Raw genomic sequence first — 45077 nt, forward strand, 5'->3', positions numbered from 1 at the left:
TATCCATCATTCGATTATGTCTTGCACATACAGTGCAATAAGGATTCGGATGTCACGCGACGCGTGTTCGGAGTCTCGAGCCCCCATGACGGTCAGAAGACCCGTTTTGACCCTTTTGAAGCCGTTTTGTTCTCGTCTACTGACGTTCGTCTGCTCCCCATCCACCAGATTGGTTGTGCTTATATTGGGCACAATAACCGATAGACTTTTGCGTCAGCCGCCGGTACGGGAGGGTGAGGAAACACAGATGAGCTCGAACATCGACGTGACCGAGACACTCGACGTGAAAGGACAGAACTGCCCGATGCCGGTCATCAAGACGAAGCAGGCGATGGACGACCTCGCCGCGGGCGAGGTACTGGAGGTCGTCGCGACCGACAGCGGAAGCATGAGCGACATCGAGGGCTGGGCCGACTCCACGGCAGGCGTCGAACTCGTCGACCAGGTCGAGGGCGACGGCGTCTACACCCACTACGTCCGCAAGACGGAGTGAGTCGATGAGTACGGACACCCCCCCGCGGGCGGACGACGACCAGCAGACGGACGGCGAGGTCGAACAGCGAGCGGACCCGGAGATACACGCCCGCATCGACGAGCTGGAGGCCGAACTCGCCGACCTGAAGGCCGCGACCGAAGACCGTCCGCAGAAGATGGTCATCATCGCGACGAAGGGGACGCTCGATATGGCGTACCCCCCGCTCATCCTCGCGTCGACGGCCGCGGCGTTCGGCTACGACGTCACCGTCTTCCACACCTTCTGGGGGCTCGAGATCCTCCACGAGGAGCACGCCTCGAAGCTGAAGCTGAGTTCGGTCGGGAACCCGAACATGCCGATGCCGAACGCCGTCGCGGCGCTCCCGGGCATGGACGAACTCAGTAGCCGCATGATGCGCAAGCGCATCGCCGACAACGACGTCGCGACGGTCGAGGAGCTCGTCCAGACCGCCCTCGACAGCGGCGTCGACCTCCAGGCGTGTCAGATGACCATCGACCTCCTCGGCTACGACGAGGAGGACTTCTTCTCCGGCGTCACGGTCGGCGTCGGCGCGGCCACCGCCTTCCAGGAGATGGTCGACGCCGACATCCAGCTCCTCGTCTGAGTTTCACGCCCGGCGCACGCTGTCGGCCGTGACCGTGTCGACGGGGTCGGTACCCCGACTCGCCGAGCGTCCCGAGGAGGCAGCGCCGACGACGTCAGTCGCTCGCGCCGGCCTCACCGACGCCCGTGAGTTCCGTCACGTCGAGTCGGACGAGCGCGAACATCATCTCCGACGGCGCCTCGAAGACGTGGTAGAACGGGATCTCGAGTTCGCGGTCGGCCCCGCTGACGGACTCGTCGGGAAGACGGTGCCGAGAGAGCTCTTCGACCGTGTTCCGGTGCTCGAGCCGCCCGCGAGCGAGGACGCTCTTCCAGCCGGCGTCCGTCTCGGCGGCGACCACGAACGTCGCGTCGTCGGTGGCCTCGATGTACTCGCGCTTGCGACTCCCCGGGGCGTACCCGAGTCGGAAGTAGACGTCCTGCTCCTCGGGGTCGTAGGTGTACGCGACCGGAATCGCGTACGAGTCGTCCCCCTTCGCGAGCGAGAGGACGCCCGTCGTCTGCTTCGCGAGGAACGCGTCGATGCCCGCCTTGTCGAGTGCGGGCGCCGGTGAACGGGTCATGCGGTGAGATAGCACCGAGGCAACGTAAGCGCACCGAGAGACCGTGCGGGGGGCGACGTGGCTTGCCGGCCGCGGGACGACACCGGAGACGAGGACACGGCGGCGTGGCCACTCGACTCACGCGACGCCGACAGTCACTACGTGTAGTCGTCGGTGCCTGCGCAGTGAGGACGCGCCGACGGGGCGCGGGACACGGCACGGGATAACTGGTGAGAGCCGTCGTCCGTGCGCCCACAGCGAGCGAAGGACAGCACCCACCTAACCATGTGTTCGTCGTGCGACAACCCGCAGCGGGGTCACCGCGTCGCCGACTCCGGTGGGACCAGCAGGACGTTGTTGTGTCCCTGTGCGACGACCGACTCGGAGGTGCTCCCGAGGAGCAGTCGGCGGAGGCGGCTCTGTCCTCGCGCCCCGAGGATGGTTACTGTCGCGCCCACGCGCGCCTCCTCGGCCAGTATTTCCTCGACGACGCCGCCCTCGCGGACGTTCGTCTCGACGTCGATGCCCATCCGGGTCTCGAGTTCGTCTGCGAGTCCGGCGAGGCGGTCGTGAGCCGCGGCCTCGTCCTCGGCGTTCTGTTCGTGGCCGCGGACGTGCAGGAGGGTCGCACGCTTCGTCGCTCCCTGGAGCTGGGGGACGAACTCGAACGCCCGGTCGGCGTTCGCCGAGAAGTCCGTCGCGAACAGCACGTTCTGGAACAGGTGTTCCTTGGCGACGGCGTGGGTGTCGCCCTCCTTCGTGATGCGTTCGACCAGGAGCGGTCGCACGGTCGTCCGGGCGACGTTTCGCGCCGTACTCCCGATGAGTCGGTTCTGAAGCGGGCTCTGCCCGCGGGAGCCGACGACGACCATGTCGGCGTGGAGTCGCTCGGCGAACCCGTTGATTCGACGGTGTGGCGTCCCGCGAGCGACGTGCGTCTCGACCGTGAACCCTTCCGACTCGAAGACCTCGCGCTGGGAACGGAGCGCCTCGTGGCGGTTCGAGGCGACGTCCATCCCGGGGAGGCCGCTCGACACGTTGTCGGGGACGACGGTGACCAGGTGCACCTCCGTGACGCCGATACGTTTCAGACACTCGAGGCACGTCCGCGACCGCATGGCCGTCTCGTTCGCGTCCGAGAGGTCGGTGGCGAAGATGATGCGCATGAGTCCCTGTAGGTCCCCGAGCGATATAATATTGTGTTTTTCACGCAATATAAATGGGTTCGACGCGGACGAGTGAGCGTTATACGCACAGACCGCTTCGCATCATCCGAGAGGTGACGCGTATTAACCCTGACAACGACAGACATCCTCGTCCGCGGCATCGTTCTCGGAGTCGCCATCGCGGCCCCTGTGGGACCGATTGGAGTCCTGTGTATCCAGCGGACGCTTTCTAACGGGCGACGGTCGGGCTTCGTCAGCGGCCTGGGTGCCGCCTCCGCCGACGCAGTGTACGGTGCTATCGCCGGATTCGGTATCACAGCACTCGCTGCGCTCTTGCTCGAATTCGAGACGAGCGTCCGCGTCGGAGGGGGCCTCCTGTTACTGCTCCTCGGTGTGCGCGCGTTCCGGACTGAGCCGTCTGAGCCGACCGGAACGTCCGCGTCACGGGGCCTCCTCGGCGACTACGGGTCGACGTTCCTGCTCACCATCACGAACCCGATGACGATACTGGCGTTCGTCGGCGTGTTCACGAGTCTGGGCGTCGGTCTCACGGGCGACTCCCTCGACGCGAGCGTCCTCGTTCTCGGCGTCTTCGTCGGCTCTGTGTGCTGGTGGCTCTGTCTGAGCGTCGGCGTCGACGCCCTCCGAACGCGCCTGACACAGCGCGTCCTGCACCGAGTAAATCAGGTCGCCGGCGGTATCATCGTCGGATTCGGACTGCTCGCGCTCGGGAGCGTGCTGTGAGAGCGTGAAGAAAGTCTGTGAGAGAGTGAGAGAGACCGTCAGTCCGCCGTCGAGGGAACCGTCCCCTCCGAGTCGGCGCGGAGTTCGCGGATACTGCTGAGGACGACTGCGCCGGCCACGAGCAGCGCCGCACCGACGATGACGACCAGGCTGACCGTGTTGAGGACGTCGATGCCGAGGTAGTTGCCCACCTGACGGATGGCGACAGCGAACGCGCCCAGGAGGAGCATCACGCCGAAGTAGACCTTGATCCCCTCCTCGTCGACGAGGCTCGTCGCGGCCGCACCGAGACGCGCGCCGAGGGCGCTCCCCGCCAGGAGGGGGGCGACGATGGAGAGGTCGACCGCGCCCGACTGCGCGTAGAGGAACGACCCGATACCGCCCGAGAAGACGATCTCGAAGAGGTCGGTCCCGACGGCGACGGGCACGGGCACGCCGATGGCGTAGAACAGCGCGGGCATGCGGATGAAGCCACCGCCGACGCCGAGGAAGCCCGAGAGCAGGCCCGTGAAGAACGCCACGATCAACACCATCCACAGCGAGACGGTGATGCCCCCACGGAGCGAAATCATCGGCGGGACGTGGTAGGACTGAATCTTCTTCGCGATGTCGGGGATGTCGTGCTCGTCGTCGCTCTCGTTGCTCTCGTCGACGTCGTGGCTGATGCCACCGCCGCCGCCACGGAGCGCCTCGCGCGTGACGAACGCGCCGATGCCGCCCAAGAGGACGACGTAGGCGACGCTGACGACGCTGTCGGCGAGGCCGATGTGCTGGAGGTACTCCAGTCCGATTTTCCCCACTTCGATGCCCAGGGTGGTCCCGATAATCATCGAGACGCCGAGTTTGTAGTCCACCTGTCCCAGGTCACGGTGCTTCAGCGTGGCGATGACGCTGGTCCCGAAGACGAACGCCAGGCCGGACCCGACGGCGACGTTCGGCTCGTAGCCCATCACCAGGAGTGCGGGCGTGACCAGGAACGACCCGCCCATCCCGAAGAAGCCGAACAGGATGCCGATGAGGAGGCCGAACCCGGCGAACATCGCGAGCAGGGCGGCGCTGACACCGAACAGTTCCATCGCCATCGTCACTCACCCCGCAGCATGCGGACGACGTACTTCCCGAACAGCTGTTCGAGCGCCCCGTAGCCAACGTAGAGAATCGCCGCCTCTACCAGCACGAGGCCGACGAGCGCGGCCGCCAGCGCGTTCCCGGAGAGGGTTTCGATGCCGAACATCACCGCTCACCTCGTTCTAGTCTTGCACTCATTGCGGATTCTTGCACAGAACACACTACACTGGGGGTGGACATAACGGTTTTGGACTCATCGTACAATACTATATTCCGCTAACCGACTGATGGTGATGTATACGTTATGGGTGGCTTACCGCTGTGGTCGTCGCCGACCGAGCCCGCACGTCCAGCGTTCGCGGGCGTGGGCGAACCGTGGTGAGCGACGACAGACGGCGGCAAACGACGACGAACACGACAGAGAGCGCAGCAGTAGCTCCGAGAAGCCGTTCGGGCAGGTCGGTCGGCACGAGGCGCGTCGTGTCCGTCTTGTGCTTAAGCTACACACCTACTCGAACGGAGACGGGCAGCACCGTCGGCACGAAACGCCCGTCGAGGCGTTCGAGCGACGAGGAACGGGGACATGACTTAAGCAGACATGCGTGGTACAGACGCCGGGCCAGGAAGTCGAGGACGCCGTTGGTCGTGCGGAGTGGCTTCACAAGCGCGTGTCTCCGGGCTGTGACCGGCGCCGAAAACAACCGCTCAGTCAATGAATACGAAACCACAGAAACTCTCGCCGGGCGACGTCCACTACCTCTCCTTCGAGGGGGGAGGGGGCAAGGGAGCAGCCTATCTCGGCGCGCTGGCCGCGCTCTCCCATCCCGAAATCGGACTCCTCCAGTACGAGGCGGAGACAGACGACTACCACCTGCGACGGTGGACCAGTGCGGACGGGGTCGGTATCAGGGGAGTGGCCGGCGCATCCGTCGGCGCAATCACCGCCGCGTTGCTCGCGAGCGGATGGGGCATCCGTGCGCTGTACGAGGACGTCGTCTCGGATCGAACGGCGCTCGCGGGCTTCTTCGACCCCGCCGAACCCACACACCGCAAGGTACCGGTCGCGCTGCGTGCCGACGGGGAGTCGTCTCCGCGGACGGCCGGGTCCACGCACCCCGGGAACCATCTCGTCGAGACGCGAGAGCGGGGGAGGTTCGTGCAGCTGCTCGACAGGGACTGGGCGAGGGCAGTGGGCGACGGTCCGCTCGGAGAACTGGCCGCGCTCCTCACGCCGAACCCGGCCGTTCGTCAGGTCCTCACCGGTCCGGTCGGACATCTGCAGAACCTCTGGCTCGACTACGGCCTGTTTTCGGGATGTGCCGGACAATCCTTCCTCGAGACCAGTATCCGGGAGGGGTGGTTTATGACTCACTCCGACGACGAAGGGCAGAACGTCACCTTCAGCGAGCACAGACGACGCTGCGGCATCGACCTGGTACTGACGGGGACGAACCTGCGAACAGGCCGCGCGGCGTACCTGTCTGAACGACACGGGCTCGGCGGGATGCCCGTCGCCGAAGGCGTGCGGATCTCGATGGGCCTCCCGCTCGTCTTCAAACCGGTCCGCGTGTCCCGAGACGCGGACCCGCGCTACGCCGGGCTCTGGGTCGACGGCGGCGTCCTCAACAATAACCCCATTCACGCGTTCGACCACGACGACGGCACGTTCAACGAAGCCGTCCTCGGGTTGCGTCTGGAGGTCGATACGGACAACGAGATAACGGGTCTGGTGAGCTACCTGAAGGCGATCGGCAAGACGTACCTCGACGCCTCGGAGACGCGCGAGATCCGAACCGAACAGGAGGAACACCAGACGGTGTCACTCCCGATTCCGGACGGGACACTCGGCCTCCTCGAGTTCACGCCGACCGAGGAGAACCTCTGGAAGGCCAGCGTCGCGTCTGCGAACGCTATCTACGACTACTTCGAGGTCGACGGGGACCCGGAGTCGTCTCTCAGGGAGGTCGTCGGGCTACGTGGACCGTGAGGCGGTCGGGCCTGTCTCGAAGCGGGTCGAGGGCGCTCAGCAGAGCAGACGAAGAGCGTCGACCGGCGAGGGCGCTCAGCAGAGCAGACGAAGAGCGTCGACCGGCGAGGGCGCTCAGCAGAGCAGACGAAGAGCGTCGACCGGCGAGGGCGCTCAGTCGCCGGCCAGCGACTCCTGGCTGGCGGCGCAGTTGTTCGGGCCGAGTTCGAGTTCGAACGCCTCGTCGTCGTCCGCGGACTGCTGGCCGAGGTTGGTCGCGATGATGTCCTCGTAGTTGCCGGGACGGGGCGGCATGTCCGAGAGGACGAGTTCGACGAACTCGTCTTCGTCCATCGTCAGCGCGTCCATCTTCGCGGTCAGTTCGCCGAGCGGTGCGGTGTACGTCCCATCGGGCGCGGGCGTCGCGGCGTCGCTGAAGTGCGCGCCGGCGACGAGCGTCTCGTCGGGGAGCGTGAGCACGCGTTCCTGGAGCGACTCGTACAGCATCCGGGCCGCGTCGGGCGCTCCCTCGTCGCCTTCTTCGAGGTCGGGCCGGGCGACGCTCTCGGTGAAGAGGCCGTCACCGGTCGCCAGCAGACGCCCGCCGACGAGGTAGGAGGTCATCCCGGTCGTGTGGCCGGGGGTGGCGACCACCTCGATGTCGGCGTCACCCACCGCGAGGACGTCGCCGTCCTCGACGGTCTCGACGACGTCGGCGTAGGTCACACCCCGGTCGACGGCCGCCTCGGGGATGACGCCCCTGACACCTTCGTCGTCGAGGTCACGGACGCCGCTGACGTGGTCGGCGTGGATGTGCGTGTCGACGGCGTACTTGAGGGTCGCCCCCAGGTCCTCGGCGTCGGCGAGGTAGCGGTCGGTGAACGCCCGGAGTGGGTCGATGACGGCCGCCTCACCGTCGGAGACGACCAGGTAGGCCAGACAGCCAGAGGAGGGCCGCTGGTACTGGTAGACGGTACCGGGGCCATCGTAGCCTTCGATCTCGACCCGGTCGTACAGGCGTGCCCAGCCGTTCATCCCCTCGTCGAGGTGGACCACGTCACGGCCCGCTTCCTTCAGTACGCCCGCGACGTACTCGCTGGCGCCACCTTTCGCACAGAGGACGACCAGTGGGTCGCCCTCGGGCACGCGGTCGAGGAGGTCGTCGTCGACCTCGTCGAGGAACTCGTAGTACGGGATGTTCACGATTTCGACGGAGTCGCCGTCGACGCGCCACTCCGCGAAGTCGCTCTCCATCCGCGTGTCGAGGATCGTCACGTCCTCGCCCGCATCGACCTGCTGCTTGAGTTCGGCGGGAGCGATGCTGTCGACCGTGACGTCAGGCGTCGGGAAGTCGTCTGCGTCCATCTTCGACTACATGTATATTGCACACTCTCATAAGTATTGCGCACTAGACCCAATACAGTCTCGGCGGGGGGTCGCCCGCAAATCTGGACAGGTACGACAGACAGATTACAACCCACGAAACCCCACTCATTAGCCGTTAGAGGGCGTTTGAGGGGCCCTTCGGCTACCTGAACGCGGGTCGTCTGGGTCGTCCCTCGACGAGTTCCCCTGCCGGAAGACCTCGCGAGCGCGTCTACTTGCGCAGACAGTATAGTGCTCCAAAGGCAAGACAAAGTCGGCGGATGCGCTATCGTCCGGCGACGAACTGAAACGGGGATTCGCTGTCTGCCGTATCGTCGAGTGGGTGCGAGTTCTGCTTCTCTCTGCGGTGCTCCACGAACTGCTCGGGGACGAGACGGTGCGGAGCTACGACGGGTCGTGGACCCAGTGGGGCAACTCGTCCGCGCGCCCATCGAGGCCGGCGAGCGAGTCGGAGTCCGCTCGGGCCGCCTCCTCGCCGCCGTCGGGGCCGGACTAGAAGGAGACGTCCGTCTCGAGGTCCTCGGTGGCGTCCTTCAGTCCGTCGCGCCGTGCGTCGGACGCGAGACGCGTCGAGAGGTCCTCGTCGGTCAGGAGTTCGGCGAACTCGTCGCGGAACCGGTGGCTCACCCGGGCCGCAGCGGCCTCGCTCCGCGCCACGAGATAGGCGCGCCGGACCGCCTCTGGGTCCGCGTCGACCGTCTCGCGGCACGCGTCGAGCGAGGTACCGCTGACGACGAGGGGACGGACCTCGTCGTCGAGCGGTGTGTGGTCGGCGTCGGCGACGAGATGGAGGTCCATCCGCGCCTCGAACACCGTCGACGCGGAGACGTCGAGTTCGTCGGCCAGGTCGGCGTCGGTCCGTCCGTCGAAGAACCCGCGGAGGACGGTGACGAGCGCGTCGGTGCCGAGCGCCGACCGGAAGGAGAACCGGTCGCGCATCGCCTCGACCAGTTCCACGAGGCGCTCGTCGCCGACTTCGCGGTCCTCGTCCTTGAGCGACCCGCGGCCCGCCTCCTGTCGCTCGGTGACCGTGTCGGAGCCCGTCGCCTCGAGGAAGATGTCACGGAGTTCCTCGGTCTTCTCGTCCATGGACCCGACTGTAGAGTCGGCGGGAGCAAAAGCCTGCTGTCGGGGACGTGAGGGAGCACGGCCGCCGGGAGAGACGAGGCGGCCGTGGGGAAACAGCGTCGCCGGGGCGCGGAGCAGACGCCACCGGAGAGAGTCGCCCGGCCGAGCAGACCCGACTGGCTTCGTCAACCGAACTATTCAAGACGGTTTACGAAGCATCGTCGGGTACAATGGCGACGAACACAGAGTCGGTCGAACTCGTCGGTGACGAGGTGGTCGGCAACGTCGCGCGGGCGGTCCTCTTCGCGGCCGCGACGGCGGCGACAGCGCCGGTCGACCTCGTCCACCCGCTCGCGCCGAACGTACCGATCACGCTCCAGACGCTCTGGGTCTACCTCTCGGGCATCGTCCTCGGGCCGATATGGGCCGGGTTCGCCTTCGTGCTCTACCTGCTGGCGGGCCTCATCGGCCTGCCCGTCTTCGCCGGCGCGAACGCCGGCCTGGGTGTCCTCCTGGGACCGACCGGGGGTTTCCTCGTCGGATTTCCCCTCGCCGCGGTGACCATCGGCCTCGTCACCCACGGCGTCGACGGTATCGACCCGCTGGGCGAGATTCCCGTCCCCCGCATCGTCGTCGCACTCGTCGCCGGCAGCGCCGTCGTCTACGTCGCCGGGGCGGTCGGGTTCGCACTCGTCCAGAGCATCGGTCTCGTCGCCAGCGTCTCGGCCGTCGTCCTCCCGTTCCTCCCGGTTGCCGCGATAAAGATGGCCGCGACAGTCGCCATCGTCCGGAGCGACGCTATCGTCGCGCGCTGAGGCCGTGATACGGGTTCGAAGCCTCACCCATCGGTACGCCGAGGACGTGACGGCCGTCGACGACGTCTCGCTGGTCGTCGACGACGGCGAGTTCCTCGTCCTCGCGGGACCGAACGGGTCGGGCAAGACGACGCTGGTCCGGCACTTCAACGGCCTCCTCGACCCCGACGCTGGCAGCGTCGAGGTGAACGGCCGGGGGGTCGACGAGGACGTCGTCGCCGCCCGGACGGCGGTCGGCATGGTGTTCCAGGACCCCCGCGACGGGTTCGTCGCCGCCACCGTCGGGGCGGACGTGGCGTTCGGTCCCGAGAACCTCGGCCTCAACCGTGCGGAGATCAGGCGACGGGTGGACGACGCGCTCGACGCCGTCCAACTGGGCGGGAGGCACGAGGCGCGCATCGAGGAACTCTCCGGCGGCGAACGCGAGCGGGTCGCCATCGCCGGAGCGCTCGCGATGGACCCCGACCACCTCGTCCTCGACGAACCGTTCACCGGCCTCGACTGGCCCGCGCGGCAGGCCGTCCTGGGGCGACTCGAAGCCCTCCACGAGTCCGGGCGAAGCGTCGTCGTCGTCACGCACGACCTGCGCGACGTCGCCGCGCTCGCGGACCGGGTCGTCGTTCTCTCCGAGGGCCGAATCGCGCTCGACGCCCCAGACCCCGACGCCGACCGGCTGGCGGAACTGGGGGTCCGCCCGCCCTGACGAGCGGATGAGCCTCTCGTACGCCGCGGGCGACTCGCTCGCCCACCGACTCGACCCGCGGACGAAACTCGCGGTCCAGGCCGGCTTCGCCGTCGCGGCCGTCGCCCACACCACACCGCGGGGTCTTCTCGTACTCACGGCCGTGACGCTGCTGTTCCTCCGCCTCGCGTCGACGCCGCTGGTGGCGAGCCTCCGCTCGTACCGCGCGTTCCTGCCCTTCCTCGTCGCGGCTCCGGTCGTCGAGGCGCTGACGCTCGGCGCGCCGTGGCTGGTGGTCGAAGACGCCGTCCGACCGGCGCTCGCGTCCTACCGCGTGGTCCTGCTCCTCCTGGTGTCGACGGCGTACATCCGCACCACCCCCGTCCGGGAGTCCCGCGCGGCCATCCAGCACCTCCTGCCCGGGCGGGTCGGCGTCCTGCTGGGCGCCGGCGTCGGCCTCGTCCTCCGCTTCCTCCCGCTGATGCGCCACGACCTGGCGACCATCCGGAGCGCGATGGCCGCCCGCCTGGGCGACCAGCGCTCGCTGTCCGACCGGATCCGACTGATCGGGGTGACGGGGCTCGGACGGGTGTTCCTGCGCGCGGACCGCCTCGCGCTCGCGCTCCGGGCCCGCTGTTTCTCGTGGAACCCGACGTTGCCACCCCTCGCCTTCGAGCGACGCGACTACCCGGTGCTGGTCCTCTCGGCCGTGCTGGCGCTGACAGCGTTGGTCTGAACGTCGTCAGTCGGTCGGGTTGATAAACACCCTCGGTATCGATAGGAAACCCGTATTCCGTTGGGGGAGAATGTCCGTACGCCGCGAACGACCGTGGTCACCGGTCAACACCGTATCGGGGGAGAGGGGCTGCGGCCGGAGACACGGCGACGCGGACCGAGGGGAGGGTCACGCGAGGAGTCAGTGCTCGTCGTCGCCGTCCGCTGGCGACGGCGTGTCGTCGTCGAGCGTCGACGAGAGCAGCGTCCGCGTCCCGCGCCGGAGACGCTGTGAGAGCGCCGTATCCGAGATGCCGAGTCGGTCGGCGAGGGCTCCGAGCGTGACCGCACGCGGAACGTCGTAGTAACCGGCCTCGAGTGCGGCGAGGAGCGCCTCGCGCTGCGGGTCGGTGAGCGTCGGGGGGACGCCGTCCTGCGGACTGCGGTGGAGTTCTTCGAGCGTCAGCGAGACGCCGGCGTCGACGCACCACTGGTTGAACGTGGAGACGTCGGTGTGGTCGTCGAAGCGCGCACGGAACGTCCAGACGGTGTCCGTGCCCGACGCCTCGAGGAGCGCCCCGCCGCTCTCCCTGATGGCCTCGATGACGCTGCTCATCACGCCCGTCCACCGCACGCGGAACAGCGTCTCCTCGCCCACCTCGTCGACTGCGGTGAGCTGTTCTACGAGCAGGGAGTCCGCGAGTGTCCCCTCGACCCGACCGGCGTCGTCCGTCGGAACCCAGAGGTACGGGACGACGGCGTCGCCCGTCGGAACGAGCGTCTCGAGTCGGACCGGCCCGTCGGAACTCGCCGCGAGCGCCTCGCCGATGGGAAACTGCGCCGTCGGCACGGAGAACTGGATGACGGCGCTCATGCGCGCGTCGAGCGGTCGACTGTACGCGCTGACGGAGACTCGACGACGACCACACGGTCCGGGGTGGGACCAGTCCTGCGGAGGTACATCGTCTCGTACGTGACGGCCGGATGTCTTGTAATGCGTGCATCAGGTTCGGGGGAAGCGTGGACGCTCCGAGCGCGACTCCGGTGAGGTCCCGCCCGACGCAGAGCCACGAGCGCGACCGCACCAGCACAACGGTTAACACACCTCCGGACCCGGGTTTTGGTATGCTACTCCAGGCGGTGACCCGTGAGACGTTCTGGACCATCGGCCCCGTCGGCGAGGCCGTCTTCTACTTCCTCGCGGCCGTCGCGGTGCTCGTGTTCTCGTACGGCGTGTACGAGCGGTTCGCCAGGTACGCGAAAGGGACGGCCGACCCCTTCGAGCGACTCGACGACCTCTCCGGACGGGTGCGGCGCGCGGCACGGATGCTCGTCTCGAACGAGGCGCAGTTCGACCGCGACCTGTACGCGGGCGTGATGCACGCGTTCATCGTCTGGGGCTTCCTCACGCTCCTCATCGGGACGACCATCCTCGCCATCGACATTGACATCTACCGGCGCCTGACGGGAGAGTCGTTCTTCGTCGGTGACTTCTACCTCTCGTACTCGCTGGTGATGGACGCGCTGGGACTGCTGTTCGTCGTCGGCGTCGGCATGGCGCTCTATCGCCGCTACCGGGTGCGAGAGGAGCGCCTGTGGGGGAAACACACTGGCTTCGAGGACGACGCGTTCGTCTGGACGCTCTTCCTCCTGGGGGTGGGTGGCTACGTCACCGAGGCGCTCCGCATCGTCGGCACCGACTTTCCCCCGTTCGAGACCGTCTCGTTCGTCGGCTACTTCGTCGCGAGCGTCTTCGCAGCCGGAGGGATGTCGGCCGGGTTCGCGGAGACGCTCTACACCTGGGCGTGGTGGTCACACGCGGTGCTCGCGCTCGCGTTCGTCGCCGCCATCCCCTACGCGAAGCCGTTCCACATGCTCTCGTCGCTCGCAAACGTCGTCACCCACGACGAGAAGGCGGGACTGCGTCTCCCGAAGGTGCCCGAACACCTCGCGCCGGACGAAATCGGCTACACGAACATCGACGACCTCTCGTGGCGGCAACTGCTCGACATGGACGCCTGCACCAAGTGCGGGCGGTGTTCCGCGGCCTGTCCCGCGAAGGCGTCGGGACGGAACCTCGACCCGCGCGACGTCATCCTCGACCTGAAAGCCTATCGAGAGTCGGTCGACGCCGGGGGCGAGGAGGTGGACATCGTCGCCGACGGCGGCACCTCGGTCATCGCGGCGGAGTCGATGAAGGCGTGTATGGCCTGCATGGCCTGCATGGACGCCTGCCCGGTCGACATCGAGCACCTCACGCACTTCACGGAGATGAACCGCCGCCTCACCGAGACGGGCCAGCAACCCGAGCAGGTCCAGGAGGCGATGATGAACGTCTTCCAGAACGGCAACGCGTTCGGCGACCCCGCGCGGAAGCGCCCCGACTGGGTTTCGGACCTCGACTTCGAGGTGCCGGACGCCCGCGAGGAGTCGGTCGAGTTCCTCTGGTACGTGGGCGACTACCCCTCCTACGACGAGCGCAACCAGCGCGTCGCGCGGGCGCTCGCGCGAATTCTCCACGAGGCCGGCGTCTCGTACGGCATCCTCTACGAGGACGAGGCCAACGACGGCAACGACGTCCGGCGGGTCGGCGAGGAGGGCCTGTACGAGATGCTCGTCGAGGACAACGCGGGCGCGATGGCCGACTGCGACTTCGAGAAAATCGTCTGCACCGACCCCCACTCGTACAACACGTTCGCGAACGAGTATCCGGAGATGGCCGCCGAACTCGGCGTCGAGTTCGACTACCCCGTCTTCCACTACACCCAGCTATTGCGGACGCTCGTCGAGGAAGACCGACTCGGCCTCGGGTCGGTGGACAGGACGGTCACCTACCACGACCCCTGTCACCTGGGGCGGTACAACGGCGTCTTCGAGACGCCCCGCGAGGTGGTCGTGGCGACCGGCGCGGACCTCGTCGAGATGCCGCGCAACCGGGACGACTCGTTCTGCTGTGGCGGCGGCGGGGGTGGCCTCTGGACCGACCAGGACGAGCACACCAAGCCGAGCGAGGAGCGGTTGAGAGAAGCGACCGAAGACACCGTTCGCGTTCCCGAGCAGTTCGTCGTCGCCTGTCCGATGTGCGCGACGATGTACGAGGACGGGCGGAAAACCGGTGGCTTCGAGGAGGAACTGGAAATCGTCGACGTGAGCGAACTCGTCGTCGAGGCGCTCGACGCCGGCACCGGGACGGGCGCCAGCGGCGTCGGCACCACACCCTCGGCGGCGGACTGACCCGGGCCCGGCGGCCACCTCTGGGAGGTGGCGTGGAACCCCCACACGGACCTCACCGACGTGTGAACGGCCGAACACGCCGACGGTAGGGTTATGCTCACGTACGTTGAATTGATTTGACATGCCGGACGGTGTAGAACGGATCACGCGCCCGCTCGGGAACGTCGTGCGTGACGTGGGGCTGGCAGTCGCCGAGGGGCAGCAGGCGCTCGACGAGGCGCTCGACAGGACGTACCGCCGGGAGGGCGACGACGGCGTGCTGGGCTGGGGGACTCCGTGGTACCGCTTCGCGGAAGTCGAGGTCGACCTCCAGCTGTACTTCTACACGCACGAAGAGGAGGAGGGCCTGGAGGGTGCGTCGGAACGGATGCGACAGGTCGTCGGGGAGAGGCGGAACGTCGCGGAGAGCCCGCCCCGGTACGGCCTGACCGCCGCCCCGGCGACGCCGTCGGGGTCGACGTTCTCCGAGCGCGAGACGGCCGGGGCGAGCCGAATCCACTTCCGCATCGTCCCCGTCACGCCGCCGGCCACCGTCCAGCGCGACACGACCGACGACGAGAACCAGGAGACAGTGACGGGATGAGCGGTCACGACACGCTCTCCCGCCCAGTGGAGCGGCGCACCGACGGCGGTGACGAGGGCGTCGACGACGAGAGCGTCGAAGAGAGCGTCGACGACGGCGGAGGCGGGTGGTTCTCCCGGTTGTTCCCCGGTCGTGACGAACGGGTCCGGTCGCTCAGGCGACAGCTCAGGCAGGCCGAGCGCGAGAAGGAGGACCTGGAAGCGGACGTCGCACGGCTCCAGGACCGGGTCGAGGAACTCGAAACGACGGAACGGAAGCTCAGGTCGGAGAACGAGGCGTACCAGAAGCGGCAGTTCGCGTTCGACGCGTTGCTCGCGAGCGTCGGTCGGTCGTTCAGCCGGGCGAACGCGGACCTCGAGGGTCAAGACGTCGCCGTCGGCGACCTCGACGTCACGCTCCGTGCGGACGTCTCCGGCGGGGGCACCGCAGACGGCCTCAGCCTCCGCCTCGTCGACCCCGACGAGGAGGTCGACCCCGACCGACTGAGCACAGTCTCGTTCAGCGTCGGCCGGCGCGGACGGTTCCGCCACTACGGGGGGTCGGGCGCGCTGACGGGAGGCGCGGGAGGCGGCTTCAGGGCGACCGACCCCTCGAGCGCGGACGAGGCGCCGGTACCGAGCGGCCCGCCCGTCGAGGTGCCGAACGTGCTCGGTCTGTCGGCCGAGGACGCCGAGGCGGAACTCAGCGCGGAGGGGTTCGACGTCCACACGGAGGACGAGAGTGCGGGCGACGGCACGGTCGTCGAGCAGTGGCCGCGGGCGTTCGCCGTCGCGCCGAAGGGGTCGAGCGTCGTCGTCATCGTCGACGAGGAGGAATCGTAGGTGGAGTTCGCCGACCGGTTCGGTGCGACCGTCGACGTCTCTGTCCCGGCGACGGACGCCGGGTACTTTCTCGTCCGCCGGCATCCCGCGGTCGACCACGCGGAGTTCCGCCGCGCCGTGGCCGCAGTCGTCGGCGGGGCCGACCGGATTACCCTCGACGCACCGGGCGGGTTCGTCGTCGTTGGAACGCGGTTCGAGACCGCACAGGCGCTCCGTAGACACCCCATGGTCGACCACGTCGGCGGTGTGACGGTCGACTCGACGCGACTGCACCCGCCGGTCGAACGCGTCGAGCGGGTCGGAACTGACACGGAATCCTGAACGGTTCGGCGGAGCCGTCGTCTCACGTGTCTCCGAGAACAGCACCCGGCCACCACGAACGAATCGGTCGAACTATCGCAGAAATGAATATACCCGTCCGAGTCGTACCGGGGCGGGAGGGACCGATAAATGTCAGTAGGACAGGAACTGTTGGACGTACCGCTGCCCGACATGGTCGCACGGCTCGGCATGGGCATCGCCGAGGCGCAGGCAGCGCTAGACAGGAACTCGATCGAGACGCTCCGAGAACTGAACGCCGAGGAGAGCAAGGTCGACGTCGTCACCAGCGTTACGAAGTTCGTCCGGGAGGTCGACGCCAACGGGACAGGAGGAGAGCCCGACGGGTTCAACTGGTCGACCCAGAAGGGAGAGGTTCCCGAGTGGCTGAAACAGGTAGACGTCGAGGGCAGCGAAGGGAAGAAAGAGAACCGGCCGATCATGGTCCCCGAGGTCGTGTACGCGACGAACACGACGAAGATGTCGCCGCTCCAGCTCGGGCTGATGCCGACGTTCTACCAGTTCAGCGAGGCCACCATCGACGTCTCGATGGACATCACGACGAAGAGCGAGTCGGAGACCGGCGGGAGCGTCTCGGCGTCGGCCGGCGGGCGGTTCGGACTCTGGGGTGCCAGCGTCAAGACCGAGGCGAAGCACAACCGCAAGTTCGGGAAGACCGTCGAGGGGAGCAGTCGCCTCACGACGACGCTCGTCCCGGTCCCGCCGCCCGAGCGACTCCAGCCGGAGTACGAGACTATCGACCTCCGTGGGAAGGACGACGGCGGGAAAGACGAGAATGAGCCGAAGACGGATGAGTGAAGCGGCGGCGACAGCGCGGGTGGTCGCGACGTTCGAGTCCCCGGCGGGTGACTGAGACCGATGTCGGCCGACGAGGACCCGCGGGAACTCCTCCACCGAATCGACGAAATCGACTTCCGTGACCTCATCTACGGGCTGGCCGAGAGCGTCTCCGAGGCGCAGGTCGAACTCGACCGGAACCTGGCGGCGACGATGGTCGAGTTCGCCGAGACCGAGGTGGACGTGGTGCCGCAGGTCACGCGGACCATCGCGGAGGACGGAACCGTCACCTACGACTCGACGAACCGGGCGAAGCGCTCGCTGCTCGACCTCGGCCTCACGCCGACGCGCTACCAGTTCAGCGAGGCGACCGTCGACGTGGCGTTCGACCTCTCGTTCGCCGCCGGCGGGACCGACACGGAAGAGGAGACGGGGAAGTCGCTGCTCCGCGCCGACACGCGCGAGGCCCACCACCAGCGACGGTACTACGGTGAAATCGACACGACGGCGAAGATATCCGCGCGACTCGTTCCGGTGCCGACGCCCGCAGCACTCACCCCGGCGACGGTCGAACCGACGCCGGAGTCGGCCACGGGGGCTGACACCGACGTGGAGGCCGATGTCGACGCCGACCCGGAGGCTGATATCGACGCCGACACCGACCCGGAGGCTGATATCGACGCCGACACCGACCCGGAGGCTGATATCGACGCCGACGCGGATACGGGCGCGACCGACGAGTCCGAGGACCACCGCTAGTCGACCCGGCGAGACGGGTGGAGGAGAGCGAGCGCCACGACGACTCGACGGAGGTCCCCCCGACCGCACCGGTGGTGTCGAGACACCCCGTGGCCGCCGTGGTTCCGGCGGCCGCGGCGCTGGCGAGTACCGAACGTCTGGCGCGTGTGGCAAAAGATGACAGGACGGTGGTGTCGGCGTCGTCCTCGGAACCGCGGGTCGGAGGCGGTCAGTTCGAGAACTCGGTGCAGACCGGGATGCCGATGGTGTCGTAGTCGCTCATCGCGGCGAGTTCGTCGGGCACCTGGTGGATGTCGATGGTGTCCTCGACGAGCGCCGTCGGGTCGAGTTTGCTCGACTCGATCATGTCGAGCATCTCGCTGTACCGCGACGGCTGCAGGCCGAGCGAGCCCTTGAAGTCGATCTCCTTGGCCACGAACTCGTCGGTCGGGAGCGACACCATCCCCTGCTCTTCGCTCGTCGTCAGGCCGATCTGGACGTGGGTACCGCCCTTCTTCAGGCTGTTCACCGCGTTCTGACACGTCACCGCGATGCCGAGGGCGTCGGCGGAGACGTCGGCCCCGCCGTTCGTGATGTCGCGGACCTCCTTCGCGGGGTCGTCCACCTCGCTCGCGTTGACCGTCGCGACGGCACCGAGTTCCTCGGCTCGTTCGAGTTTCTCGTCCATCAGGTCGACCCCGATGACGTTGCCACCGAGCGCGTTCGCGATGTGGACCGCGGAGAGGCCGATACCCCCGCAGCCGTGGATGACGACGTCGTCACCGGCGCTGACGGGCGCGCGGTGCGCCATCGCGTGGAACGACGTCATGAACCGGCAGCCGCACCCGGCGGCGGCCCCCGCGTCGATACTGTCGGGGAGCGGGACGGCGTTGATGTCCGCGTTGGGGATGTGGACCTCCTCGGCGAACGCGCCGGGCGCCTGGTTCATGAAGCCGAGGCCGACGTGGTTCTCACAGATGTTCTCCCGGCCGTTCCGGCAGAGGTCACAGGTCCCGCAGGCGAAGTTGAACGGGATGGCGATCTCCTGGCCCTCCTCGACGTGCTCGACTTCGTCTCCGACGGCGACGATGCGGCCGGTGGGTTCGTGACCGAGGACGTGCGGCGGGTCGGGACGGTAGCCGAACCAGTCCCAGTCACCCTGCCAGCAGTGCCAGTCCGAACGACAGACGCCGCAGCCGATGACCTCGGCGACGGCCCCGTGTGGTTCTGGCTCCGGTCGGTCTACCTCCTGCACTTCGAGCGGTTCTTTGAACTCCTCGAGTACCACTGCCTGCATGGCAGGCGATTGTCAGGACTCCAGTGTAAAATAGTTATGTTTTGCTAGTGTTATTACTGGTTGTTCGAGTAGACGGCGGCGAAAACGGGGACTCACGACCGAACGCGGTGGTTCGGGCCTCCTGCGGTCGACGTGTCGCGATACCTATCAGTTCGGGCATCGACGCAGGGGGCCGGCGGCGACTCGACCGTCTCAGTCGCGCTGGTACTCTTTCTTGTAGCCGCGGAACTCCGTGCGGTGGGCCTCCTCGTCCGCGAGGATGGTCACCGCGAGGTCCTCCGTCACGGGATCGTTGGCCTCCTCGGCCGCCTCGATGAGCGCGCGGTACGTGCTGATGGCGTCCTCCTCGGCGTCGAGGACGCCCTCGATGACGGCGAGGACGTTCGTCGAGTCCTCGGGCGGTTGCAGCGAGTGCTGGTTCGCCTCGAAGTCGGCCGAGGCCGGCGGACGGGCGTCGAGCTGTTTCAGTCGCTGGCCCAGCTGCTCGGCGTGGCCGAGTTCCTCCTGGATGTCGGTCTGGAGAGATTCTTTGATTTCCTCGGCGCGGACGCCATCGAGGACGATGGCATTGGTCATGTAGTTCATAACGGTCTCGTGCTCGTCCTGGTACGCCTTGCGGAGGATTTGGATGACCTCGTCGGACATACCCGAACGTCGTTCTCAGTCGACAAGAAGGTACGGACGACGGCAGGAGTAGAGACGTTCGGACGGGCGAGACACTCACCGAGGCCGGACCGAGTCGCGAGGCCTGTCAGTCGGGGAGCGACGGCCACGTCGTCGCCACCGTCTCCTCGATGAGGTACGACTGTGCCCGGCGCAGTCGTTCGGAAGCCGACGACGCCGAGATGTCCAGTTCGTCGGCGACCGACTCCAGAGACGTGCGCCGCGGAATCTCGAAGTAGCCGAGTTCGTAGGCCGTCCGGAGAGCCTCGCGCTGTGGGTCGGTGAGGCCCTCGCCGGGCGATTCGGGGTCGCCGTCGCGGGTCAGACGGCGCAGTCGGAAGTCGACGTTCCGCTGCCAGAACGAGGCGAGCGTCTCGAACGTGTCCCGGTCGGCGAACCACCCGGTCTGTCGCCAGCCGTCCGGCGTCACCTCGATGCGTTCGATGATGGCGTCGGTCGTCGCGAGCGCCTCGAGGTCCGCGAGGTCGTCGAGGTGCCGGCCGAGTTGTTCCTCCAGGCTGAACGCCGGGAGCGCCTGGTACCGACGGGTGTCCCCGGCCCGACCGACGAGCGTCCACTCTCTCACGTCGGCCGCGTCGGTGAGCGCGCGCTCTACCGCACCCCCCGACCCACCCGTCACGGTGGCGAGGAACACCGGCCGCTCGCCGTGGTTGAACTGGAGTTCGAGCAGCAGGGTCGACTCGGGGACCGCTGCGGCGACGGTGACGAGCGGGAGCGCCTCACAGCCGATGTCGAACTCGGCGACGAGCCCCATAGGCCGTCGTTCCGCGCCCACGTTGATTGACGTGTCGACTCGAACCCGGGCCCGTCACCCGACCGACCGCGTGTCCACTTAAACGGCCGCATCACTGAGAGAACGGCACTCCCGGGTCGACCCACAACGTGAGGGCGCATGCAGACGACAGCGACCACAGACGGTACGGAACTGGCGTACGAACGGCACGGCGACGGCCGACCGCTGATACTCCTCCACGGGGGGATGGCGCCCCAGTGGTACTGGGACCCGGTCGTCGCGCGTCTCGACGGGGACGCCGCCGTCGTCCCCGACCGTCCGGGGTTCGGGACCTGTCTCGACGACCCCGCGGAGACGACTGCCGACGAGGTGCTGGCACGGGAAGTCGACTACGTCCGTCGGCTCGTCGACGCCGTCGACGGGACGCCGGTCCTGTTCGGACACTCCTTCGGCGGGCTCACGGCACTCGAAGCAGCGGTGGACGCCCCGGTCGAAGCGGTGGTGGCGTACGAGCCAGCGGTACTCCCCGAGGGCTTCCGCGCGGAGGCGGACCTCGCCGCCCGCATGGAGACGCTGGTCGAGAGAGGTGACCGTCACGAGGCGGTGAAACGGTACGTCGAACAGGTCCTCCACCCCCACGGAATCGACGACCTGGACGCGTGGCTCGCGGAGTGGCCGGTCTGGCCCGACTGCGTCGAACTCGCGGAGGAGGTCGTTCGGATGAACGACGCCGTCGAACAGTACCGGCTTCCGGACCGCCTCGACGTCGACGCGCCGGCCCTCGTACTGACCGGGACCGACGGCCCGGCGTTCCTCCGCGAGAGCGCACGCGCCGTCCACGACGCGCTCCCACACAGCCGGTTCGTGGAGTTCGACGGCGTCAGCCACAGCGGTCCCGCCGAGGCGCCGCAGCGAGTCACGACTGCCGTCGACTCGTTCCTCGGCGAGTAACGCACGAGTCACCCGGAGGCCGACACGCCAGTCCCCGACGGGATTTTACGTCCGGTCGCCGACGTCGGCCCATGGAACCAATCAACGAGGAGTCACTGGAGTGGACAGAGACCGAACACGGGTCGACCGCCTTCCGTCGGAAACAACTGAGTCGGGCGGGCGGCGGTGAGCGACTCGGGGCGAGCCTCTACGAACTCCCTCCGGGGAAGCAGTCGTGGCCGTACCACTACCACACGGGGAACGAGGAGGCCATCTACGTCCTCTCCGGCGCAGGGGTCCTCCGGATCGGCGACGAGAACGAGTGGACCCGGTACCCGCTTCGGGCGGGCGACTACGTGGCACTCCCGGCCGGTCCCGAGAGCGCCCACCGCGTCTCGAACACGGACCGGGGCGAAGCCGACGTGGACGACGACCGGGCACCCCTCCGGTATCTCGTGTTCTCGACTATGGACGACCCGGACATCACCGTCTACCCCGACTCGGGGAAACTCGGCCTGTACGCCGGCGCGGCTCCCGGCGGCGACGCCGACGAACGGGTCGTCGACGGCTACTACCCCCGCGACGCCGACGTGAGCTACTGGGACGACGAGGAGTGACGACTCGTCGGTCGACGGTGGCTGTGACGACTGCACGAAAAGGAGGAACTGTCACGTGGGGGGGAGAGGGGGGGAGAGGGGGGGAGTCCCACGAAGTTCCTCGCTCCATAGGTTGCGGTTCGAAGTGAATTATGTTTCGGTATCGGCTGATTGGTACGTGTTCTGACCGCCACGACCGGCCTCTGTACGGCCGCACACCCGGGACCGAAACGACGTGTAGGCGAACCGATACGGTAGCGTGGCCGGTGGGAGGGGCCGACCTCGCGACCACTCACTCGAAGGCCGCAATCCCGGCTCTCACCACGATTCCGCCGAGCCTCGCGACTACTCACTCGAAGGCCGCAATCCCGGTGAGTTCGTGCCCGACGATGAGCGAGTGGATGTCGTGCGTCCCCTCGTAGGTGTACACCGTCTCGATGTTCGCCAGGTGACGCATCGGCGAGTAGTCGCGAGTGATGCCGTTACCGCCGAGCATCTCGCGGGCGGTCCGGGAGACGTCGCGGGCCATCGCGACGTTGTTCCGCTTGGCCATCGACACCTGCGCGGGGGTGAGGTCGCCGCGCTCTTTCAGGTCGGCGAGGCGGTACGCCAGGAGCTGAGCAGTCGTGATGTCGGTGGCCATGTCGGCGAGCTTCTCCTGTTGGAGTTGGAACCGCGCGATGGGGCCACCGAACTGTTCTCTGTCCAGTGCGTAGTCGCGGGCCGTCTCGAAGCAGTCGCGCGCCACGCCGACGGCACCCCAGGCGATGCCGTACCGCGCCTGCGTCAGGCACGAGAGGGGACCCTTCATGCCCTCCACGTCGGGGAGAACGTCCTCCTCGGGAACCCAGACGTTCGAGAGACCGATTTCGCCCGTGACCGAGGCGCGCATCGAGAGCTTCTCGTCGATTTTGTTCGTCGCGACGCCGTCACGGTCGGTCTCGACGAGGAAGCCACGGACCGGTCGCCCCTCCGCGGAGGTGTCGCGTGCCCAGACGACCGCGACGTCGGCGATCGGGGAGTTCGTAATCCACGTCTTCGATCCCTGGAGCCGGTAGCCGTCACCGTCCCGCTCGGCACGGGTCTCCATACTCGACGGGTCAGAACCGTGTTCCGGTTCCGTGAGGCCGAAGCAGCCGACGGCCTCGCCCGTGCCGAGGTCGGGGAGCCACCGTTCCTTCTGCTCGTCGGAGCCGTACGCGTAGATGGGGTACATCACGAGTGCGCCCTGGACGCTCGCCGCCGACCGGACACCGGAGTCGCCGGCCTCCAGTTCCTGCATCAGAATGCCGTAGGCCGTCTCGCTCACACCCGGGAGGCCGTACCCGTCGAGGTTCGGCGCGAAGAACCCGAGTTCGCCCATCTCGGGGATGAGTTCGGTCGGGAACGTGCCGTTCTCGAAGTGTTCACCGATGTCCGGACGCACCTTCTCGTCGACGAACCGACGGGCCGTGTCGCGGATCATCCGCTCTTCCTCGTCGAGGTCAGCCTCCAAGTCAACGTAATCGAGCATACTGGGTGTCGGAAGGCTCACCTCAAAAGCTTTCGCAGGGGGCGTCGGGACGGATTTCGCTGGTGCGGCGACGGGGATTCGGGGGCCGGCGAGTCGGATCCGGTGTGGCGGGAGCGAGGGACGACGCCGTACCGGCGTCCGAGGTCACGGCGTGCCTGCGTCCACTCCCCCTCGCCGAGAGTTCAAATACGAACACGTGGCCACTCCGGGGCGTGCGCTGAGGAGTACCGCAGGGCGACTCGCGGCAGCGTGGTGGCCCGCCCTGCGTCCGGACCGACACCACCAGTTCGCCGTCCTCACGGGACGAACGACCAGCGAGCGCCAGGGAAAGAATCGTCCGCCCGGTCGACTCAGTCCGCGGCGGCGGCCGGGCCGCCGCGGACGCCGCGGGCGTAGGCGACGAAGTTCTCGAAGAGCCGCTTGGTCTCACAGGCCGCGGCGTACCGGTCGGCGGTGATGCCGTCGACGACGGCCTCGATGCGGTCGTCGGAGAGCTCTCCGTTCTTCCCGCGGGCCACCGACTCGGCGGTCTGGGGGTCGTACTCGGGGTGGAACTGGACCCCGAACGCGTTGCCCTTCCGGAAGGCGTGGACGCCGTAGTCGTTCTCCGCGAGGAGCACCGCGCCCGGTGGGAGTTCGGAGACGTGGTCCGAGTGGGTCGTGAACGCCGTGAAGGAGGCGGGGACGCCACCGAAGAGGTCGCTCTCGTCGACGATTCGAATCTCGCGGTAGCCGATTTCGTACTCGCCCATGGCGGCGACGCGGCCGCCGAGCGCCTCGGCGAGGACCTGGTGGCCGTAACAGACGCCGAGCATCGGGAGGTCGTGGCTCGCCGCCTCCGCCGTCCACTGGACGAGCGCGTCGATCCACGGTTCGTCCCAGTAGACGGAGGCACGAGACCCCGTGATGACGACGCCATCGTACGCGAACGTCTCCGGCAGTTCGCACTGGGTGACGTCGAACTCTGCGAGCGTCGCGTCGAGTTCGCGTCGGAAGTTCCGGCGAGTGTGTGGCTCACCGTGTGAGGCGTCGAGCAGTGCGAAACGCGGTTGTTCCATCAGTCGTTACATGCGAGGGAGGCGACTCGGAAAGAGGTTGCGCTCGAACGGACGTTTGCCGCGCTCTCGGTCGCTACGTAGTCGAGCGTGAGCCCGAGTGCGACTCGACCTGCCCCACGAGTCGGTCGTTGACGGGCCGGGAGCGTTCGACGCCGACGAGGTGAGCAGCGTCGGGGTAGCCGACGTACGCCCCACGCGGGAGACCCTCCGCGAGGTCACGGGCGTCGGCCACAGGCCACTGGAGGTCCGCCTCGCCGTGGACGACGAGTGTCGGCGTCGTCACCTCGTACAGCGGCGGGGGTTCGTACCCCTTGAGGGCGGCCGTCTGTGCCCGCCAGACGCGTTCGGGGGCGTCTCCCTGTGAGCGCCATCCGACGACCTGGTCGACCACCTCGGTCTGCTCGGTACGGAACGCGTCGGAGAGGAGGCGCCCGGTCGACGCCCGGAGCGCCGCCTCGTCGTCGGGGGCGGCGAACGCGTCCATCGGGTCTCCCGCGAACCCAGTTCCGACGAGCGTGAGGCTCCGGACCCGACCAGAGTCGTGTGCGAGCGCGAGCGACACGACACCACCCAGTCCGGCCCCGACGAGGTGCGCACGGGAGACGCCGGCGTCGGCGAGAACTGCCGACAAGTCGCCCGTGAGGTCGTCGACCGAGTACGGGCCCGGTGGGGTGTCGGAGCGGCCGACGCCGCGGTGGTCGAAGACGACCGACTCGAAGGGGCCGACGACGGCGCGGTGCTGCCAGCCCCACTGCCAGGAGCCGAATCCGACGTCGCCGACGAAGACGACGGTGTCCGCGCCGTCGCCCACCGACTCGTAGTACAGCGAGACGTCGTCGTTGGTTGCGAAGGGCACGGGTCGGGGGACGTCCGGGCGTGGCCTCTAGGTTCCGGTCTCCGTCGGACGGGGGTCCGTGCCTGACCGGACCTGCTCCAGTGTCACGAAGCGGTCGATTCTCAGTCGACAGGAATCGGCTCCGGGTCTTAGGCCCGTTGCCACCGAACGGTCGGATAGAGGTGACACACTGATGAATACACTCACCGTCCTCCTGCAATGGGGTCCCCACCGGGGGCCACACCCCGGACCACACGCACCGATGGGACCGACCGGTGGTCCCGGGGCTGGAATGTCGAGTGGCGTCTGGGGTGTGGGAGCAGACGGCGGTCTCTTCCTCGGACTCGTGACCCTGCTCCTGCTCGTCGTTCTCGTCGCCGGCGCGGTGTATCTGCTCTCGACCGCTCGTCGGGACGCCGACGCCGACACCGATGCGCTCGCGGTACTCAGACGGCGGTACGCACGGGGCGAAATCGACGACGAGGAGTTCGAACGGCGACAGACCAGACTCGACGGTCCGGTCTCCTGAAACGTGTCAGTTCAGTGCCGGGGGAGCTGACGGACTACTTCCCGCTGTTACCACGCGCCTCGAAGTTGTAGCGCGTCGTCTTCCCGTCGACGCCGATGGTGAGGTCGTCGACGTTCCCGACGAACGAGGGAGCCGACCAGCCCGAACCGACGCCGACGCCGAACCCGAAGCGGATGCTCGCGTCACCGAAGAGTTCGAGTAGACGGTCCCACGTCACCGGGTCCGAGATACTTCCCTCGCCGGACACGCCCGACAGCCACAGACCCGCGTCTGCCGTGAGCACGTCCCAGGTCTGCCACTCGCCGGGGACGACCGTGTTGTTGTAGTACGGCTCGAAGTTGAGCGTCGCGTAGTCGTCGACGCCACTCGTCCCGGGGCCGTCGGGGTCGACCTCCATCTTCAGCGCCGGCACCAGCGTGTCGTCGTTCGTGTACGTACTGTAGGCGAGTTCGGTGATGTCGGCGAGCGAAACCGGTCCGTCATCTGAGAATTCGCCGTAGTCGTAGGTATAGAAGAACAGGCGGTCCCCCGGACCGGAGGTGGTGAACTGCACGCTTCCCGACCCGAAGGGAGCCTTCTCCGGCCCCTTCACGAACTCGTCGGCGGCAGCGCCAGTCTGGGCGACACGGTAGAACACGGCGTCAGAGCCGTCGACGTCGGAGGGGAACACGGGAATCGTCCCCGGGCGCCGGCCGGACTTCTTCGCCAGGGCGGTCCCCGACAGCGTCGGCAGTCCGACGGCGAGCATACCGGTGGTCAACGCGCTGTTCCGCAGGAACGTTCGTCGCGAGGTCGTCGTCGACGTACTCTTGTCACTCATACTGTGTTTCCTCCTGGGAATGCAACGGACGACTGGAGAAATCATATAGACCGCTAGAGCACTGTTAGCAGTGGACCGGAGAGGTGACCTCGTGAGGTTCAGCGACGACGTCTACGACGTCGTCCGAGAACGCATGGAACGAGTCAGGCGTCCAGCACCTTCCGCAGCACGTCCGGCGCGTCCGCCAGCGTCTCGTCGAGTTTCTCCACCTCGGGACCGCCGCCCTGTGCGAAGTCCGGCGGGCCGCCGCCGCCGCCACCGACCCTCGCGGCGAGTTCGCCGACGACTTCGCCGGCGTTCAGGCCCACGTCGTCGGGGACGCCCACGACGAACTGGGCGCTCCCACCGGCCGACGAGCCGAGGACGGCCACCTTGCCGCTGTCGACGAGTGCGTTCGCCGTCGCCCGGAGTTCGTCGGCGTCGCCGTCGAGGCGCCGGACGACGGCGGGCGTGCCACCGATGTCGACCTCCTCGCTCTCGGCGGCCGCACGCGCCTCCGCGAGTTCGCGCTTCAGGCGGTCGATGGTCTTCCCACGGGCTTTCCACTCCTCGAAGAACCGCTCGGCCGTGTCGGGGACGTCCGGGGGGGAAACGTCGAGGACCTCGGCCGCCCCGTACAGCGCGTCCTCGGTGCGCTGGGTCGCCTCGATGGCGGCCTCGCCAGCAGCGAAGGAGATGCGCTCGACGCCGTCCTGGACGGGTTCGGTCGAGAGGATTTTGATGGCGCCGATGTCACCCGTGCGGTTGACGTGCGTCCCGCCGCACGCCTGGACGTCGTCGCCGACGTGGATGAGCCGGATGTTCGTCCCCGGCGGGATGCCACCCTGGTAGAGGTCGAAGCCGTGCTTCTCCTCTGCCTCGTGACGGTTCGGCCACTCCTGTTTCACCTTCAGGTTCCGCGTGACGAGGTCGTTCGCCACCCGCTCCATCTCCTTGACCTCCTCGCGCGTGATGCGCTCGTAGTGGCGGACGTCGAGACGGGCGCGACGAGTACCCTTCTGCGCGCCGGCCTGTCGGACGTGGTCGCCGAGGACCTGCCGGGCGGCGTGGCCGACGATGTGTGTCGCGGAGTGGTGGCGCATCAGCCGCCGCCGGCGGTCGACGTCGAGTTGGCCGCGGACGAACTCGCCCTTCCCCGGGCTCTCGTCGGTCCGGTGGAGGACGACGCCGTCGTGGACCTGGACGTCTTCGACTTCGACGGTGACGTCGTCCGACGAGAGCGTCCCGTGGTCGGCCGGCTGACCACCGCCCTCGGGGTAGAACATCGTCTGGTCGAGCACGACGTCGTAGCCCGACTCGCGCTCGAACACGTCGAGGACGACTGCCTCGAACTCCGTCCGCTCCTGGTCCTCGTAGTAGAGCTTCTCCGTCTCCGGCAGGTTCGCGAGGCGCTCGTCGCGCTCCGTGACGACGTCGGCCTCGCCCGCGTCCTCGTGGCGCTCGGCGACGAGCGAGTAGAAGTCGTCCGGGACGTCGACCTCGGCCCCCTGTTCGGCGGCGATTTCCCGCACCATGTCGGGCTGGATACCGTGTGAGTCGTACAGTTCGATGAGGGTCTCGGTGGGGATGGGCTCTCCGCGGCCGGCGTACTCGCTCGCGAGTTGCTGGACCTTCCGGGAGCCGCGTTCGAGCGTCTCGCGGTACTTGCGCTCCTCGGTGCGGACGATGTCGCGGATGGTGTCGCGGTTCCGGTAGCCGAGCCGGTCGGCCTGCATGTCGACGAGTTCGTCGAGCGGCGCGTCGACGCCGACTCCGTCGACGAGCCGTTTCGTCCGCCGGAGGACCATCCGGGCGAGGTAGCCGGTCCCGACGTTGGAGGGGACGATACCGTCGCCGAACATGTACGCGAGCGCGCGGCAGTGGTCCGCGATGGCGTAGATGTCTTCGAGTGGCCGGAGGAGGTCGGTGAGTTCGTCGGCATCGACGTCGAGTTCGTCGGCCACCTCCGCCCGCGCACCCCGGAGATTGTCGATTTCGTCGATGTCCAGATAGCCCGAGAGTTTGGCGGCGCGGTGGACGAGTTCCTCCTCCTCGTCGGACAGCGAGATACCGGCGTTCTCCTTGAGGAACTCGATCATCTCGGGGTAGACCGCCTCGTACACCGTCGGCGTCCCCTGCGACACCCACGTCCACCGTTCGAGGCCGTAGCCGGTGTCGACGATGTAGGTGTCCATCTTCGAGTACGTGTTGCCGTCTTTCATCTCGTACTCGCCGTCGGGGTCCTGCTCCATCGACATGAAGACGAGCGTGGCGAGTTCGGCTCCTCTGTACAGGACCTCGATGGCGGGGCCGGCGTTGCCGCCGCCGACCCACGGGTCCTCGATGTAGGTGATCTCGTCGAGGTTCGCCCCCAGGGAGGCGAAGAACTCGTCGCAGTACTTCACCGTCTCGTTCTTCCAGTACACCTCGCCCTCGTAGGCGTACTCGTCCTCGGCGTCCTCGCGGGTGTTGAACGCGTGGTGGGCCATCATCTCGAACGCCATCGTGTGCCGCCCCGTCTTCCCCACGTTGTCGATGTCCTGCATCCGGATGCAGGGCTGAGAGATGGTGAGCGGGTTCGCCGGCGGGGGCGCCTGCCCCGACGTGACGAGCGGCTGGAAGTCGTAGATAGAAGCCTGCGTGAGGAGAACGTCGTCACGCCAGCGGTTCGCCGCCACCGGGTACGGGTCGATGCGTTCGTGGCCGCGCTCCTCGAAGAACGAGAGGAACTCCTCGCGCATCTCCTCCAAACTGTACTCGCGGTCGAATCCGGGGTTGTCGATGAACGAGTAGTCGTCGGCCGGTGGTTCGCCGCAGGTCTCCCGGTCCGGGTCTCGCGTCCAGAACCACGCGTCCGTCACCGGACACTGCCGCCGATAGAATCCCTCCTCCTCGAAGTACTCGAGGCGGTACTCCTCTTCGAGTTCGCTCATTGTTCTCTTGTTGGCTGAGGACCGGGTAAAACAGTTCCGGGAAGGCAGCCGAGGGTATCAATGCCGATTCTGCCGGCGATACGGCTTTATCACCCGGTTGCAAACCCACGTCGAGTATCGCGTGCGCCTGGCCACGCCGTCGCACGGTGGACCACCAGTGTCGAACGAACCAGAACCACAGTCTCCCGACGAGTCGGAGCAGGGAGCCCCCAGCGTCCGACTGTACGGTGACGTCGACGGGCGGACGGCTGCCGCGCTCACCAGCCGTGGCTTCGGCGTCGTCGACGCGCCGGCGGCCGAATCGGCGGCGGCGCCGGAGGACCCCGACGTCGACTGCGCCGTGGGTGAGGCAGGGGTCGAAACGTGGGAGGGGGCGGAGACGGCGGCCCGTCCCGTCGTCCTGTACGCGCCGGACCCGACAGCGGTCGACGACCCGAGCCGGTTCGCGGGGTACGCCCGGAGGGGCGACGTCGACGCGCTGTGCGACCAACTCCGCTGGGCCGCCGTGCGGGACACCCGAGACGAAGCGGGAGCGCCGAGCGCGGAGACGGCCGGGTGGAGCCGCGTGCGGCAGAGCGACGCGCGGCTGGAGACGCTCCACGAGGGCACAGTGAGCCTCATCCAGGCGACGACGCCGGCGGACCTGTTCGAGCGGACGGTCGACATCGCGAGCCGACTGCTCGAGTTCAACAGCTGTTACATCGCCCTCGCCGAGAACGGCGTGCTCGTCAAACAGGCGGGCGTCGGCGACGTGACCGAGGAGTCGCTCCCCACCGACCACGGCCTGGTCGGCGACAGCTACCAGACCGGCAAGACCCACCTGGTCGGGGACACGTACGCACACCCCGACGCGAAGCCCGCACGCGCCTCGCACCGGTCGGGCATCGCCGTCCCGCTCGGGAGCGACGGCGTCTTCGTCGTCATCGCGGACGAGCCGAACGCGTTCACGGGAATCGACCGCGGCCTCGCGGAGCTACTCGTCCGCTACGCCGAGGGGACGCTCGCGCGGATTCGGTCGGCCGAGGCCCTCCAGGAGCGTCGCGAACTCATCGAGACGCTCCACGACGGGACCGCGGCGCTCGCCGCCGTGACGACACTCGAAGACGCGGCGGCCGTCGCCGTCGAACTCGCCGAGCGCATCCTCTCGTTCGACATCTGTTACGTCGGCGTCCGCGAGGGTGACGTCGTCGTCCCGTACGCGGTGTCGTCGGGAGCACCGGCCGACGCGGCCCGCCCGATGAGCGTCACCGAGGGGCTCGTGGGCGAGACCATCCAGACGGGCGAGTCACGGCTCGTCGACCGCATCGCGGAGTCGGAAGCCGACCCCACGAAGGAGGCGTACCGCTCGGGAATCAGCGTCCCGCTCGGCGAGGCGGGCGTCTTCCAGGCCGTCTCGACCGAGGAGGGGGCGTTCGACGCCAGCGACCTCGAACTCGCCGAACTCCTCGCAGACCACCTCACCGGGACGTTCTCGCGGGTGCGGGCGGAGGCTGACCTCGGCGAACAGCGCGGACGAGTGGCGGCCCTCCACGCGGCCACCGTCGAACTCGTGAGCTGTCACGACGTCGTCGGCCTGTACGAACGAGCCATCGAGACTGCCCGGTCGGTGCTGGGGTTCGACACCGCGTACATCTTCGTCGTCGACGGCGAGCAGTTCGTCCCTGTCGCCCAGGCGACCCACGAGGACCACGACCCCGTGGGGGTGGTCCCGGTGGACCACGGCGTCGCGAGCGAGACGTACCGGACGGGCCGGTCGCACCTCGTCCGCGACGTCTCGACGGCCGAGGGCGCGGAGCCGCTCCAGACGGTCGCCGGCGGCGGCATCAGCGTCCCGCTCGGCGACGACGCCGTCTTCCAGGCGGTGTCGCGCGACCCCGAGACGTTCGGCGACTTCGACCTCGAACTCGCCGAACTGCTGGCCTCGCACGTGACGGCGAACCGCGAGCGCCTCCGTGCGGAGGCGGAGCTTCGGAGCCAGCGTGACCGGCTCGGTGCGCTGTTCGAGAACATCCCGGACGCGGCCGTCTCCTACCGGCTGGTGGACGGCGACCCCTACGTTCAGGCGGTGAACTCGGCGTTCGAGCGCGTCTTCGGGTACTCGAACGAGGACCTCGTCGGTGAGAACCTCGACGAGTACATTGTCACGGACGACGAGACGCTGGCGGAGGCCCGGCGGCTGAACGAGCGACTCAGAGCCGGCGAGAGTGTCCGGCGGGAGTGCCAGCGCTGGACGACCGACGGGGCCCGGACGTTCATCCTGCAGGTCGTGCCGCTCGAACTCGGCCAGGAGAACGTCGCCGGCTTCGCCATCTACACCGACATCACGGACCGACAGGAGCGCGAACGGGAACTCCGCCGGCAGAACGAGCGACTGGAGGAGTTCGCCAACATCATCTCACACGACCTCCGCAACCCGCTGGCGGTGGCCTCGGGCTATCTCGACCTGGCGGCGGAGACGGGCAACCCGGCGGCGTTCGAGCGAGTCGAGGCGTCGCTCGACCGCATGAACCGACTCGTCGAGGACCTCCTCTCGCTGGCCCGGAAGGGGCAGGTCGTCGGCGAACCGGCCCCACTCGACCTGGTGACCGTCGCGACGCAGGCCTGGGGCGGCGTCCAGACGCGCGACGCGACGCTCGAACGTCCCGAAGCGCTCCCCGCGGAGGGCGACGAGGGGCGCCTGGTCGACCTGTTCGAGAACCTGTTCCGCAACGCGGTCCAACACGGCGGAGAGTCAGTGGTCGTCCGCGTCGAACCGCTCGGCGGCGGGGACGGCGACGGCGAAGTCAGGGGGTTCGCCGTCGAGGACGACGGTTGCGGCATCCCGTCCGAGAAGCGCGAACAGGTCTGTGACCCGGGAGTCACTACCAGCGACGACGGAATCGGCTACGGGCTCGCAATCGTCCAGCGAATCGTCGAGGCACACGGCTGGTCGCTCTCGGTCACCGAGGGGGCGACGGGCGGGGCACGGTTCGAGGTCCGGTTCTGAGCCGACGGTTCGGCGCCGCCGAGGCCCGCGTTGCACCCGTGAGACGTCAACGCCCGGCGGTCACGCCGTCGACAGTTATTTACACACGACAGGTATCTAAACGAAGCAGAACGCATCGGTTTCGCGCCCGTGTCCACCGGCGGTGTGAGACGAGTGCTGGCTACGTTGGTCGTGTCGGCGGCGTCGGAGGAAGTCCGAGGGACGCGACCGTGGGGCTGTGCTCGAAGGTATGAGAGACACACAGCGATACGTATCCGGACGGCAGGGTGGCCCGAGGGGCGCCGAACGGCAGAGAGGAGAGTGCTGATGGAGGCGCGCACGACCAAGGCACGGTCGGACGTGGGCCGCATCCGGACGCTCCACGTCGACGACGACCAGGAGTTCGGCGAGGTGACCGCCGAACTCCTCGAGGCGGTCGAGCCACGACTCGAGGTCGTCTCGGTGACGAGCGTCGGGGCGGGACTCGACCGCCTCGCCGACGGCGACGTCGACTGCGTCGTCTCGGACTACGACATGCCTGGCGGAAACGGCATCGAGTTCCTCGAACGCGTCCGCGAGCGACGGCCCAGACTGCCGTTCATCCTCTTCACGGGGAAGGGGTCGGAGGAAGTCGCCGGCGACGCGGTGTCGGTCGGGGTGACCGACTACCTCCAGAAGGAGTCGGGTATCGACCAGTACACCGTGTTGGCGAACCGCATCGTGAACGCCACCGAGAAGTACCGGACGGAGACGGACCTCGAACGACGGATCGTCCAGCAGGAGGCGCTCGCGACTCTCGTGCAGGACGCGCTCGCGGCCGACGACCTCACGTCGCTGTTCGACGAGGCGGCCACCCTCGTCGCCGACAGTCTCGACTGTGACTACACGAAGGTACTCGAGTGGGATGTCGACCGGGACGAACTCGTTCTCCGTTCGGGAATCGGCTGGGAGGACGCACTCGTCGGGCAGACGAGCGTCCCCGCGGGCGACGGTTCGCAGGCGGGGTACACGCTCGTGAGCGCCGAACCCGTGGTCGTCGTCGATTTCGACGAGGAGACCCGCTTCGACGGTCCCGGCCTGCTCGTCGACCACGGCGTCGTGAGCGGCATCAGCGTCGTCGTCGGGTCCGTCACGGACCCGTGGGGCGTCCTGGGAACGCACGCGACCGAGCATCGGGAGTTCACCGCGGAGGACGTCACGTTCGTTCGGAACGTCGCGAACGTGCTCGCGGCCGCCATCGACCGCCACCGGACCGAAGAACGCCTCCGCGAGAGCGAGTCCCGCTTCCGCGAAATCGCCGAACTCAGCCCCGACGGCATCTTCCGAACGGACACCGAGGGGCGGTTCACCTACGTCTCACCGGCGAGCGAGTCGCTCCTGGGGCGGTCGACCGACGACCTCGTCGGCACGCCGTTCGACCGCGTCGTCGCCGCCGAGAGCCACGCGGCGGCGCGCGAGGGCATCGAGCGCGTCGTCGGCGGTGAGGTCGTCCGGGAACTCGCGCTGACGCTCCTCGACGCCGACGGCGACCCGTTCGAGGTGGAGGTGAGCGCGGGACCCGTCCGGCGCGGCGACGTGGTCGAGGTCGTTCAGGGGTTCGCCCGCGACGTGACGGAGAAGCGAGAGCGCGAGCGGGAACTCCAGCGCTCGCGCGAGCGGTTCCAGGCACTCGTCGACGCGTTCCCCAACGGCGGCGTGTTCCTCTTCGACGAGAACCTCCGGTACACGATGGCCGGCGGCGACGAACTGGCGGAGGGCGGGCTGTCGCCCGAGACGATGCTCGGACGGACCCCCTCGGAGGTGTTCCCCCCGGCGAACGCCGACCTCCTGGAGGAGTCTTACCGTGCTGCGCTGGCGGGCGAGACACGGTCGTTCGAGGACAGCTTTCAGGGCCGACACTACCACGTCCAGGCGATACCGCTCCGAGACGACACGGGGACAGTCATCGGGGGGATGAGCGTCGCACAGAACATCACTGCCCGTCTCGAGCGCGAGCGCGAACTCCAGGAGAGTCGCGAGCGCTACCGGACGGTCGTCGACAACTTCCCCGGCGGCGTGGTGCTGTTCGACCACGACCTCCGGGTCATCGCCGGTGGCGGGACCGAGTTCGAGCGGGTCGGCTGTGACCCGATGGAGGCCGTGGGCGAACCGCTCCGAGAGACCGTCGTCCCGGCGGACGCGGCGTTCCTCCACGCGCACTACCGGGCGGCACTCGACGGCGAGTCGCGCACCTTCCAGTACGAGACGAACGGGACCCACTACCAGTTCCAGACGATGCCGCTCGGGGGCGGCGACGGACGAGTCACGGCGGGAATGTCCGTCGTGCGGAACGTCACCGAACGCGTCGAGCGCGACCGGAAACTCGCACAGCTTCGAGAGCGCTCGCGGGAACTCATGCACACCGAGACGGAAGCAGAGACGGCTCGCGTGGCCGTCGACGCCGCCCGCGAGGTGGTCGGCGCGTCGCTGAGCGGCTTCCACAAGTTGAACGCCGACGCCGACCGACTCGAACCGGGGGTGATGGCGGAGTCGGTCGACGAGGCGTTCGAGAGCCCACCCGGATACGAGCGGGACGCCGAACCGGGGACGCGTGCCGCCGCCACCTGGGGCGTGTTCGAGTCCGGCGAGCCGCGGTACATCCCCGACGTCGCCGCGGACGAGTCGATAACGGAGCCGTCGCCAGCCCGGTGTGTGCTGCTGCACCCCATCGGGAGACACGGGGTGTTCGTCGTCTCCTCGCCCGAGGCGAACGCGTACGACGAGACCGACCGGGCGCTCCTCGACATCCTGGCCGCGTCGCTCACCGCGGGGATGGACCGCGTCGAGCGCGAACAGCGACTCCGGGCCCGGGAGCGACGCTTCGGAGCGCAGAACGAGCGGCTGTCGCGGTTCGCCACCATCGTCTCGCACGACCTCAGGAACCCCCTGAGCGTGGCGCAGGGTCGGCTGAAGCTCGCACGGATGAGCGGGGACGACACCCACCTCGACGCGGTCGCCGACGCGCACGACCGGATGGGGCGGCTCGTCGACGGCCTGTTACAGCTGACACTCACGGACGGGGTGGGCGAGACCGACCCGCTCGACCTGTCGACGATCGCCCGCGCGGCGTGGGGAAGCGTCGAGACGGTGGCCGCGTCGCTCGTCGTCGACGCCGGCCACGTCGTGCACGCGGACGAGAACCGCCTCCGACAGCTCCTCGAGAACCTCTTCCGGAATTCGGTCGAACACGGGTCGGTCGCCGACGGGGGGATCGACGACGGCGCGGCGGTGACCGTGACGGTCGGCGACCTCCCGACCGGGTTCTTCGTCGAGGATGACGGACCGGGCATCGAGCCGGAGCGACGGTCGACCGTGTTCGAGGCGGGGTACTCGACGAACACCGAGGGGACCGGCCTGGGCCTGCGAATCGTCGCCGACGTCGCCGCCGAGCACGGCTGGACGGTCGACGTCACCGAGGGAACGGACGGCGGGGCGCGGTTCGAGTTCACCGACACCGACGCCGACGCCGACGCCGACCCGGGTCGCTGACCGGGCCTGGTCGGCGGACAGACCGAGACGGTGGCCGAGGGTCGCGCCAGTCGGCGAACATTAGTACCGACCCCACCTGAGTGTGGCCAGAGATGTCGCCCGCCGACCCGCTACACGTCGACTACGCGACGGTTCCGGAGCTCATCGAACTCGTCACCTACGTCGCAGAGAGCATCAGCCTCGAGTTCGACCGCTGGGACGAGCCGTACGTCCGCGGACCGAGCCTGTACTTCGTCGTGGTCTCTGGGACCCACGTCCGCGAGTACGCCGACCCGCTGGGAGAGAACAGGTGGCCGGTCGACGTCTGCGAAGTCGTCACTCACGACCTCGACTCGTTCGTCGAGGCGGCACGGGCGGTGGCGTTCGAGCGCGACGGTGCGGTCATCGTCAGCGGCGACGGGACGGTCCAAGAACAGATGGTCCGCATCAAGAGCCCCGACACGACGGTCACGGCAGAGACCGACGTCGAGTACGCCGACTGGATGGGGACGAAACACCTGAGCGCGGCGGAGTCGTCCGTCCGCGAGGCGGTGCTGGCCGCCGTCACGCTCAGCGAGGAGAACGGTCGGGTGACCGTCTTCGAGGACGGCGAGTACATGGACTTCGAGCGAAATGAACTCGGCGGGCTGTGGCGGTCGGTCGAGTGAGGCGGTCCCGGCCTCACATCGGCGCGATGCCGTGGCGCTCGCACAGGTCCGGGACGCTCCCCCAGTCGAATTCGAGGCCGTACCGCTCGGCGAGTTCGTCTACGCGTGCCATCGCAGCCTCGTCCGGTGGTCCACCGGACAGATGGTCGGCCACCGCCGCGAAGAACCCCGAGAAGTCCCCCGGCGCGATTATCTCCAGGAACCGAACCGGGTCGTCACCGGCGTTCCAGAAGGCGTGCCACACGTCGCGACCCTTCACGACGAATTCGCCGGCGGGAACGGTCGATATCTCGCCGTCGGCTTGGACGGTCAGCTCCCCCGCTAGGACGTAAGATATCTCGTCCTCGCGGGCGTGGCGGTGGAGGGGTGCCCCGAGCGTCTTCGGCGGGAGGCTGTGCTCGACGACGGCGACGCCGCTCTCGCTGTCGTCCGGCCCGACTTCCAGGTCGGCACCGAGCGGGCCGACCCTCACACGGTAGCGGTCGTCTCGACGGACGGAACTCATCGACGGAGAGACGACAGCAGGGACCATAGCTGTGCGCGAACGTCCAGACCGAACAGAGTGTCGGCGGGGCCTGATGGTCGGAGGCGACGCCTACGCCGAGTCGTCGAGGGCGAGCGAGGCCAGGAGCGCCTCGAGTTGGACGCGCTCGTTCGCCCCCTCGGCGATGCGGTAGTCGGCCTCGCCGATGCGGTCCATCAGGCGAGCAGCCTCGCGGTCCGTGAGGTCGAAGTCCCACACCGACCGGTGTAGCTGGTCGATGATGTCGCCGCCGGCCATGCCGACGTCGTCGAGGAGTGTGGCGAGTTTCGCCCGCGCGGCCGGGAAGTCACCCTCGACGGCCGCGCCGACCATCTCGCGGATGTCCTCGGGGCGGGCCGTGGAGGTGACCGTGAAGACGCCCTCCTCGTCGACGACCTGTCCCGTGGTCGCTGCGGCCTGCAGGGCGTTGATGGCGCGGCGCATGTCGCCGTCGGCGTAGTAGACGAGCGCGTCGACACCGTCCTCGGTGGTCTCGATGCCCTCGGCGGCAGCGATGTCCTCGACCTGTTTCCTGATAGCCTCGTCCGAGAGGGGCGAGAAGCGGAACACCGCACAGCGGGACTGGATGGGGTCGATGATCTTCGAGGAGTAGTTACACGAGAGGATGAACCGCGTGGTGTCGGAGAACTGCTCCATCGTTCGCCGGAGCGCGGACTGGGCGTCGTCGGTCAGCGAGTCGGCCTCGTCGAGGAAGATGAGTCGGTAGTCGTGGTCGCGGCTCATCTGCGACCGCGCGAAGCTCTTGATTCGGTCGCGCACGACGTCGATGCCGCGCTCGTCCGAGGCGTTGAGTTCGAGGAAGTTGCCCCGCCAGTCGTCGCCGTACAGTTCGCGGGCGATGGCCGTCGCGGAGGTGGTCTTCCCCACGCCCGCCGGCCCGGCGAACATCAGGTGGGGGAGGTCGTCACGGTCGACGTACGACTGGAGGCGCTCGATGGTGTCCTCCTGGCCGTAGATGTCCGAGAGCGTCTGGGGCCGGTACTTCTCGATCCAGATTTCGCGGCCCGGCGGTGAACTCGAGTCCTGAGAGGCCTCGCTCATGTACGATGGAGGGGCGTGTCGCCTCATAAACTCCCCGAGACGAGCGAGTCGGCCGTGAGTCGGCCGTGAGTCGAACGCGAGTCGAAGTCGATTTCCCCCTCCCGCGCGACGAACGGGTATGCGCGTCAGCGTCGACGTCGTCGGCGAGGAGCGACGGGAGGTCAACCTCCCGGAGACGGCGACGTACGCCGACCTGGTCCGTGCGGTGGGGTACAGCGTCCACGAGGTGACCGTCCTCGTCGACGGCCGCCCCGTTCCGGAGGACCGGACGGTCGACCCCGAACGCGAGGACCTCCGGGTGCTCAGGCTCGTCAAGGGAGGGTGAGGTCCGACGAGGGCCACCGGCGTTCGACTTCCCACCAGAGATTCAACCGTCGCCGAGAAACGTCCGGTATGCGCCGACGTGACACCGGTGTAGCGCGTCGCCGACTCCTCGAGGGGGGAACACTCCTCGCGGCCGGAGTAGGTACGGGGTGTCTGGGTCGCACGGTGGGCGGGAACGTGGACACGGGGACCGCGATGGACGGGGAACGGCGGACGGACAGCACCCGAACCGAGGCGGAGCCGACACCGGCCGCTGGCGACCTACCCGAAGTCGTCGGGGTGACCGTCACCGACTTCGTCCAGTACCCGCTGTCGGGGACGCACCCGCACGTCCACAACCGGGCGGACACCCGGTACGTCGTCGTGCGCGTCGCACAGGGACAGAGAGAGCCACGGGAGATTCGTGAGGATCTCACGCTCACGCTCGGCGGACCGACGGCACCGCGCGCCTCCAGACAGCCGGTCCCGTGGCAACACGAGAGCGTCGACGTCGCGTTCGCCGTCTCGAAGGCGAGACGGGTCGACGAGGGGCAGGTCCGCTACCGGGGGACGGTCCTGCACACGCTCGGACCGGCGGCGCTCGACCGACTGAACGAACCACCGGCGTTCGTCGTCTCCGACGTCGGCGTCTCGCCGGCCGAACTCGACGCCGGCGAACGGGCCACCGCCACGGTCAGGCTCACGGTGACGAACGAGGGCGCGGGCGCTGGCACGTTCGGAGTCAGTCTGACCGGCAACTACGTCTCGGGGGCCGAGACGGTGACGGCACGGTTCGACGCGGGAGAGCGACGCGACGTCGTGAGCGTCGTCGGGGTCGTCGGGCGGGGGGAGGCAGCCACCGTCGGGGTCGACTGGGGCGTCGACAGCCGGCGGGTGACGATTCCGGTCGTCGGACGGACCACGACGGCGACGAGCGCGGAGACGGCCACGGAGACGAACGAGACGGGGTAGACGACGGCGGTGGGGGAGACGGCCGAGACAGGGGAGACGGACCGGCGACCACCCGTGCACGACGGGTCACGACAACACACCACACACTTATCAATCGTGTCACTGTAACGACTAGAGCTATGCGAGACCTGCTGGTCGACAAGACGGCGGTGGTGACAGGCGGTGCGAGCGGTAACGGACGCGCAATCTCGCTCGCGTACGCCGAACAGGGGTGCGACGTGGTCGTCGCGGACATCCGCGAGGACCCGCGCGAGGGGGGAACGCCGACGCACGAACGCATCGAGTCCGAGACGGACGCGGCGGCGACGTTCGTCGAGTGCGACGTCACCGACTACGACTCGCTCGTCGCGGCCGTCGGCGCGGCCGAGGAGTTCGGCGGCATCGACGTCATGGTGAACAACGCCGGCATCTTCCAGGGCGAGGAGTTCCTCTCGGACGACGACTCGACGTTCGACCGAATCATGGACATCAACGTCCGGGGCGTCTACTACGGCAGTCGAGCGGCCATCTCGGAGATGGTCGATGGGGACGGGGGGAGCGTCGTCAACCTCTCCAGCGTGGCGGGCCTCCGCGGGTCGGGCGACTTCGTGAGCTACTGCACCTCGAAGGGGGCGGTTCGACTCATGACGTACGCGCTCGCGGACCGGTTCGGCCCGGACGGCGTCCGCGTCAACGCCATCCACCCGGGGCTCATCGAGACGACGATGACGACGGAGGACGTCCCCATCGTCGGAACCGAGGCCGAGGAGGCGTTCCAAGAGACGATTCCGCTCCGCCGGAACGGACAACCGGAGGACGTCGCGGACATCGCGCTGTTCCTGGCGTCCGACCTCGCCGACTACGTCTCCGGGGAGTCGGTCGTCGTCGACGGCGGGATGTCGAGCACGCAGTGAGACGGTCGGGTGTGACTGGACGAAGCCGTTCGGCGCCCGGGGGTTCCGAGACGCGTCACGGCTCGACCGGCCGAGGAGGGAAAGGACAATACCGGGCGCCGTCGTTCGAGGTGGTATGAACCGCGACTCGCGGACCCGCGTCGAGGAGGTGATGTCGACGCCGCTGGAGACCATCTCGTCGTCGGCGTCGGTCACGGAGGCCGCCCAGGTGATGCGCGACCACACCATCAGCGCGCTCGTCGTGACGAGCAGTCCACCCGGAATCGTCACCAGTACGGACGTCCTCGGCGTCGTCGCCGACGGCCGAGACCCGGCGGAGACGGCCGTCCGTGAGGTCATGACCGCCGGCGTGGAGTCCGTCCCGCCGGACCTCCTCATCGAGGAGGTGGCGGCGATGATGACGAGCCTCGGCATCAAGCACCTCCCGGTCGTCGACGGCGACGACTACGTCGGGATGGTCTCGTCGACGGACGTCACGGCCGAACTCGCCTGAGGCGTCGACGAAGCGGCGTCACGCGCTCGTCGGCCGGACGGAGACGTACACCCCGTCGTCGCTCACGGCGACCACGATGGGGCCGTTCGGCGCACACCGGACCCAGTTGTACCGCTCCACCTCGCCCTCCGTCTCGACCGTGAAGCGGAACGGCCCGGCGGGGTCGACGGCCGACGGGACCGTCTCCACCTCGTTCGGGTCGAGTTCGAACGCGCGCTCGAACAGCGTCTCCTCGCCGGTCAACACCCGCACGACGACGCGGCGCGCTCGGTCCGTCTCGTTCCGGACCTGCACGTCGTGGTTGGCGTAGCCACAGCGGAACGCCGGGGCCGCCGAGACGGACGCGTAGAGCGTGTTCCGGACCGTCGGCTGCCAGTCGTAGATGGCCTCACCGTCCGGCGTGCGGACGACGACGTCGTACCGCCGGTTGGCCGGAAACACCGGGACGAGCAGGCGCACGTCCGCCGGGACGTCGAACTGCGAGGCGAAGTGAAGCGTGCCGGTCTGCCAGACGTGGAGCGTCACCCGCCGGGACTCGGCTGCGTCGTTGTCGAGCGCGAGCGCGGGTGCCCGACCGAGCGCCGCGGCGACGTCGAGGTCGGCCGGGACGTCGTACGCGACGGTCTGTTCGCCGTCGGCGACGGCGAACGAACAGTCCCCGGGACAGAGGACGGGACGGCGGAAGGAGACCCGCGGCGTGAGGTCGACCCAGAGGTCGGCGAGTCCCTCCCGGACCGCCCACTCGTACTGCTGTCGGTCGCCGTCGGCCGTCTCGACGAGCACGTCGTACCGCCCCGCCGTCGCGAGGAGGTCCGGGAACGACGCCGTCCCGCCCGGCGGGACGGTGGTGCTGTCGGCGAACACCTCCCGGTCGCCGTCGGCCACCACCGTCGTCAGGAACCGCTCGGTCGACCCGAGGTTGCGGACGTGGACGCCGCGCGGCCGGTCGAGGAGCGGTGCGCCGGCTGCGCGGTACGGGTCGAGTGTCGACGCCGCCGACCCCGGAGCGTCGGCGGTGTTCGGAGAGTCCGACGACCCCGACTGTGTCGCCGCCGGAGCGTTGGTGGCGTCCGCGGGGGTCGTCGCGTTCGAACCGACGAGCGCGTTGCACCCCGCGAGCGACCCGAGGCCGACCGTCCCGAAGAGGGCACGGAGGACCGGACGACGGCGCATTGTTCCCGTATTCGAGTCGGCACGCATGTAGGTGTCGCCGCCGGGTCGACGAGGTCTGTACTGCTCCCGTGTGGGCGGGTCGAGAGGCGAGGCCACGTGCGGACGACGGCCGAACGGTTTAGTCGCCGGCGTCTCTGGGGGGAACCGTATGTCCGACACCATGCGAGCGGCCGTCGTCTCCGAACCGGGCGCGGACTTCGAAGTCGTCGAGCGTGACGTCCCCGACCCCGGGGCGGACGAGGTGCGTGTCGCCGTCGACGCCTGCGGCATCTGCTACAGCGACAGCTACGTCAAGGAGGGGACGTACCCGGGCATCGACTACCCGCGCGTCCCGGGCCACGAGATTGCGGGCCGCGTCGACAGCGTCGGGGAGAACGTCACGGCCTGGAGCGAGGGGGAGCGCGTCGGCGTCGGCTGGCACGGCGGACACTGTTTCACCTGCGACCCCTGCCGCCGGGGGGAGTTCCTCCAGTGTCGGGAGGGACAGGTCACGGGCATCAGCTTCGACGGCGGCTACGCCGAGTACGCGACGGTTCCGGCCGAGGCACTCGCGCGGGTGCCGGAGCGCCTCGCTGCCGTCGACGCCGCGCCACTGCTCTGTGCCGGCGTCACGACGTTCAACGCCCTGCGGAACACCGGTGCAGGACCCGGCGACGTCGTCGCCGTCCAGGGAATCGGCGGCCTCGGCCACCTCGGCGTGCAGTACGCCCACGCGGCGGGGTTCGAGACGGTGGCACTGTCACACAGCCCCGACAAGCGTGACCTGGCGCTCGAACTCGGCGCGGACCACTTCGTCGACACCGCTGCGACCGACCCCGCCGAAGCGCTCCAGGAACTCGGTGGCGCGCGCGTCGTCCTCGGCACGGCGCCTTCGGCCGACGCCGTCGAGTCCGTCGTCGGCGGCCTCGGCATCGACGGGGAACTCGTGCTGGTCGGCATCCCGCACGACGACGTCGGTGTCGACGTCCAGCAACTCGTCACGAACCGGAGCGCCGTCGAGGGGTGGGCGTCCGGCCACGCCCGCGACTCCCAGGACACCCTGGAGTTCAGCGCGCTCCGCGACGTGACGCCCGAAGTCGAGACGTACCCGCTGGCGGACGCCGAGGAGGCGTACGAGCGGATGCTGGCCAACGAGGCACGGTTCCGGGTCGTCCTGGAGCCGTAGCGACTCGTCGACTCGTCGACGACGCGTCCGGTCGGTCGTCCGACCGGAGTCGCACCACGAGTATTTCCCGGTCCCGGGCGAACGGCGCAGTGATGACTGGCCGCGCCCACACGACCGACGGAAGCCGCGGCGTCTACGACTGGTGGAGTCGTCATCCCCGCCTGCTCGACGCCTTCTACACCGTCGTCTTCGCCGGACGCGAGGCGTCCATCCGGGGCCGGTCAGTCGCGGCGCTCGGCCTCGAACCGGGCGAGTGCGTGCTAGAACTCGGCTGTGGACCGGGGAACAGCCTCGGACCGCTCCGGGAGCGAGTCGGGGGTGAAGGCACCGTGGTCGCCGTCGACGCCAGCGGTGGAATGGTCCGACGGGCACGCGAGCGGGTCCGGGAGGCGGGCTGGGACAACGTCCACGTTTTCCGGGGGGACGCGACCCGCCTGCCGCTCGCGGACGGCACCTTCGACGCGGTGTACGCCGCGATGTCGCTCAGCGCGATGCCGGACCCGCTCGGAGGGGTCGCCGCGGCGCACGGCGCGCTCCGTTCGGACGGACGCCTCGTGGTGCTGGACGCACAGCCGTTCCAGCACTTCCCGCTGACCCTGCTCAACCTCCCACTCGTGCCCCTGTTCCGGGCGCTGACGAACTGGGTCCCCGACGTCGACCTCCCGGCGGGAATCGAAGCGCGCTTCGCGACAACGGACCTGACCACGTACACCGACGGCACGCTGTTCGTCGCCCGGGCACGGAAGGACGCACACACATGACCGGAGGGAGCGACGCGGACGACACAGACGGCGCGGACGGCGCAGACAACGCAGAACACGCAGAACGCGAAGGGCCCGCCGTTCGGGTCCGCCGAGCGCGCGAGGGCGACATCCTCGCCGTCCTCCGGGTGGTCGAGGGCGCGATGCTCGAAGTCGGGGCGAACCAGGTGCGCCGCCGGACCGAGTCGGGCGACGTGCTCGTCGCCGAGCGAGAGGGTCGGGTGGTCGGGGCGCTCGTCCGCGACGGCGACCACGTCGAGGCCATCGCCGTCCACCCCGACCGACGGGGCGCCGGCGTGGGGAGCCTGCTCGTCGAACGGGCGCTCGCGGAGAGCGGTCGACTCACCGCGGAGTTTCGCGAGGAGGTACGCCCCTTCTACGAGGCGCTGGCGTTCGACATCGAGGAACGAGAGGGCGAGAAACGGCTGTGGGGCGAGCGCGAGCGGTGAGGGGGAGCGAGACCACGGTCACACCGCACCCGTGTGTCACGTCGTCGCGTCCGCGCTCGCTGCGGGAGCGCCGCCGACCGTCTCACGCCGTCCCGAACGTCGACTGACGACACGGTCACGGAGAGCCGCGGCGGCACCGACCGCTCAGACCAGTGGTTCGACCAGGTCGCGGCCCGCGTCCAGGAGCGTCTCGATGCGCTCCTCGCTGGAGGCTTCGGCGTACACCCGCAGGACGGGTTCGGTCCCCGAGGGACGCACGAGGAGCCACGAGCCGTCGTCGAGCAGGAGTTTGAACCCGTCGAGCGTGACCACCTTGGCGATGTCCCGCCCGGCGACCGTCTCGGGGAGTTCGTCCTCGAGGTCCGAAAGGACGCGCTGTTTCTCGGCGTCGGGACACGCGACGGAAATCTTGTCCGCGACGATGTCGCCGTGCTCCTCGAGGAGGCGGTCGACGCGGGCGTCGAACGGTTCCTCGCTGGCGATGGCGGCCCCCA

44 protein-coding genes and 1 pseudogene are annotated in these 45077 nt (G+C 68.4%); 26 read left to right on the forward strand and 19 right to left on the reverse strand.

Features of this window, described 5'->3' with window-relative positions; all coding sequences use genetic code 11:
• Nucleotides 1–247 precede the first annotated feature (247 nt).
• A complete protein-coding gene (locus ACESK5_RS05640; protein WP_372910573.1) occupies nucleotides 248–493 on the forward strand; it encodes a sulfurtransferase TusA family protein in 246 nt (81 codons plus the stop codon).
• Nucleotides 494–497: 4 nt separating this feature from the next.
• Nucleotides 498–1100: a DsrE/DsrF/DrsH-like family protein gene (locus ACESK5_RS05645; protein WP_372910574.1), complete on the forward strand. Its 603-nt coding sequence runs from the start codon at nucleotides 498–500 to the stop codon at nucleotides 1098–1100.
• A 94-nt stretch (nucleotides 1101–1194) separates the two neighbouring features.
• Here the strand turns inward: ACESK5_RS05645 and ACESK5_RS05650 are convergent, their stop codons facing one another.
• On the reverse strand, nucleotides 1195–1662 hold the full coding sequence (locus ACESK5_RS05650) for a pyridoxamine 5'-phosphate oxidase family protein (RefSeq protein WP_372910575.1): 468 nt from the start codon (nucleotides 1660–1662) through the stop codon (nucleotides 1195–1197).
• A 296-nt stretch (nucleotides 1663–1958) separates the two neighbouring features.
• A complete protein-coding gene (locus tag ACESK5_RS05655) occupies nucleotides 1959–2807 on the reverse strand; it encodes a universal stress protein (protein WP_372910576.1) in 849 nt (282 codons plus the stop codon).
• 177 nt (nucleotides 2808–2984) lie between these two features.
• Here ACESK5_RS05655 and ACESK5_RS05660 point away from each other — a divergent pair, with 177 nt between their 5' ends.
• On the forward strand, nucleotides 2985–3551 hold the full coding sequence (locus ACESK5_RS05660; protein WP_372910614.1) for a LysE family translocator: 567 nt from the start codon (nucleotides 2985–2987) through the stop codon (nucleotides 3549–3551).
• A gap of 38 nt (nucleotides 3552–3589) precedes the next feature.
• Here ACESK5_RS05660 and ACESK5_RS05665 read toward each other — a convergent pair whose 3' ends face one another.
• Together ACESK5_RS05665 and ACESK5_RS05670 are read right to left on the reverse strand one after the other, a co-directional pair.
• Nucleotides 3590–4627, reverse strand: a complete 1038-nt coding sequence (locus ACESK5_RS05665) for a sulfite exporter TauE/SafE family protein (RefSeq protein ID WP_372910615.1) — start codon at nucleotides 4625–4627, stop codon at nucleotides 3590–3592.
• 8 nt (nucleotides 4628–4635) lie between these two features.
• The gene (locus tag ACESK5_RS05670) at nucleotides 4636–4785 is read right to left on the reverse strand and encodes a hypothetical protein (RefSeq protein ID WP_372910577.1); all 150 of its coding nucleotides are present in this window, start codon (nucleotides 4783–4785) and stop codon (nucleotides 4636–4638) included.
• 546 nt (nucleotides 4786–5331) lie between these two features.
• Between ACESK5_RS05670 and ACESK5_RS05675 the strand changes: the two genes are divergently transcribed.
• A complete protein-coding gene (locus ACESK5_RS05675) occupies nucleotides 5332–6606 on the forward strand; it encodes a patatin-like phospholipase family protein (RefSeq protein WP_372910578.1) in 1275 nt (424 codons plus the stop codon).
• A gap of 153 nt (nucleotides 6607–6759) precedes the next feature.
• On the opposite strand, the gene ACESK5_RS05680 is transcribed toward ACESK5_RS05675, so the two are convergent.
• Nucleotides 6760–7950 carry an MBL fold metallo-hydrolase gene (locus tag ACESK5_RS05680; protein ID WP_372910579.1) on the reverse strand — a complete coding sequence of 397 codons (1191 nt, stop codon included), beginning with the start codon at nucleotides 7948–7950 and terminating at the stop codon, nucleotides 6760–6762.
• Nucleotides 7951–8463: 513 nt separating this feature from the next.
• Nucleotides 8464–9060, reverse strand: coding sequence for a conditioned medium-induced protein 4 (locus ACESK5_RS05685; protein WP_372910580.1), 597 nt, complete (start codon nucleotides 9058–9060; stop codon nucleotides 8464–8466).
• A gap of 209 nt (nucleotides 9061–9269) precedes the next feature.
• Between ACESK5_RS05685 and ACESK5_RS05690 the strand changes: the two genes are divergently transcribed.
• The 3 genes from ACESK5_RS05690 to ACESK5_RS05700 are packed head-to-tail and all read left to right on the forward strand — an operon-like array spanning nucleotide 9270 to nucleotide 11272.
• On the forward strand, nucleotides 9270–9854 hold the full coding sequence (locus ACESK5_RS05690) for a biotin transporter BioY (protein WP_372910581.1): 585 nt from the start codon (nucleotides 9270–9272) through the stop codon (nucleotides 9852–9854).
• Nucleotides 9855–9858: 4 nt separating this feature from the next.
• Complete coding sequence (locus ACESK5_RS05695) at nucleotides 9859–10557, forward strand: energy-coupling factor ABC transporter ATP-binding protein (RefSeq protein WP_372910582.1); 699 nt, start codon at nucleotides 9859–9861, stop codon at nucleotides 10555–10557.
• A 7-nt stretch (nucleotides 10558–10564) separates the two neighbouring features.
• Nucleotides 10565–11272 (forward strand): energy-coupling factor transporter transmembrane protein EcfT, encoded by a 708-nt coding sequence (locus ACESK5_RS05700; RefSeq protein ID WP_372910583.1) that lies wholly within the window; start codon nucleotides 10565–10567, stop codon nucleotides 11270–11272.
• 180 nt (nucleotides 11273–11452) lie between these two features.
• On the opposite strand, the gene ACESK5_RS05705 is transcribed toward ACESK5_RS05700, so the two are convergent.
• The gene (locus ACESK5_RS05705; RefSeq protein WP_372910584.1) at nucleotides 11453–12124 is read right to left on the reverse strand and encodes a helix-turn-helix domain-containing protein; all 672 of its coding nucleotides are present in this window, start codon (nucleotides 12122–12124) and stop codon (nucleotides 11453–11455) included.
• Nucleotides 12125–12375: 251 nt separating this feature from the next.
• Here ACESK5_RS05705 and ACESK5_RS05710 point away from each other — a divergent pair, with 251 nt between their 5' ends.
• The 6 genes from ACESK5_RS05710 to ACESK5_RS05735 all read left to right on the forward strand — a co-directional run bounded on the left by ACESK5_RS05710 (nucleotide 12376) and on the right by ACESK5_RS05735 (nucleotide 17763).
• Nucleotides 12376–14484, forward strand: coding sequence for a (Fe-S)-binding protein (locus ACESK5_RS05710; protein WP_372910585.1), 2109 nt, complete (start codon nucleotides 12376–12378; stop codon nucleotides 14482–14484).
• Between the two features lie 121 nt (nucleotides 14485–14605).
• Nucleotides 14606–15067 carry a hypothetical protein gene (locus ACESK5_RS05715; protein WP_372910586.1) on the forward strand — a complete coding sequence of 154 codons (462 nt, stop codon included), beginning with the start codon at nucleotides 14606–14608 and terminating at the stop codon, nucleotides 15065–15067.
• Nucleotides 15064–15888, forward strand: a complete 825-nt coding sequence (locus tag ACESK5_RS05720) for a PASTA domain-containing protein (protein WP_372910587.1) — start codon at nucleotides 15064–15066, stop codon at nucleotides 15886–15888. Before ACESK5_RS05715 ends, ACESK5_RS05720 begins: the two co-directional genes overlap by 4 nt.
• Complete coding sequence (locus ACESK5_RS05725) at nucleotides 15889–16209, forward strand: hypothetical protein (RefSeq protein ID WP_372910588.1); 321 nt, start codon at nucleotides 15889–15891, stop codon at nucleotides 16207–16209.
• Nucleotides 16210–16338: 129 nt separating this feature from the next.
• Entirely contained in the window at nucleotides 16339–17025 is a 687-nt protein-coding gene (locus ACESK5_RS05730) for a hypothetical protein (protein WP_372910589.1), read from the forward strand.
• Between the two features lie 60 nt (nucleotides 17026–17085).
• On the forward strand, nucleotides 17086–17763 hold the full coding sequence (locus ACESK5_RS05735) for a hypothetical protein (protein WP_372910590.1): 678 nt from the start codon (nucleotides 17086–17088) through the stop codon (nucleotides 17761–17763).
• Nucleotides 17764–17971: 208 nt separating this feature from the next.
• On the opposite strand, the gene ACESK5_RS05740 is transcribed toward ACESK5_RS05735, so the two are convergent.
• The 3 genes from ACESK5_RS05740 to ACESK5_RS05750 form a co-directional block, all read right to left on the reverse strand.
• Complete coding sequence (locus ACESK5_RS05740; RefSeq protein ID WP_372910591.1) at nucleotides 17972–19039, reverse strand: zinc-dependent alcohol dehydrogenase family protein; 1068 nt, start codon at nucleotides 19037–19039, stop codon at nucleotides 17972–17974.
• Between the two features lie 192 nt (nucleotides 19040–19231).
• Entirely contained in the window at nucleotides 19232–19684 is a 453-nt protein-coding gene (locus ACESK5_RS05745) for a ferritin-like domain-containing protein (RefSeq protein ID WP_372910592.1), read from the reverse strand.
• Nucleotides 19685–19790: 106 nt separating this feature from the next.
• On the reverse strand, nucleotides 19791–20477 hold the full coding sequence (locus tag ACESK5_RS05750) for a helix-turn-helix domain-containing protein (RefSeq protein ID WP_372910593.1): 687 nt from the start codon (nucleotides 20475–20477) through the stop codon (nucleotides 19791–19793).
• A 138-nt stretch (nucleotides 20478–20615) separates the two neighbouring features.
• On the opposite strand from ACESK5_RS05750, the gene ACESK5_RS05755 reads away from it, so the two are divergent.
• Nucleotides 20616–21407: an alpha/beta fold hydrolase gene (locus tag ACESK5_RS05755; RefSeq protein WP_372910594.1), complete on the forward strand. Its 792-nt coding sequence runs from the start codon at nucleotides 20616–20618 to the stop codon at nucleotides 21405–21407.
• Nucleotides 21408–21478: 71 nt separating this feature from the next.
• The gene (locus ACESK5_RS05760; RefSeq protein ID WP_372910595.1) at nucleotides 21479–22003 is read left to right on the forward strand and encodes a cupin domain-containing protein; all 525 of its coding nucleotides are present in this window, start codon (nucleotides 21479–21481) and stop codon (nucleotides 22001–22003) included.
• Nucleotides 22004–22331: 328 nt separating this feature from the next.
• Here the strand turns inward: ACESK5_RS05760 and ACESK5_RS05765 are convergent, their stop codons facing one another.
• From ACESK5_RS05765 to ACESK5_RS05775, 3 genes are all read right to left on the reverse strand, one after another.
• Nucleotides 22332–23495 (reverse strand): acyl-CoA dehydrogenase family protein, encoded by a 1164-nt coding sequence (locus tag ACESK5_RS05765; RefSeq protein WP_372910596.1) that lies wholly within the window; start codon nucleotides 23493–23495, stop codon nucleotides 22332–22334.
• A 350-nt stretch (nucleotides 23496–23845) separates the two neighbouring features.
• Nucleotides 23846–24553, reverse strand: a complete 708-nt coding sequence (locus ACESK5_RS05770; protein WP_372910597.1) for a type 1 glutamine amidotransferase — start codon at nucleotides 24551–24553, stop codon at nucleotides 23846–23848.
• 73 nt (nucleotides 24554–24626) lie between these two features.
• Nucleotides 24627–25409: an alpha/beta fold hydrolase gene (locus tag ACESK5_RS05775; protein WP_372910598.1), complete on the reverse strand. Its 783-nt coding sequence runs from the start codon at nucleotides 25407–25409 to the stop codon at nucleotides 24627–24629.
• A 292-nt stretch (nucleotides 25410–25701) separates the two neighbouring features.
• Between ACESK5_RS05775 and ACESK5_RS05780 the strand changes: the two genes are divergently transcribed.
• Nucleotides 25702–25917 carry an SHOCT domain-containing protein gene (locus ACESK5_RS05780; RefSeq protein ID WP_372910599.1) on the forward strand — a complete coding sequence of 72 codons (216 nt, stop codon included), beginning with the start codon at nucleotides 25702–25704 and terminating at the stop codon, nucleotides 25915–25917.
• Between the two features lie 34 nt (nucleotides 25918–25951).
• Here ACESK5_RS05780 and ACESK5_RS05785 read toward each other — a convergent pair whose 3' ends face one another.
• Together ACESK5_RS05785 and alaS are read right to left on the reverse strand one after the other, a co-directional pair.
• Nucleotides 25952–26737, reverse strand: a complete 786-nt coding sequence (locus tag ACESK5_RS05785; RefSeq protein WP_372910600.1) for a twin-arginine translocation signal domain-containing protein — start codon at nucleotides 26735–26737, stop codon at nucleotides 25952–25954.
• Nucleotides 26738–26880: 143 nt separating this feature from the next.
• On the reverse strand, nucleotides 26881–29649 hold the full coding sequence (gene alaS / locus ACESK5_RS05790; protein ID WP_372910601.1) for an alanine--tRNA ligase: 2769 nt from the start codon (nucleotides 29647–29649) through the stop codon (nucleotides 26881–26883).
• Between the two features lie 157 nt (nucleotides 29650–29806).
• Here alaS and ACESK5_RS05795 point away from each other — a divergent pair, with 157 nt between their 5' ends.
• From ACESK5_RS05795 to ACESK5_RS05805, 3 genes are all read left to right on the forward strand, one after another.
• Entirely contained in the window at nucleotides 29807–32635 is a 2829-nt protein-coding gene (locus ACESK5_RS05795; RefSeq protein ID WP_372910602.1) for a GAF domain-containing protein, read from the forward strand.
• Nucleotides 32636–32941: 306 nt separating this feature from the next.
• On the forward strand, nucleotides 32942–36142 hold the full coding sequence (locus ACESK5_RS05800) for a PAS domain-containing protein (protein WP_372910603.1): 3201 nt from the start codon (nucleotides 32942–32944) through the stop codon (nucleotides 36140–36142).
• 92 nt (nucleotides 36143–36234) lie between these two features.
• Entirely contained in the window at nucleotides 36235–36789 is a 555-nt protein-coding gene (locus tag ACESK5_RS05805) for a hypothetical protein (protein ID WP_372910604.1), read from the forward strand.
• A 13-nt stretch (nucleotides 36790–36802) separates the two neighbouring features.
• Here ACESK5_RS05805 and ACESK5_RS05810 read toward each other — a convergent pair whose 3' ends face one another.
• Entirely contained in the window at nucleotides 36803–37294 is a 492-nt protein-coding gene (locus ACESK5_RS05810) for a cupin domain-containing protein (RefSeq protein WP_372910605.1), read from the reverse strand.
• 90 nt (nucleotides 37295–37384) lie between these two features.
• Nucleotides 37385–38374 (reverse strand): replication factor C small subunit, encoded by a 990-nt coding sequence (locus ACESK5_RS05815; protein ID WP_372910606.1) that lies wholly within the window; start codon nucleotides 38372–38374, stop codon nucleotides 37385–37387.
• Nucleotides 38375–38492: 118 nt separating this feature from the next.
• Between ACESK5_RS05815 and ACESK5_RS05820 the strand changes: the two genes are divergently transcribed.
• The 4 genes from ACESK5_RS05820 (at nucleotide 38493) to ACESK5_RS05835 (ending at nucleotide 41035) form a co-directional block, all read left to right on the forward strand.
• Nucleotides 38493–38699, forward strand: a complete 207-nt coding sequence (locus tag ACESK5_RS05820; RefSeq protein WP_372910607.1) for a ubiquitin-like small modifier protein 2 — start codon at nucleotides 38493–38495, stop codon at nucleotides 38697–38699.
• A gap of 68 nt (nucleotides 38700–38767) precedes the next feature.
• On the forward strand, nucleotides 38768–39649 hold the full coding sequence (locus ACESK5_RS05825; protein ID WP_372910608.1) for a hypothetical protein: 882 nt from the start codon (nucleotides 38768–38770) through the stop codon (nucleotides 39647–39649).
• Nucleotides 39650–39768: 119 nt separating this feature from the next.
• A complete protein-coding gene (locus ACESK5_RS05830) occupies nucleotides 39769–40542 on the forward strand; it encodes an SDR family oxidoreductase (RefSeq protein WP_372910609.1) in 774 nt (257 codons plus the stop codon).
• Nucleotides 40543–40657: 115 nt separating this feature from the next.
• Complete coding sequence (locus tag ACESK5_RS05835; RefSeq protein WP_372910610.1) at nucleotides 40658–41035, forward strand: cyclic nucleotide-binding/CBS domain-containing protein; 378 nt, start codon at nucleotides 40658–40660, stop codon at nucleotides 41033–41035.
• Between the two features lie 18 nt (nucleotides 41036–41053).
• Here ACESK5_RS05835 and ACESK5_RS05840 read toward each other — a convergent pair whose 3' ends face one another.
• A complete protein-coding gene (locus ACESK5_RS05840; RefSeq protein WP_372910611.1) occupies nucleotides 41054–42208 on the reverse strand; it encodes a hypothetical protein in 1155 nt (384 codons plus the stop codon).
• Nucleotides 42209–42368: 160 nt separating this feature from the next.
• Between ACESK5_RS05840 and ACESK5_RS05845 the strand changes: the two genes are divergently transcribed.
• The 3 genes from ACESK5_RS05845 to ACESK5_RS05855 all read left to right on the forward strand — a co-directional run bounded on the left by ACESK5_RS05845 (nucleotide 42369) and on the right by ACESK5_RS05855 (nucleotide 44583).
• Nucleotides 42369–43373 (forward strand): alcohol dehydrogenase, encoded by a 1005-nt coding sequence (locus ACESK5_RS05845; protein ID WP_372910616.1) that lies wholly within the window; start codon nucleotides 42369–42371, stop codon nucleotides 43371–43373.
• Nucleotides 43374–43465: 92 nt separating this feature from the next.
• A complete protein-coding gene (locus ACESK5_RS05850; RefSeq protein ID WP_372910612.1) occupies nucleotides 43466–44134 on the forward strand; it encodes a class I SAM-dependent methyltransferase in 669 nt (222 codons plus the stop codon).
• Nucleotides 44131–44583: a GNAT family N-acetyltransferase gene (locus tag ACESK5_RS05855; protein ID WP_372910613.1), complete on the forward strand. Its 453-nt coding sequence runs from the start codon at nucleotides 44131–44133 to the stop codon at nucleotides 44581–44583. The genes ACESK5_RS05850 and ACESK5_RS05855 overlap by 4 nt, the downstream gene beginning before the upstream one ends.
• A gap of 144 nt (nucleotides 44584–44727) precedes the next feature.
• Here the strand turns inward: ACESK5_RS05855 and ACESK5_RS05860 are convergent.
• Nucleotides 44728–45077, reverse strand: a pseudogene (locus tag ACESK5_RS05860) (phosphoglucomutase/phosphomannomutase family protein); the annotation flags it as partial.

Origin of the sequence: Salinigranum sp. (assembly GCF_041641895.1) — an archaeon.
GTDB lineage: Archaea > Halobacteriota > Halobacteria > Halobacteriales > Haloferacaceae > Salinigranum.

What these genes read in the sequence shown, in the direction of transcription:
- ACESK5_RS05640 (WP_372910573.1), top strand. Translation starts at nt 248, where the DNA reads ATGAGCTCGAACATCGACGTGACCGAGACACTCGACGTGAAAGGACAG.
- ACESK5_RS05645 (WP_372910574.1), top strand. Translation starts at nt 498, where the DNA reads ATGAGTACGGACACCCCCCCGCGGGCGGACGACGACCAGCAGACGGAC.
- ACESK5_RS05650 (WP_372910575.1), bottom strand. Translation starts at nt 1,662, where the DNA reads ATGACCCGTTCACCGGCGCCCGCACTCGACAAGGCGGGCATCGACGCG.
- ACESK5_RS05655 (WP_372910576.1), bottom strand. Translation starts at nt 2,807, where the DNA reads ATGCGCATCATCTTCGCCACCGACCTCTCGGACGCGAACGAGACGGCC.
- ACESK5_RS05665 (WP_372910615.1), bottom strand. Translation starts at nt 4,627, where the DNA reads ATGGAACTGTTCGGTGTCAGCGCCGCCCTGCTCGCGATGTTCGCCGGG.
- ACESK5_RS05670 (WP_372910577.1), bottom strand. Translation starts at nt 4,785, where the DNA reads ATGTTCGGCATCGAAACCCTCTCCGGGAACGCGCTGGCGGCCGCGCTC.
- ACESK5_RS05675 (WP_372910578.1), top strand. Translation starts at nt 5,332, where the DNA reads ATGAATACGAAACCACAGAAACTCTCGCCGGGCGACGTCCACTACCTC.
- ACESK5_RS05680 (WP_372910579.1), bottom strand. Translation starts at nt 7,950, where the DNA reads ATGGACGCAGACGACTTCCCGACGCCTGACGTCACGGTCGACAGCATC.
- ACESK5_RS05685 (WP_372910580.1), bottom strand. Translation starts at nt 9,060, where the DNA reads ATGGACGAGAAGACCGAGGAACTCCGTGACATCTTCCTCGAGGCGACG.
- ACESK5_RS05690 (WP_372910581.1), top strand. Translation starts at nt 9,270, where the DNA reads ATGGCGACGAACACAGAGTCGGTCGAACTCGTCGGTGACGAGGTGGTC.
- ACESK5_RS05700 (WP_372910583.1), top strand. Translation starts at nt 10,565, where the DNA reads ATGAGCCTCTCGTACGCCGCGGGCGACTCGCTCGCCCACCGACTCGAC.
- ACESK5_RS05705 (WP_372910584.1), bottom strand. Translation starts at nt 12,124, where the DNA reads ATGAGCGCCGTCATCCAGTTCTCCGTGCCGACGGCGCAGTTTCCCATC.
- ACESK5_RS05710 (WP_372910585.1), top strand. Translation starts at nt 12,376, where the DNA reads ATGCTACTCCAGGCGGTGACCCGTGAGACGTTCTGGACCATCGGCCCC.
- ACESK5_RS05715 (WP_372910586.1), top strand. Translation starts at nt 14,606, where the DNA reads ATGCCGGACGGTGTAGAACGGATCACGCGCCCGCTCGGGAACGTCGTG.
- ACESK5_RS05720 (WP_372910587.1), top strand. Translation starts at nt 15,064, where the DNA reads ATGAGCGGTCACGACACGCTCTCCCGCCCAGTGGAGCGGCGCACCGAC.
- ACESK5_RS05730 (WP_372910589.1), top strand. Translation starts at nt 16,339, where the DNA reads ATGTCAGTAGGACAGGAACTGTTGGACGTACCGCTGCCCGACATGGTC.
- ACESK5_RS05735 (WP_372910590.1), top strand. Translation starts at nt 17,086, where the DNA reads ATGTCGGCCGACGAGGACCCGCGGGAACTCCTCCACCGAATCGACGAA.
- ACESK5_RS05740 (WP_372910591.1), bottom strand. Translation starts at nt 19,039, where the DNA reads ATGCAGGCAGTGGTACTCGAGGAGTTCAAAGAACCGCTCGAAGTGCAG.
- ACESK5_RS05745 (WP_372910592.1), bottom strand. Translation starts at nt 19,684, where the DNA reads ATGTCCGACGAGGTCATCCAAATCCTCCGCAAGGCGTACCAGGACGAG.
- ACESK5_RS05750 (WP_372910593.1), bottom strand. Translation starts at nt 20,477, where the DNA reads ATGGGGCTCGTCGCCGAGTTCGACATCGGCTGTGAGGCGCTCCCGCTC.
- ACESK5_RS05755 (WP_372910594.1), top strand. Translation starts at nt 20,616, where the DNA reads ATGCAGACGACAGCGACCACAGACGGTACGGAACTGGCGTACGAACGG.
- ACESK5_RS05760 (WP_372910595.1), top strand. Translation starts at nt 21,479, where the DNA reads ATGGAACCAATCAACGAGGAGTCACTGGAGTGGACAGAGACCGAACAC.
- ACESK5_RS05765 (WP_372910596.1), bottom strand. Translation starts at nt 23,495, where the DNA reads ATGCTCGATTACGTTGACTTGGAGGCTGACCTCGACGAGGAAGAGCGG.
- ACESK5_RS05770 (WP_372910597.1), bottom strand. Translation starts at nt 24,553, where the DNA reads ATGGAACAACCGCGTTTCGCACTGCTCGACGCCTCACACGGTGAGCCA.
- ACESK5_RS05785 (WP_372910600.1), bottom strand. Translation starts at nt 26,737, where the DNA reads ATGAGTGACAAGAGTACGTCGACGACGACCTCGCGACGAACGTTCCTG.
- alaS (WP_372910601.1), bottom strand. Translation starts at nt 29,649, where the DNA reads ATGAGCGAACTCGAAGAGGAGTACCGCCTCGAGTACTTCGAGGAGGAG.
- ACESK5_RS05800 (WP_372910603.1), top strand. Translation starts at nt 32,942, where the DNA reads ATGGAGGCGCGCACGACCAAGGCACGGTCGGACGTGGGCCGCATCCGG.
- ACESK5_RS05805 (WP_372910604.1), top strand. Translation starts at nt 36,235, where the DNA reads ATGTCGCCCGCCGACCCGCTACACGTCGACTACGCGACGGTTCCGGAG.
- ACESK5_RS05810 (WP_372910605.1), bottom strand. Translation starts at nt 37,294, where the DNA reads ATGAGTTCCGTCCGTCGAGACGACCGCTACCGTGTGAGGGTCGGCCCG.
- ACESK5_RS05815 (WP_372910606.1), bottom strand. Translation starts at nt 38,374, where the DNA reads ATGAGCGAGGCCTCTCAGGACTCGAGTTCACCGCCGGGCCGCGAAATC.
- ACESK5_RS05820 (WP_372910607.1), top strand. Translation starts at nt 38,493, where the DNA reads ATGCGCGTCAGCGTCGACGTCGTCGGCGAGGAGCGACGGGAGGTCAAC.
- ACESK5_RS05825 (WP_372910608.1), top strand. Translation starts at nt 38,768, where the DNA reads ATGCGCCGACGTGACACCGGTGTAGCGCGTCGCCGACTCCTCGAGGGG.
- ACESK5_RS05830 (WP_372910609.1), top strand. Translation starts at nt 39,769, where the DNA reads ATGCGAGACCTGCTGGTCGACAAGACGGCGGTGGTGACAGGCGGTGCG.
- ACESK5_RS05835 (WP_372910610.1), top strand. Translation starts at nt 40,658, where the DNA reads ATGAACCGCGACTCGCGGACCCGCGTCGAGGAGGTGATGTCGACGCCG.
- ACESK5_RS05840 (WP_372910611.1), bottom strand. Translation starts at nt 42,208, where the DNA reads ATGCGCCGTCGTCCGGTCCTCCGTGCCCTCTTCGGGACGGTCGGCCTC.
- ACESK5_RS05845 (WP_372910616.1), top strand. Translation starts at nt 42,369, where the DNA reads ATGCGAGCGGCCGTCGTCTCCGAACCGGGCGCGGACTTCGAAGTCGTC.
- ACESK5_RS05850 (WP_372910612.1), top strand. Translation starts at nt 43,466, where the DNA reads ATGACTGGCCGCGCCCACACGACCGACGGAAGCCGCGGCGTCTACGAC.
- ACESK5_RS05855 (WP_372910613.1), top strand. Translation starts at nt 44,131, where the DNA reads ATGACCGGAGGGAGCGACGCGGACGACACAGACGGCGCGGACGGCGCA.